Here is a 56990-nt window from a genome sequence, read left to right on the forward strand (position 1 = left end):
AGCCGCGGTCGAGGCAGCCTCATGATCATCTTCCGCAAACAGCACCGCGTGCTGGTCCAGGGGATCACCGGGAAGCAGGGTTCATTCTGGGCCGAGAAGATGATCGGTGCCGGCACGCGCGTCGTTGCGGGCGTCAATCCGAAGCGGGCCGGAGACATCGCTGTCGGCGTCCCTGTGTTTGGGACGGCGCAGCGCGCCATGGCCGAGACGCCGTTCGACGTCGCGGTGATGTTCATTTCGCCGGCGCTCGCTAAACACGCCGCGCTCGATGCGATCGAGGCGGGCGCGAAGCTGCTTGTGATCCTCACCGAACATATTCCGCTCCACGACGTCATGATGATTCACGCGGTTGCGCGGCTGAACGGCACCCGTGTCCTCGGTCCCAACACCGCCGGGCTGGTGACGCCCGGCGAGGGTTTTGTCGGCATCATGCCGGGACACAACGATCGGATCTTCCAGCCGGGCGCGATCGGCGTGATTTCGCGGAGCGGCAGTCTCGGGACGCTGGTGTCGCTCAATCTGACGCGGGCTGGCCTCGGCCAATCGGCCTTCATCGGGATCGGCGGCGACCCGATGCTCGGCACTACGAGCCGGGATGCGCTCGAAGCTCTCGACCGTGATCCTCGGACGGAAGCAATCGTGCTGGTCGGCGAAATCGGCGGCGCGATGGAGGAAGATGCGGCGCTGCACGCGGCGGGGATGTCGAAGCCGGTCGTTGCGTTCATCGCTGGCCGCGCATCGCCGCCCGGCCGGAAGATGGGCCATGCCGGCGCGATCGTCGGCGCATCGGGGGGCAGCTACGCCGGCAAGCGCGAGGCGCTCGAGCGCGCTGGCGTGACGGTCGTCGATACGCCGGCGCAGATCCCGGACGCGGTTCGGCAGCGATGGACCCGGCGAATGCTCCAAGCCGCAAGCCACTGATCACAATCCACGTCAAATCGTCCAAAGCCGAGCGGCTATTGCGCCGCGGTTGAACCACGACAGGATACGACCATGAAGATGACTACCGAAGAGGCCTTCGTTAAAGTGCTGCAGCGCCATGGCATCGCGCATGCGTTCGGCATCATCGGCTCGGCCTTCATGCCGATTTCGGATCTGTTTCCGAAGGCCGGGATCACGTTCTGGGATTGCGCCCATGAAGGCAACGCGGCGCTCATCTGCGACGGCTTCACCCGTTCGACCGGCCACATCGCGATGCTGGTGGCGCAGAACGGTCCGGGCATCACGAATTTCGTCACCTCGGTGAAGACTGCTTACTGGAATCATACGCCGATGCTGCTGGTGACGCCGCAGGCCGCGAACAAGACGATCGGGCAGGGCGGCTTTCAGGAAGTCGAGCAGATGGCGCTGTTCCGCGACATGGTCTGCTACCAGGAAGAGGTGCGCGACCCGTCACGGATCGCCGAGGTGCTGAACCGCGTGATCGGCAAGGCGATCCGCGGCTCGGCGCCGGCGCAGATCAACGTGCCGCGAGACTTCTGGACGCAGGTGATCGACATCGAGCTGCCGCAGCTGGTTTCGTTCGAGCGATCACGCGGCGGGCCGGCTGCCATTGCCGAGGCGGCGCGCTTGCTGTCGGGTGCCAGATTTCCGGTGATTTTGTCCGGAGCCGGGGTGGTGATCGGCGGTGCGATCGCCGACACCGTTGCGCTCGCCGAGCGGCTCGATGCGCCGGTCTGCTCCGGCTATCAGCACAACGACAGCTTTCCCGGTAGCCACCGGCTGGCGTTGGGGCCGCTCGGCTACAACGGCTCGAAGGCAGCCATGGAGGTCATCGCGCAAGCAGACGTCGTGCTGGCGCTCGGCACCCGCCTCAATCCATTCTCGACGCTGCCGGCCTACGGCATCGACTACTGGCCGAAAGCCGCGAAGCTGATCCAGGTCGACCTCAATCCGGACCGGATCGGCCTCACGCGTCCCGTGACCGTGGCGATCGCGGGTGATGCCGCCGCGGTCGCGCAACAGATCCTCGCCGAACTCGCACCGCATGCCGGCGATACCGGCCGTGAAGCCCGCAAGGCGATCGTGCACCAGGCACGATCGGCTTGGCTGCAAGCGCTTTCAGGCATCGACCACGAGGACGATGACGAGGGCACCGACTGGAACGAGCGCGCGCGCGTGCGAGAACCGGAACGGATGTCGCCGCGGCAGGCCTGGCGGGCGATCCAGGCGGGTTTGCCGAAGCAGGCGATCATCTCGTCGGACATCGGCAACAATTGCGCGATCGGCAACGCCTATCCGAGCTTCGACGAGGGGCGCCAATATCTCGCGCCCGGCCTGTTCGGCCCGTGCGGCTACGGCTTTCCGGCGATCATCGGCGCCAAGATCGGCCGGCCGGACCTGCCGGTGGTCGGCTTCGCCGGCGATGGCGCGTTCGGTATCTCGATGAGCGAGATGGGATCGATCGGGCGCAAGCCGTGGCCTGCCATCACGATGGTGATCTTCCGCAATTACCAATGGGGCGCGGAGAAGCGCAACACGACGTTGTGGTACGACGATAATTTCGTCGGCACGGAGCTCAATCCGAATCTCAGCTACGCGCGCGTTGCGGAGGCCTGCGGCCTGAAGGGTGTAGTGGCGCGAACACCCGCGGAGTTGACCACTGCGATCATCATGGCTTGCTCGGCGCAGGCGGACGGCATCACCACGTTCATCGAGGCGATCCTCAACCAGGAACTCGGTGAGCCGTTCCGCCGCGACGCGATGAAGAAGCCGGTGGTGGTGGCGGGAATTGATCCGGCCGACATGCGCCCTCAGCACTGAGGCCGGTTCGTCGACGACAAGGCTTTCGCTCGCCAATGATTATCATCAGAGCTGATCCGGTTGAATTAGTCCACCACGGCGCTTGTTGCGGGTGGATTGTGCCAGGTGAAATGATAATTACGAAATTGACCGTGCCGGAGCAGTTAATTGATACTAGGTCGACTGCTGATTAGTTCTGATGGCCGATCATCAGGTATCGCAGTGAAAACTTCACCGACCTGATTGCATCGGCCGAAAGGGTGGCAGTGCACCCGCGTGCGGGGGACGCACGCGAATGTTGCAATTAATCAAGGAGATTGTTCATGGCAGATGATCCGAACCGGGTCTGGCCGACCGGACTGACGATCGCGGAATCGGAAGAAATCCACAAGCATGTGATCGGCGGCGCGCGCATTTTTGGCGCGATCGCGATCGTCGCTCATTTTCTCGCCTTCGTCTATTCGCCCTGGCTGAAGTAAGGAGATCGACCGATGTCCAATCAGGCAAGAATCTGGACCGTCGTCAAGCCGACCGTGGGATTGCCGCTGTTTCTCGGCAGCGTCGCGGTGATCGCCATTCTGGTGCACTTCGCGGTGCTGACCCACACGACCTGGGTTTCGAAATACTGGAACGGCAAGGCAGCCGCGATCGAGAGCTCCGTCAAGACGGGGTGACCACGCTTCAGCGACCTTGAAGCGCGGGCCGGGATCCACGGGTCCCGGCCTTTGTACATCCTGCGATCGGATCGACGATCTCGCGCTGCGGTGACGGCGCTACCGATCGCGCAGCACTTCGGCGACAGCCTGCCGTGCGAACTCGTTGTGCCGCGCAATGCCGATCGAGATGCGGACCCAATTGTCGAGCGGGGGGTGAGCACGGCCGACATCAATACCGCGGCTCGCGAGCCTGGATGCGACAACCTGGTGGGGACGCCCAGCATCGAAAAACACGAAGTGCGCCTGCGAGTCGGTGTAACGGACGCCGAGACGTTCAAACAGCGCATGCCAGGCGTCACGTTCGGCTCTGATGCTGCCCCGCATGGTATCAAGAAAGGCGCGATCGTTCAGACTGGCATTCGCCGCGACCAGGCCGAGCCGGTTGAGCGTGAAGAATTCACCGACGCCAATCTCCCTCATCGCCTTGCTGAGATCGGGCGGAGCCAGTGCATAGCCGAGGCCAAGCCCGGCCAGCCCATGCAGTTTGGCGAAGGTCCGAAACACGACGACGCGCGCACCTTCCCGCAACAGCCGCGCGGTGGAGCGCTCGCGGGCGTCGGGCAGGAAATCCAGATAGGCCTCGTCGACGAGCACGAGGGTCCGCTGCGAGAGTTCGGCCACCACGTCGAGAAAGTACTCGCTGTCTTCGACGATCCCGGTCGGATTGTGTGGGTTGACGAGATACACCGCGCGAGTTTCCGCCGTGGTGCGTCGCAGGAAGGCCCGGAGGTCGTTGCCGAGGCTGTCGTCGAGCGGGATTGCGATCGCCTTGCCCCCGGCCGGCCGCACGGCGTCGACCAAGGCCGTATAGCCGGGCGCGGAATACAGAAACTCGCGTCCTGGGCCGTCCTGCGCCGCCAAGTAAAGACCGAACGTATTCAGCACTTCGCCAAGCACGATTTGCTCCGGCGCAATTTCGTGCTCGGCGGAGAGAGCGGCCTTCAGGCGCGCCACATCCTCGCCGGCGTAGCGGCTGAGATCCATCAGGCTGCTGCTGATCGCTTCCAGCACGCGCGGCGATGGGCCGAACGGGTTCTCGTTCAATGACAGCCGAACGTGCTCGGTCGCTGGCGGCGTGCTCATCACGATTTCGGGTCCTTGCTCAGCTCGCCATCATCGTCCACCAAGTGCGGTGTGCAAGGTCTTCCTTTGGCGGCGAATTGACCGCCGGGTGATATGTGCGCCGGTTCGCATCGGCGAAGGCGACGTGCTTGAGCATGCCTCCGATCACCTCGTGGCGGAGGCGATGCAGCCTCGAGGTGGCGCGCTGGTGCGGCGTTGATTCAGCACTTCGATTGTGGAAGCGCGCGCTCCACCAACCGCGTCCAATACGAGATCCCATACGGGATCGCCGCATCGTTGAAGTCGTAGCGCGGGTGATGCAGGCCCGCGCTGTCGCCGTTGCCGAGGAAGATGATCGAGCCGGGGCGCTCCTGCAGCATGTAGGCGAAGTCTTCGGCTCCCATCATCGGCGCCAGTTCGCGATCGACCTTGTCGTCGCCGATCAGCGACGCGGCCGTATCCGCCGCGAACGTGGTTTGCTCGGCGTGATTGACAGTGACGGGATAGCCGCGTCCGTAAGTGACGCGCGCCGTTGCGCCGTGCGCCTTCGCGATATGGGTGGCGAGTTCTTCGATCTGCCGTTCGAGCTGATCGCGGACATCGGGGGAAAGGGCGCGCGCGGTACCGATGAGGCGGGCGGTCTGCGGAATGACGTTGAAGGCCGATCCGGCGTTGAACGTCGTGATCGACACGACCGCGGAGTCCAGCGGATCGAGCCGGCGCGACACGATGGTTTGCAGAGCCGTGATGATCTGCGCGCCGACAACGACGGGATCAATGGCGAAGTGCGGCCGCGCGGCGTGGCCGCCGACGCCGTCGATTTCGATTTCGATCCGATCCATCGACGCCATCACGGCGCCCGAGCGGATGGTGAACTCACCGACCGCGAGCCCCGGCTTGTTGTGCATGCCGTAGACCTCGTCGATCGGAAACCGCGTGAACAGCCCATCGTCGATCATCGCCTTGGCGCCGGCGCCGCCTTCTTCGGCCGGCTGGAAGATGAAAGCGACCGAGCCGTTGAAGGCGCGGTTGGCGGCGAGATGCTTCGCCGCGCCGAGCAACATCGCGGTGTGGCCGTCATGGCCGCAGGCATGCATACGGCCCGGCGTGCGCGACGCGTAGGCCGCGCCGGTCGCTTCCTCGATCGGCAGCGCGTCCATATCGGCGCGAAGTCCGATCGCGCGATTTGCCGTTCGGTTGGCGCCGTGCACCAGCCCGACCACGCCGGTGCGACCGAGGCCGGTAACGACTTCGTCGCAGCCGAACTGGCGTAGCAGATCAGCGACCCGCGCGGAGGTCCTGTCGAGATCGTAGAGCAGTTCGGGATGGGCGTGGAAGTCGTGCCGCCATTCGGTGGCTTCTTCGGCGATGGCGCTGATGCGGGGATCGATCGTCATGGGTTCTTTCAGCTTGTGGATTGCAACAATCAGGACTTCGCCTGACCGACGAAGTCGAGCCGGGCGCCGTGCGACAGGGCTCGGTCGAGCGGGCCGGCAGGTCCGCCGCTGAGCCCGACCGCAAACGGTCCTTCTCCACGGCTGGCGAGATGAGCGGCGAGCGCGTCGCCGGCTTCGCCTTTGCCCGACGGAGTCGCCAAGGTAATCGATCCGTGGCCCGCATCAAGATGCGCCACGCGCAGGCCCAATCCGGGGAGCGCGTAAGCCCGGGCCGGCGGCTCGTCGAACAAGGCGGCGTAGCGCGCGATGCTGCGGTCGAGATCGGATACTGCAACGACGACCGAGGCGATGCCTTGTACGTTGTTGGCATGCTGGCGGACCGCTCCCTCCGGCACCCGCAGCGCGCGCGGCGTGACGTCGCCGCAGAAGAACGGCGTGTCGCTTTGCGGCGATCGTACAGTCTTCCAGACCAGGCGTTCGCCGTCCGGACGGGCGCGGCCGCCATCGACCGGCGCCTCGAAGTCGAGGCCGCGCGCTTGCGCCGCCGCGACATCGCGGTCGATGTCGCTGGGCAGCAGGGCAAAATCGACGAAGCCGGGCCCGGATTGGTCGAGCACCTGCCACCAGCGGAAATCCGGCGTCGGCCGGCTGAAGGTGATCAATTCGAAGTAGGAGCCGTCCGCGAACACCACGAGCGCGTTCTTGGACCCGCGTCCCGGGTGTTCGCCGCCTTCCTCGACCGTAAAACCGAGCTGGCGATAGTCGGCGATCGCCTGGCCGAGGTCGGCGACGGCGATGACGACGTGATCGATTGCAAATCCCATACGAACTTCCTCACGAGGCGTGGTTTCTTGAGCGGCATTGACTAGAGACGTTGACCGCCGCTGGCGTCAATCGTCTGTCCGGTAACCCAGCGTCCGTCGTCGGATGCCAGAAACGACACGACGGCAGCGATGTCGTCCGGCTGTCCGACGCGGCCGAGCGCAATGCTGGTCGCGACGGCCTGCGCCCGGATCGGATCGCGTGCGCCGGGATTGAGATCGGTCGCGGTGGCGCCGGGCGCAACAGCGTTGACGGTGATGCTGCGCGGCCCGAAATGCACCGCGAGCGCCCGGGTCAGAGCTTCGAGCCCGGCTTTGGCTGGCGCGTAGGCGACCATGTCGGCGAACGCTGCGCGCGTCCCCATCGAAGAGATGTTGATGATGCGGCCGCCGTCGTTCAGGCGAGGCGCGAGCGCCTTGATCAGCCGAAACGGAGCAACCAGGTCGATGCGCAAGACTTCTTCGAAGCCGGTGTCGCCGATCTCTTCGATCGTCGCACGCAGACCAACGCCGGCATTGTTGACGAGGATATCCAGCGCCGGCGCATCCAGATCGGCACGTGCTGCCGCGACGATCTTTTCGGCAAGGAGCTCGGGCGTGTCCGGCTCCGCGAGATCTCCGGCGATGGCGATCGCCTCTCCGCCGCCGGCCCGGATCGCCGCGACGACGTCGCGCGCTTCCTTTTCGGCCTTGTTGTAGTGGACGACGACCTTCGCGCCGTCCGCGGCGAGGCGAAGCGCGATCGCCCGGCCGATGCCGCGACTGGCGCCGGTGACGACCGCGACCTTGCCGGTGAGGCGGCCGGTCATCGATCCCACGCCTGCGCGGTTTCGATATCGCGGGCGAGGTCGAGCAGCGCCTTGCGATCGATCTTGTTGGTGCCGGCCCAGGGCAGCTCGGGCAGGAAGCGGATGCGGCGCGGATGCTGATAGGCCGGTCCGCCGGCGAGCGCGAACCGCTTGACGTCCTCCGCCGACAGCTTGATGTCGCCGCGGCTGACGACGAAGGCGACCGGCACCTGGCTGCGCTCCTCGTCGGGTAGCGGTACGACGGCGGCCTGCTGAATGGCAGGGTGGCGCTCCAGCAGTTTTTCCACCTCGCCGGGATAGATGTTCTCGCCGGCGCACACGAACATGTCGTCGGCCCGCCCGACGAAGTAGTAGAACCCGTCGGCGTCGCGACGCATGACGTCGCCGCTGTTGTACCAGCCGTCGTCGCTCAGCACTTTCGCGGTCTGGGCCGGCAGGTTGCGATAACCGGCCGTCACCGCCGGGTTGCGCATCCACAGGACGCCTTCGTTCTCGGTGGCTCCGACGAGCTTGACGAAGTCGGGATTGATCGGGGTGCCGAGCGCGAGCGGCGGCGCCGGCAGGCCGTTCGGATGAGGGCCGAAGATCGCGGGACCGGCCTCGGTGGTGCCATAGCCGACGCTGATGGTGATTCCCGGGAATGCCGCGCGAATGCGCTCCAGCAGCGAGACCGTCATCGGCGCCGAGCCGAGCATCAGCCGCCGGAACGACGAGAAGTCACGGGCGGCGAGCAGATCGGTCTCTTTCAGCGCGCGCGCCCACATCGTCGGGACCGCCGTGGCCGCTGTGACCTTGTGCTGCGCGATCGCCTCCAGATAGGCGCGGCTGTCAAATGACGGCTGCAGCACCAGCGACGCGTTGGTCCCGAACACGGTCTTGGCCGAGAACAGCCCGTTCATGTGATACAGCGGCTGCGCGATGATGTAGCGCTCGTGCTGATTGAGAGCTCCCGAGGTTCGGGTCGAGAGCGCCCACAGCTGCCCGTGATGCGACAGCGGCACACCCTTTGGCCGGCCGGTGGATCCAGACGTGTAGAGCAATTGGCCGACCTCGTCGGCATCGACGACGAGGCTTTCGAACGGGGCCGGCGCAACCACGGCTCCGAAGCCATCGGGGCCTGCAGCGTCGAAGTCGATGACGGGGATGATATCCTGCAGCAAACGGCGGTGAGCTGCATCGACAAAGCCGAGCTGCGCGCCGGAATCCTCAATGACGAATTGGATCGTCTCGGCAGGCAGCTTGATGTTGATCGGCACGGCCACCAGGCCGGCGCGCATGATACCGAAATAAGCGGCGAGATACTCGGCGCGGTTGAACGCGGCGATCGCGACCGATGCGCCGCGCTGCAAGCCGCGCGACAGCAGCAGCCGTGCGATGCCGCCGGCGAGAAGATCGACCTCACGGTGCGTAAAGGTGCGCTCCCGTCCGGGTACCGGCGAGTCGATGATGGCGACACGGTCGAGGTCAGCGTTACGGTCGATCAGATCGCCGAGATTGGTCCAACGCATGCTCGTTCATCCTTTGAGGGCTGTGTGCAGAGGTCTGACGACGGCACCCGCCACGATCGGTTCGGGGACCGGGTGCACCAGCGGCGGCAGGTCGAAATGACAGGCGACCGAGTGACCCTCGGTCTTCGGCCGGAGCTGTGGCTGCTGATGACGGCAGCGATCCTGGGCAAACGGACATCGCGTCACGAACACGCAGCCGGACGGAGGATGGTACGGGCTCGGAAGTTCGCCCTCGATCGGCTTGCGGATGCGTCGGCGGGCTGAGCGCGGGTCGGCGATCGGCGCACTGGCCAGCAGCGCGCGGGTGTAGGGATGGGCGGCTGAGCGCCACACCGTCTCGACCGGGCCCGCCTCGACGATCCGGCCGAGATACATCACCAGCACCCGCTGGGCGACGTGCTCGATCACGCTGAGATCGTGCGAGATGAACAGGAACGCGATCTCGCGGCCGCGCTGCAGACGCGTCAGCAGATTGATGATCTGGGCTCGCACCGAGACATCCAAGGCCGACACCGGCTCGTCGCAGACGACGAGCTGCGGCTCCAGTGCAAGTGCCCGGGCGATCCCGATGCGCTGCCGCTGTCCGCCGGAAAACTCGTGCGGGTAGCGCGTCGCCGCCTGCCGCGGCAGCCCGACCTGATCCATCAGATTGAGCGCGCGATCATTGGCCTCCGCGCGCCGCCAACCGGCGATCAACAACGGCTGACGAATGATGGTGAGCACATCGTGGCGCGGGTTGAGCGAACCGTACGGATCCTGAAAGATCATCTGGATCTTGCGGCGAAACTCCGCGCGCTCATGGCGCTGGATCGTATCAAAGTCACGCCCCTCGAAGGCGATCGCGCCTTCGGAGATGGGCGCCAATTGCATGATGGCTTTGGCGAGCGATGACTTTCCGCAGCCGGACTCGCCGACAAGCCCGACGGTTTCGCCGGGCTCGATATCGAACGACACGCCCGACACCGCCGACAGCCGGCCGTGCGAACTCTCGTAGCGGACCACCAGATCACGAACGCTGAGTAGCGACACGGCGTGCGTCCTCCTCGGCAACGAAGCAGGCCGCGCTGCGCGACGGCGACAACGAACGAAGCGGCGGCGGCGACGTCAGGCAGATGTCGCGAACCTCCGAGCAGCGGTTGGAGAACGCGCAGCCCGGCGGCAGCTCCGCGAGCGACGGGACGGTGCCGCCGATCTCCGGAAGGAAGTCGCCATGCCGCCGGCCGAGACCAAGCGTCGAACTCAGCAGCCCTCTGGTGTAGGGATGCTGCGGATCTTCGAACAGATCAGCCGCGGGCCCCTGTTCGACGGGGCGGCCGGCATACATCACCAGCACGCGGTCGGCGATCTCCGCGACCACGCCGAGATCGTGCGTGATCAGGATGAGCGCGGTGCCGAGCGATTGCTGCAGCTCCTTCAGCAGCTCGATGACCTGGGCCTGAACCGTGACGTCGAGCGCGGTGGTCGGCTCGTCGGCGATCAGCACCTTCGGCGAACAGGCGATCGCCATCGCGATCATCACCCGCTGCCGCATGCCACCCGACAGCATATGCGGATATTCGTCGAGCCGGCGGCGTGCGTCCGGCACGCTGACGCGGTCGAGCAGCTCGACCGCGCGTGTCTCGGCGTCGCGGCGCGAGAGCGGCGTGTGGGCGCAGATCGCCTCGGTCAGCTGCCGGCCAATCGACATCACCGGATCGAGCGCGCCGAGCGGGTCCTGAAAAATCATGCCGATCTCACGGCCGCGCACCTTGCGCATCCGTGCTTCAGGCAGCGTCGCCAGGTCGAGGCCGCCGAGGTCGATCCGGCCGGCGACGATGCGCGCCGGCGGCGTCGGGAGCAGCCGCATCAGCGCCAGCGCCGTCAGCGATTTGCCGCATCCGGATTCACCGACGATCGCCAGCGTTTCTCCCGCACGGAGGTCGAACGACAGATTGTCGACCGCCTGCATCACGCCCGCGCGCGTGAACAGCGAAACCGACAATCCGTCGACGCGGAGGAGGGGATCGTTCGTCATCGGTCACGCAGTTTCGGGTTGAGCGCGTCGTTGAGGCCGTCGCCGACGAGATTGAGCGCCAGCACCGTGATCATGATGGTCGCGCCGGGGATCGCGCAGATGTACCAGGACGTCCGGATCAGGCTGCGCCCGTCGCCGATCAGCCGTCCCCAGCTCGCGATATTCGGATCGCCCAGCCCCAGGAACGAAACGGCCGACTCGTAAAGGATCGCGCCGGCCACCGAGAGCGAGGACAGCACCACGATCGGCGGCAGCGCATTGGGAAGGATCTCGCCGAGGATGATGCGCCAGTTGGACATGCCCATGGTCCGGCAGGCCAGCACGAACTCGCGCTCGCGCAGCGTCAGGAATTCGGCCCGCGTCAGCCGCGCGATCGAGGTCCAGGTGACGAGCCCGACGGCGATGACGACGTTCTCGATCCGCTGCCCGAGGATCACCACGATCGTCAGAACGAAGATCAGGGCCGGCACGGTCTGGAATAATTCGGTGATCCGCATCAGCACGCGATCGGCCCATCCGCCGAAATAGGCGGCCGTCGCGCCGACCGACACGCCGATCACCGTGGCGGTGATCGATGCGAACAGGCTGATCGCCAGCGTGGTCCGGGCGCCATGGGCGATCATCGCGGCGATGTCACGGCCAAGCGAATCCGTCCCGAGCGGATAGGAGGGATTGATGAACGGCCAGATTTCCGGACGCGCCACGATGCGCAGCGGGTTGCGCGGAAACAGCAGCGGCGCCAGCGCGGCGATCGCCACCACGGCGACGACGATGATCAGGCCCGCAACCGCCGCCCGGTTGCGGCTGAAGTTGCGGATGAAGTCGAGCGAAGCAGAGGCGCGCATCATCGTGCTGTCCGGATGCGCGGATCGAGCCGGGTGTAGATCAGGTCGACGGCTGCGTTCGCGAGCGCCACGACCAGCGCGCCGAGAATGAGGATGCCGAGAACGACCGGGTAGTTCCGGCTCATCACGGAATCAAACAGCAGGCTGCCGATCCCGGGCCAGCTGAACACGGCCTCGACCACCACGCTGCCGCCGAGCACGGTGCCGAGCTGGAGCCCGAGCAGGGTGACGACGGGCAGCAGCGCATTGCGCACCACGTGCGCCAGGATGACCCGGGTGCGCGACAGACCCTTGGCCTGCGCCGCGCGTACAAAGTCGAGCCGCGCGACTTCGAGCATCGACGCGCGCATCACCCGCGCGTAGGTCGCGGCATAGAACAACCCGAGTGACAGCGCCGGCAGCGTGAGGTGGCGCAGCACGTCGAGGCTGGCAGCCAGCCAGGATTGGTCGACCCCGATCGAGGTCATGCCGCCGACCGGAAGCCATCCCAGCTTCACCGCGAACAGGATCGTCATCATCAGACCGAGCCAGAAGCTCGGCGCGGCGAAGAAGAACACCGCGGCAAACGAAATCAGATTGTCCCAGATCGTATTCACCTTGGCGGCGGCAATCGCGCCGGCGGTGGTGCCGAGCACGACGGCGATCGAGATCGCCGCCAGCATCAACAGCAGCGTCGCCGGCAGCTGTTCGAGGATGACGTCCAGCACCGGCGCGTTCTGCCGATAGGAGAAGCCGAAATCGAATCGCAGCACCGACCAGATGTATTTGGCGAGTTGGATATAGGCGGGGTCGTCGAAGCCGTAGAGATTGCGCAGCTTCTCGAGCATCGCCGGATCGATGATCTGCTGCTCGGAGGTCATCACGTCGAACAGCGTCCCCGGCGCGAGCCGGATCAACACGAAGTTGAGCACGATCACCCCGAGCACCAGCGCGGCGATCTCTCCGAGCGTTTTGGCCAGCCGCCGCACCCGACGCATCCTACCGGGCCAGCCAGACGCCGGACCACGACTCGCCCATGAAGTCGGCGGCCAGCGAGTGGTCTCGCACGTCGGCGCGCGCGATGGTGACGGGCTCGAGATCGACCAGCGGCAGGATCGGCGCCTCGGTGGTCACCAGCTTGTCGAAGGCGTGGACCAGGCCGACACGACGTTCCGGATCGGTCTCGCGAGCGATGTCGGCGACGAGGGCGTCGACTTGCGGGTTCGAGTAGCCGGTCGCGTTCCGGAACGCGGCTCCCTTCACGATGCCGTCCGTGGTGTAGAATTGGGTCGTCGTCGGCAGAAGCTCGATCGAGCCGGAGTTGTTGGAGATCGCAACGTCGTAATCGTAGTCGGTGTAAATCCGCTTCAGCGACGTCGCGCGATCCGGGACGGAGAGCTCGACCTTGATGTCGACGTCTTCCAGAGCCTGCTTGACGTATTGGCCGATCTTGACGTTCTCTTCGAACCAGCCGGCCGACACCAGGCTGATCGAGAAACGCGATCCCTTCTTGACCGGATAGCCGGCCGCGTCGAGCAAAGCGCCGGCCTTCTTCGGATCGAACGGATAGCTCGGCACGTCGGAGGTGAAGAAGATCTTGTTCGAGGCATGGATGGCGCCGACCGATGGCTTGGCGCGGCCGAAGAAGATCGTATCGGCGATGAAGCTGCGGTCGATGGCGTGATGCAGGGCCCGCCGGACCTCCGGCTTCGAAACGATGTCGCGGCGCTGATTGAACTCCAGCGTGGTAAGCCAAGCGGAGTTGGCATAACCCTTGGTTTCCGCGACGAACTTGCCGCCCTGCACGAGGCGTGGGATGTCCGGCGGCGGCACCGCGTTGAAGACGGCGAGGTCGAGCTGTCCGGCCTCGAACGCCGCCGAGCGCGACGCGGGATCGCGCCACCAGCGGATGATCAGCCGATCCAAATACGGCTTGCCGGCGTCCCAATAGGTTTCATTGCGCACGAATTCGACGTGGCTGCCGCGCACCCATTCCTTGACCTTGAATGGGCCGGTGCCGATCGGCGCGTTGTTGATGGGATTGGTGAGAATATTGCTGCCGTCGTAGACGTGCTTCGGAATCACCAAAGCGCCTTTGCCGGCCAGGATGGATTTGAGGAAGAATTCCGGCACAGGTGCCTTGAAGTCGAGCACAGCCGTCGTCTGGTCGGTCGCCTTGGCGCCCGCGAGCGCGTCGAGTGCGGCGCCCGCCGAGATCGGCTTCCAATACGACAGCGCGCTGAAAACGATGTCGTCCGCGGTGAGCGGCTTGCCGTCGTGCCAGACGACGCCGTCACGGAGCTTGATCGTGTAGCTTGTGAAGTCCGCGGAGGGTGTGACGGAGGTCGCCAGCACGGGCTTGAACTGCAGATCGTCGGACAGCGCCAGCAGCCGCTCCAGCACCTTGGTGGAGGTGAAGTAGGGGCTCGATCCGCCGCCGGGCGGCACGAACAGCGCTTGCGGTTCGAGACCTCCCCAGGTCGCGACCAGCGTGCCGCCGCGCTTGGGCGTTTCAGCTGAGGCGCGGCCGATCAAGCTGGGCACGAGCGCGCTGCCTGCCGCCGCCAGAAGAAGATGTCTCCGAGTAAGTCCGGTCATAGTCGTCCCCGTATTTGATCGATGTGCGGTCAGCCGGCGCTCGGCAGTGTCGAGTAGGTGCCGCGCCCGACCGCCAGCAGCGTGCCGTTCTCGTCGAACACATCGACGTCAGCGACGCCGACGCTCTTGCCGCTTCTGCGAACACGCCCGACGCTGATCAGCGCCGTCTTGATCGCCGGCCGCAGGTAGTCGACGCGAAAGTTGATCGTCGGCAGGCCGCGGCCTGCCAAGGCCGCGAGCGCAAAATCCCCGACGGTGTCGATTACCGCCGCGATGGCGCCGCCGTGCCACTGGCTGGTCCCCGTGCCACGTTCGAATTCCGGCCGCATCTCGGTGCGGACCGTGATTTCCTGCTTGGGCAGGTCCAGCGAGACGACCTTCAGCCCCAGCCAGGAATTGAACGGCGACGCATCGAATTTCTGCTGGATCTGCTCGGCGTCGAGCGGCGCCGTCATGGCGTCACCACGACTTTGCCGAACACCGCGCGATCCTCCACCGCCTGGACTGCGAGCGCGCCTTGCTCGAGCGGGTAGGCATGGTCGATCAGCACTTTGAGCTTGCCGTCGCCGACCAGCTGGAACAGCTCGCGAATGTCGTCGGGCTCCCAGCCGTTCGAGCCGAGGATCTGAAGCTCGAACGTCCAGATGAATCGAATGTCCTCCTGCGGCGCGTAACCGGCAGTGGCACCGCAGGTGAGGAGACGGCCGCCGAGCCGCAAGGCGCGCAGCGATTTCACCCAGGTGTCGCCGCCGGTGAAATTGACGACGACGTCGACGCCGCCACCCTCGACGAAGCGGCGGCGGTGCGGCTTGCCGTGACGCTCGTAGATCACCTTCAGGAAATCATCGCGCGTGTAGAGGATCGTTTCGTCCGCGCCGAGTTCTTCGAGGCGGCGCGCCTTTTCCTCGGAACCGGCGGCCGCGATCACATAGGCGCCAGCGAGCTTGGCGAGTTGGACGCAGCAGACGCCAACGCCGCCGCTGGCGCCTAGAATCAGCACCTTCTCGCCGGCCTTGATCTTGCCGATTGTCTTCATCATGCGCAGCGCGGTGCCGTAGGCGACCGGCAGGGCAGCCGCCTGCTCGAACGACACGTTGTCGGGAATCCGGATCAACTGGTGTGCACGGGCACGGCAGAACTCGGCGAGTCCGCCGTCCACCGTCTCACCCATCAGCCCGCCTTCGACCCGATTGATCGGGTCGACCAGAACGCGATCGCCGATCTTCCAATCGTTGACGTCGGGTCCGACCTCCGCGATCTCGCCGACGACATCGAGTCCGACGACAACGGGCAACGGCACCTTGATGCCGGGCATGCCCCGGCGGGTGAAGACATCATGGTAGTTGATGGATGACGCACGAACCCTGAGAAGAACATCACCATCGCCTATCTTGGGAGTGGGATAATCGTCTTCATAGATCAGTTTTTCAGGTCCACCATGCTCCCGTAAGACGACGGCACGCATTGACTCGATTTCTCCCATGTCGCTGAACTAATCGAAAATGTCGCGACAGTGTGCGTCGAGTTTTACCGCCGGATCAATAGAATGGTGTCTCAATCTGGCGCCCAAACAATCAGTCGTATTCTCGTTGAGTGTCCATATTGATGACGCTCGTTCTCTTTTCCGCACCACGATGCGGGGGCGCGTGTGCGCAACGGCGATTCCGATTGCTGATCGCCATATGATTACTTCTATGTCTACCGGGGCGAGCCGTTCTGGGCAGGACCGGCTCGATCTGCTGGAGCAGGCGATCGTGTCCGGCCTCCTTGTCGGTCTCGGCAAATGTGAAGAGCTCGATCTCCGGCTCCATCCCGGCGCGCGGCGATGCCGCCGCGCGATGGCCCGGAGGAAAACGCCTCGGCATCGACGTGACATCTGGTCCGCATCGCGACGTCGCGTCGCGGGGGCGACTTCACGACCCTGCGACGGCGCGATCGCTGATCGTCCACCACGGATAGGAACGCGACGTTCGGCCCGCGGTTGCGTGCTCAGTCGACGCGACAGCAGCGGGGCGTCTCAGCCGGGCTGCCTCGCTCCCACGCGTACTTGATGAGGTTCGCGATGTTGTTCTTGTCGGTTGCGATCTGGGCATCGGTGTCGTTCTGGCTGATGAGTATCGAACATGGCTGGCAACTCACATGGGCCGTTTCGCTGCTGCTCGGCATGGTGTTGTTCGCCCTGCTGGTGCAGCGGTTGATCGGAGAACTGCGCCTCCTTCGATCGCTGCGCCAGGATTCCCGTTCGCGGTGACGCATGACCGACACTGCGCTGCGATCGGCTGACATCGTCGCCGGGCTGCCTTGGGCGCTGATCGGGTTGATGCTGCTGTCTGTCGCTTGGAACTGGCGGAGCGCCGTCTTCATCGCGCTCTTGGTTGCGACAGTGGCGGCGACGCAGGCGAGCGCAGCGGCGCTGTGAATCATCACGCGCGACGGGGCGAGCGCCGTGCGCCGCCCGCCGCCATAAGACCTGCGCAAAGATTGGTCTGATTCCGCTGCTCCGCTGGCGTAAAATCGGGCAATCGGCCTGCGTCGTGATCGCCTTGGGCCGGACGGGCCGGCTTGGACGCTCGATTCCGACTTGGCATGATTCGTGAGTGTGCATCTCGCCTTCATGGAGATGCCGCGCTTGGGAAGTGTCCGAATTTGCTTGCTGATCCCGCAGACCGGTGCGGCCGGGCTGTGGGCGCCGTCGGCCGAAGCCTGTGGCCGTCTCGCCGTCGACGAGATCAATCGGGGCTCCGGTCTGCTGCGGCGTCACATCGACCTGCGCATCGTCAACGCCGGCGAGACCGGCGAAAGCGCGGGCCGGGCCGCCCGTGATGCGATCGAGATCGACGGCGTCGACGGCATCGTCGGCATGGTGCCGAGTTTCGCGCGGGATCGCGTCGCCGAAGCAGCGCGTGATCGCGTCCCGTTCATCTACACGCCCCAGTTCGAGGGGCTGTCGCCGTCGCAGAAGGTGATGGCGACCGGCGAGACCGCCGACGAGCTGCTCGGCCCCGCGATCCACTGGCTGTCGGAGGTGAAGCAGGCCCGGCGCTTCTTCCTGTGCGGCAGCGACTACGTGTGGCCGCGCGGCTGTCTGCAGATCGCCCGTGCGTTGATTGCCCGCTGCGGCGGAGCGGTCACCGGCGAGTGCTATCTGCCGATCGGCGAGCACGACTTCGACGAGATTTTGGACCGTATCAAGACGACGCGGTCGGATGCGGTGCTGCCGTATTTTCTCGGCTTCGACTGCATCGCCTTCAACCGCGCGTTCTGTGCGGCCGGGCTGAGTTCGCGCGTGCTGCGGTTTTCGTCCGCAGTCGACGAGACCGTGGCCTATGGGCTGGAGCCGAGCGAGACGGAAAATCTGTACGCGGCGTCGAGCTATTTTTCCTCGATCCGCTCGCGCAACAACGGGGCGTTCCTGGAGCGCTACCACACCGCTTTCGGCGACCATCCGCCGCCGGCGAATGCGTTCGGCGAATCCTGTTACGAGGGCATCTACTCGCTCGCCGCCCTGATCGAAGAGGCCGCCAGCCTCGACGCCCGCAAGCTCGCCCGGCATTACGGCCGGACGCTGCAGCAACGCACCGCGCGAGGCGATCAGGCGCAGTCGGTGGTCGGCGGCCGTCACCCGGTCTATCTCGCGCAGGTCGAGGGCTACGACTTCTCGATCATCGACTGGCGCTGAAGCTTGCCTTTTCAAATATTGCCGTCTTAAATACGAGCTGTCGCGCATCCAGCAGGGTGTTCCCCGCAATGCCGCGACGCGTGTCTCGGACGTTTCGCACGCGCGAACGCTTCGAGGAATGCCGGCCCGACTTCCAACCCGCACGGGAGATTTTCGAGATGCTGCGGCTCCATGGCATCATCGGGCGATCCGACGATGCGGCCTGCGCGGCCCGCCTGCATCATGTCGAGCATCACGGCGGCATCGAACTGTTGTTCGTGCCGCCCTCGGACGCCGGCCGCAAACGCTTCCGGTTGATGACCGATCGCGGCACCGATTGCGCCGTGAGCCTCGACCGCGACGAGCAACTGGTCGACGGCGCCGTGCTGTTCCTGGAGCACGACCGCGCGATCGTCGCGCGCTTCGGCGAGCAGGCGCAGATGCGGCTGAAGCCGGCCGATCAAGCCGCGGCACTGAAGCTCGGCTGGAACGCCGGCAACCTGCATTGGCGTGTCCGCTTCGAGGGCGATGAGCTGATCGTGCTGCTGGATGGTCCGGCCGAGAGCTATCGGGCGCGGATCAGGCCGCTGCTGGAGTCGGGCGAAGTGGTCGAGCGCGATGCTGTTTGATCGCGCGCAGACGCTGGCGCTGCTGCAACTCGGCGACAGCGCCTATCCGGCCGGCGGCTTCGCATTCTCCTGGGGCCTCGAAGGCCTGATGGCCGACGGCCTGCTCGGCGGCCGCAGCGAACTGGACGAGGTGATCGCCGATCAGCTCGCGCGGCGTTGGGCCACGATGGATCGCATCCTGCTGCGGCGCGCCTTCGCGGCGGACAGTTGTGAGGCGATCGCGGCCGTCGATCGCATCGCTGAAACCGGCACGGCGGCGGCGGAAATGCGCGAAGGCTCGCGCCGCGCCGGCCGCGCGCTGCTCGGCGTCTGGGGCAAGCTCGACGGTGCGCTGTCGTTGTCGTATCGGCAGGTGGTGGCGTCGGATTCGCGGCTCGGCCATCTGCCGATCGTGCAGGCCGTCGTGGCGCGCGACGCCGGGTTCAGCCTCGACGCCGCCGAACTGATGTCCGGCTGGACGCTGATCACCGGGCTGGTCAGCGCCGCGGTGCGGCTCGGACTGATCGGCCACATCGACGCGCAGCGCAGCCAGTCCGCCGCGCGTACGCTTCTGACCGAATTGCTCGCCGACACGCCGCCCGCCGATGCGGAACCGGCGAGCTTCACGCCCTTCATCGACATCGCCATCGCGCGCGGGCCGCTTCGGCACATCCGCATGTTCACGACCTGACGAGGTGACTTTCGCATGATGAACCTGTCGCCGACCGAGATGGATCGCCTGGTGATCTTCAACGCCGCGCAGATGGCGCGGCGGAACATGTCGCTCGGCATCAAGCTCAGCCATCCGGAGGCGGTGGCCTATCTCACCGACGAGGTGATGACCGCGGCGCGCCGCGATCTGCCTTATGCGGAGATCCGCGATATGGCCGGCCGGCTGCTGACGACGGACGATGTCGAGCCCGGCGTCGCGCAGATGATCCCGCTGATCTACATCGAATGCCTGTTCGCCGAAGGCACCAAAGTGATGGCGCTGTTCGAGCCGATCGGGCCGGGCGAAGCCGAGATCACCGACAGCCTGGTGCCCGGCGAGATCATCGCCGGCGGCGACGACATCGAGAGCTTCGCCGATCTGCCGGCGATCACGCTCGATGTCGTCAACACCGGCGACCGCGACGTCCAGGTCCGCAGCCACACCCATTTCTTCGAGGTCAATCGCGCGCTGCGGTTCGATCGTGCGGCCGCGTGGGGCATGAAGGTGGACCGGCCTGCCGGCGCCGGCATTCGCTTCGAGCCCGGCGTGGTGAAGTCGGTGCGGCTGGTGCCGATCGCCGGCGATCGCGTGGTGCGCGGCCAGGCCGGGCTGGTGAACGGGCCGCTCGACGAACCCACCGCCAAAGACGCCGCGCTCGAACGCGCCTGCGCCCGCGGCTATCTGGGAGCCTGAGCCATGGCCGTCCTCACCCGCCGCGCCTATGGCGAGCTCTACGGCCCGACCAAGGGCGACCTGGTGCGGCTCGCCGACACCAGCCTGCTCGCCGAGATCGAGCACGACTACACCACCTACGGGCACGAACTCCTCGTCGGCGCCGGCAAGAATCTGCGCGACGGCGAAGGCGTCAACGGCGACCTCACCTCGTCGCACAAGATCCTCGACGTGGTGATCAAGAACGCCACGATCGTCGACGCCGTCGCCGGCATCATCAAGGCCGATATCGGCATCCGCGACGGCCGCATCGTCGGCATCGGCAAGGCCGGCAATCCCGACGTGATGCCGGACGTGCATCCCGACATGATCGTCGGCCACACCACCGCGCCGATCGCCGGCGGCCCGTTCATCGTCACCGCGGGGGCGATCGAGTCCCACGCGCATCTGATCTCGCCCGAGCAATCCGACCACGCGCTGTCCGGCGGCACCACCACGCTCGTCGGCAACGGCTCGGGTCCGGTGTTCGACGTCGGCAGCGGCGCGGCGGCGACCTTCGGCAATTTCCTGCGCGCGATTGAATTCTCGCCGCTGAACTACGCGCTGTTCGGCCGCGGCGGCTCCAATCCGGAAGCGGTCGAAGAGGCGGTCGCGTCCGGCGGCATGTCGGTGAAGATCCACGAGGACTTCGGCGCCGCGCCGGCGGTGATCGACCAGAGTCTGGTGGCGGCGGACCGCAATGATTTCGCGGTGCATCTGCACACCGACTCGATCAACGAATACGGCTTCTGCGAAGACACCATGGCGGCCGTCGATGGCCGCACCATCCACATGTATCACGTCGAGGGCGCCGGCGGCGGCCACGCACCGGATCTGCTCAAAGTGGTGTCGTGGGACAATGTGATCCCGTCCTCCACCAACCCGACCAACCCCTACACCTCCTATGGCATGGAGGAGGGCGTGCCGATGACGATGATCTGTCATCAGCTCAACTACAACGCGCCCGAGGACGTGATGTTCGGCGAGGCGCGGGTGCGCGCGCAATCGATGGCGGCGGAAGACTTCCTGCACGACATGGGCGCGATCTCGATCTTCGGCACCGACACCCAGGGCATGGGCCGGCTCGCCGAGAACGTCGCCAAATGCTGGCAGCTCGCCAGCGTGATGAAGGATCGCATCGGCCGTCTGCCGGAGGAGACCACCGCGCGGGCCGACAACGAGCGCATCAAACGCTACGTCGCCAAGCTGACGATCAATCCGGCGATCGCGGTCGGCATCGACCACGAGGTCGGCTCGATCGAGGTCGGCAAGATGGCGGATCTGGTGCTGTGGCCGCGCGCATCCTTCGGGCTCAAGCCTTACATGGTGATCAAGAACGGCTTCGTGGTCTGGGCCGCGATGGGCGACGGCAATGGCAGCCTCGGCCTGTCCGAGCCGATGATCCAGAAACGGATGTGGGGCGCGCTCGGCGCGGCGCCGCAGCAGCTCGGCGTCAACTTCATGTCGAAGCTCGCAATGGATGCGGATGTTCGCCGCAAGCTCGGGCTCGATCGCAAGTCGGTGCAGATCAAGAACGTGCGCAAGCTGCGCAAGACCGACATGATCCGCAACGCCGCGATGCCGCATGTCGACGTCGATCCGCAGACCTTCGAGGTGCGGGCCGACGGAAAGTTACTCATGTGCGAGCCCGCGACCAGGGTGCCGCTCGCACGCCGGTTCATGCTGCGATGAGCCGGCTCTCGCTCGGCGGCGCCATGGCCGCGGTCGCGACCGCCGCGCGCGTCGGCATCGGCGGTCCGGTCGGCTCCGGCAAGACGGCGCTGGTGGAGCGCCTGATCCCGGCGCTGCTGGCGCGCGGCATCGACATCGCGGTGATCACCAACGATCTGGTCACCGCCGAAGACGCCGAACGCATCCGCCGCTCCGGACTGATCGATCCGGCGCGCGTCTCGGCGGTCGAGGCGGGGGCGTGTCCGCACACGGTGATCCGCGAAGATCCCACGCTCAACATCGAAGCTGCCGATGAGCTGGAGCGGCGCTTCCCCGGCGTCGAGCTGATCCTGCTGGAAAGCGGCGGCGACAATCTCGCTTCGACCTTTTCGCGCGACCTCACCGATTTCTGGATGTTCGTGATCGACGTCGCCGGCGGCGATGATATTCCGCGCAAGCGCGGCCCCGGCGTGATCCGGGCCGACCTCCTGGTGATCAACAAGGTCGATCTCGCGCCGCATGTCGGCGTCGATCTGGAACGGATGCATCAGGAGGCGCTGAAGGTCCGCGATCAGCGCCCCGTGCATCTGACCAATTGCCGGCGCGGCGAGGGGATCGACGGCATCGTCGATCTGCTCGAGCGCGAGGTGCTGTTCAGGTCGTGACTCCAGCGGCGACCAAAAGCAACGCGCTGCTCGATCTGAGCTTCGTCCGCCGGGGCGGCCGCACCGTGATCGACCGGCGGCTGTTCGCCTGGCCCTTCGTGCTGACGCGCGGCTTCTATCTCGATGCGGACCGGCCGGATCGCCTGAGCCTGATCGTGCAGACCGGCAGCGGCGCGCTGCACGGCGAAGACCGTCTTGTGCAGCGGCTCGACCTTGGCGCAGACACCGCGGTGTCGCTGACCAACCAGGGCGCCACCTCGGTGCATCGCGCCGACACGGCGGCGCGCGCGAGCGAAATCGTGTCGCTGCAGGTCGCGCGCGGTGCCAGCCTCGAATATCTGCCCGAGCCGCGCATCCTATTTCCCGACGCCGCGCTGTCGCAGCAGCTCGACATCGATTGCGCCTGGGATGCGAGCGCACTGGTGGTCGATGCCTTCACCATGCATGCGCCGGACGGTGCGCCGCAGATTTTTCGCGAGCTGGAGTCGGTGGTGCGCGTGTGCAGGTCGGGCGGCGATCCGGTGCTGATCGATCGCGCGCGGTTGCTGCGCCCCGCTCATAAAGTCTTTCGCGGGGCGCGCGCCTTTGCATCTGCCTATCTGATGCCGACGCCGGAGGTCGACCTTGGCGCCGTGCAGCAACAGCTCACAGCGGCGCTGAGCGACACGCCGGACGTGTACGGCGCCGCCAGCGTGATGCCGGAACAAGCCGGGCTCGTGGTCCGGATCGCCGCGCCGGATCTCAGGCCGGTGCGCGCGGCGTTCGCGCGCATCAAGCAGGTGTATCGCCTGACGCTTCCGCCCGATCGCGCGGCGCGGCCGGCGATGGTGATTACTTCAGTCGCTCCAGCAGCGCCAGAAACTGCGCGCGCTCGTCCTTCGTCAGCGGCGACAGCGTCTCCTTGGTGACGTCGTGCGCCACCGGGATCGAGCGCTCCGTCAGCACCTTGCCGTCCGGCGTCAGCGACACCACCAGCCGGCGGCCGTCTTCCGGATCGGCGGCGGTCTCGACCAGGCCGCGCTTCACTAATCGTTCGACCACGCCCTTGATCGTCGCCGCGTCCATTGCGGTGGCGCGGCCGAGCAGGTTTTGCGAGCAGGGACCTTTCTCGAACAGCTTCGCCAGCGCGGCCCATTGCGTCATCGTCAGATCTTCGCCCATGCGGCTGACGAAAATCGTCGCATGACGCTGCAGCACCTGGCGTAGCGTGAAGCCGACCTGCGCGTCGAGCAGATAGGATGGGGCGCTCTTGGCCTTGCGGCGTGGCTTGTCCAACACTTTGTCTTTACCCTAAACTGTAGCCACCGCTGCTCTGCTCACACCGCCAGATACGCGTCGCGGATTTCCGGATGCGCCTCGAGTTCGTCGATCGTGCCGGAAAAGCGGATGCGGCCCTTCTCGATGATATAGGCGCGGTCGCAGATCAGCTTGGCGAAATGCAGGTTCTGCTCCGAAATGATGATACCGAGCCCCTCGCGCTTCATCGCCAGGATGGCATCGGCCATCTGCTCGACGATCTTCGGGGCGAGGCCTTCGGACGGCTCGTCGAGTAGCACCAGCGACGGGTTGCCCATCAGCGTGCGGCCGATGCTGAGCATCTGCTGCTCACCGCCGCTCATGTCGCCGCCGAGCCGCTTGCGCATCTCGCCAAGATTGGGAAACAGCTTGTAGATCCGGTCCGGCGTCCACTCCGCGACGCCGGGGCGCGGCTTCTGCTTGCCGACCTCGAAGTTCTCCTCGACCGTCAGCTCGGTGAAGATGCGGCGATCTTCCGGCACGTAGCCGAGGCCGCGGCGCACGATCTCGTAGGACGGCAGCCGCGAGATGTCCTCGCCCTCGAACGTCACCTTGCCGCTGCGCCGCTGCACCAGGCCCACGACCGAGCGGAAGCTGGTGCTCTTGCCGGCGCCGTTGCGGCCCAGCATGGCGACGACTTCGCCTTCGCCGACCGCGAAGCCGACGTCGAACAGAATATGCGCCGGGCCGTAATGGCTGTTGAGGTCGGAGACTTCGAGCTTCATGTCAGCGCCTCCGCGCGGTGCTTGGCATCGTAGAGCAGGCCTTCGCCGAGATAGATCGCCTGCACCTGACGGTCCTGGCGGACCTGCTGCGGCGTGCCGCGCGCGATCAACTGGCCGCGGTTCAGCACCATCACCTCGTCGGCGTGTTCGAACACCACGTCCATGTCGTGCTCGGTGAACAGCACACCGATGTTCTTGGCCCGCGCAATGCCGGCGGTCAGCCGCATCAGCTCGACGCGTTCCTTCGGCGCCATGCCGGCGGTCGGCTCGTCCATCAGCAACAGCCGCGGCTGGTTGGCGAGCGCGATCGCAAGCTCGAGCCGCTTGAGGTCGCCGTAGGCGAGTTCGCCACACGGCCGCTCGGCCTGTTCGGTCATGCCGACCAGCGCGAGCAGCTCATCGGCCTCGGCGCGATGCTGCGCGCCGGCGTAGCCGATCAGCGACCACAGCCGGTGATGAAACGACAGCAGCGCCACCTGCACATTCTCGCGCACCGTCATCGACGCGAAGGTCGCGGTGATCTGGAAGGTGCGGCCGACGCCGCGGCGCCACACCGTGCGCGGCGGCAGTCCGACGATTTCTTCACCGGCGAGCCGGATCGAGCCGGCGTCGGGCTTGATCTGGCCGTTGAGCATGTTGAAGCAGGTGCTCTTGCCGGCGCCGTTGGGTCCGATCAGCGCGAGGATCTCGCCGGCGTTCACCGTGAAGCTGACGTCGCGCACGGCGTGAACGCCCGCGTAGGACTTCACCAGGCCTTTGACTTCGAGCAGCGTGGTCATTCCGCGGCCTCCATCTTGGCGACGGCGAGGGCATCGGGTTTGCCGTTCTTCGGTCGCGGTCCGCGGTGGCGCCAGTCCTCGATGAAGCCGACGATGCCCTTCGGGGCGGCGACGACCAGCAGCACGATGATGGCGCCGAGCACCAGCTTGGAGAGATCGGTCTGGCTCATCAGCCAGATCGCCAGCGCCTTGTAGACGATGGCGCCGATCACCGCGCCCGACACCGTCTCGATGCCGCCGAGCAGCACCATCACCAGGCCGTCGACCGAGATCGGGATGGCGAGCGATTCTGGAAACACCGAACCCTTGAGGAAGGCGAACAGCGCGCCGGCGACGCCCGCGAAGGTGCCGGCGACGATCAGCGCCGCCCACTGCGTCGACTTGCGGTCGATGCCGATGGCGTCGGCGCGCAGCGTGTTGTCGCGCGTGGCGCGCAGGCCGAAGCCGTAGGGCGAGAACACCAGCATGCGCAGCATCGCAACGCCGACCACGGCGACGCCGAGCGTCAGCCAGAAGAAGCCGCGCGGGCTGGAGGCCCAGGCCGACGGCCAGATTCCCAGGATGCCATTGTCACCGCCGGTGACCTCGACCCACTGGAACGCCACCGACCAGATGATCTGTGCGAAGGCCAGCGTCAGCATCGCGAAGTACACGCCCGACAGCCGCACGCAGAACCAGCCGGCGACCAGCGCGCCCATCAGACCAAACGCCGGGCCGACGAGCAGCGCCAGCTCCATCGGCGCGCCGAGAAACTTCACCGCGAACGCCGCGCCGTAAGCGCCAAGGCCGAAATACGCGGCGTGGCCGAACGAGGCGAGGCCGCCGACCGTCATCATGAAGTGCAGGCTGGCGGCAAACAGCACGAACACCAGGATTTCGGAGCCGACGCTGAGCAGATAGTTGCCGGCGAACAGCGGCAGCAGCGCCGCGATCACGACCAGCGCGGCGACGCCGCCGCGCTCCAGCAACGTCATCGGCTTCCATGGCCGGAACGAAATGCCCGTACTGGACCGCGTGCCGCGCTCCGCCTTGCCGAGCAGCCCGTAGGGCCGCACCACCAGCACCACCGCCATCACCAGGAACACGGCGATCAGCGAAATCTTCGGCAGCACCAAGATGCCGAGCGCGTTCAGCTCGGAGACCAGCACGGCGGCGATGAACGCGCCGGTCACCGAACCGAGCCCGCCGATCACCACCACGACGAACACCTCGACGATGATCGACAGGTCCATCGCATGAGTCACCGTGGTGCGCGGGATCTGCAGTGCGCCGCCAAGCGCGGCGAGGAACACGCCGAGCGCGAATACGCTGGTGAACAGCCATTTCTGATTGACGCCGAGGCAGGCGACCATGTCGCGGTCCTGCGTCGCGGCGCGCACCAGCACGCCCCAGCGGGTGCGGTGGAACAGCAGCCAGAGCAGGCCGAGCACCGTAGGGCCGAGCACGATCAGCAACAGGTCATAGGTGGGGACCAGCCGGCCGAACAGGCTGAACGCCCCGCTGAAGCCGGGCGCGCGCGGACCCATCAGGTCGTCCGGGCCCCAGATCAGCACCACGAGATCCTGCACCATCAGCGTCACGCCGAACGTGGCGAGCAGCTGGAATAATTCGGGCGCCTGATAGATCCGGCGCAGCAGCACCATCTCCATCAGCGCGCCGAGCGCCGCGACGATCAGGCTGGCGAGAAGCAGCCCGCCCCAGAAGCCGAATGCGCCGCTGAAGCGATCGGTCAGCGTGAACGCCATATAGGCGCCCAGCATGTAGAACGCGCCGTGCGCGAAGTTCACGATGCGGGTGACGCCGAAGATGATCGACAGACCCGACGCCACCAGGAACAGCGACGCGGCGCTGGCGAGACCACTGAGAGCCTGGACCACAATCAGTTCCACGGCGGCGCCTTTCGTTCGGGTTTGCAGTCGTCGAAGCTTGGGGAAGACGCCGCCGCTGAGATCAGCGGCGGCGATTGGCTGAAGATGGAGTCAGCTCAGTTCGCCGGACGCAGCTTGGCGGCTTCGGCCTCGGGCGGCAGATAGTCTTCGCCCTTCTTGAACTTGACATCGACCATGATGCCCTTGCCGTCCTTCTGGGTGGTCTTGCCGACGAAGGCGCCCATCGTCGACTGATGGTCGCCGGCGCGGTACACCACCGGGCCGAACGGGGTGTCGACCTTGAGGTTCTTCATCGCCTTGGCCAGGCTCTCGGTCGACGTATCGTCGGCGGCGTTCAGCACCGCGGCGATGCTCTTCACCGTCGAATAGCCGACCACCGAGCCGAGCCGCGGATAGTCCTTGTTGGCCGCCTGATAGGCGTCGAGGAAGGCTTTGTGCTCCGGTGTGTCGATCGAATACCAGGGATAGCCGGTGACGATCCAGCCCTCCGGCGTCTCGGTCTTCAGCGGGTCGAGATATTCCGGTTCGCCGGTGAGGTAGGACACCACGACGCGATCCTTGAACACGCCGCGGGTGTTGCCTTCACGCACCAGCTTCACCAGGTCGCCGGCGAAGGTGGCGTTGAGGATGGCGTCGGGCTTGGCGGCGTCGATCGCCTGCAGCACCGGGCCGGCGTCGATCTTGCCCAGCGGCGGCCACTGCTCGGCGACGAATTCGACGTCGGGCCGCTTCTTGGTGAGGATCTCCTTGAACGCGGCGACGAAGGACTGGCCGTATTCGTAGTTCGGCGCGATCGTCGCCCACTTCTTGGCCGGCAGCTTGGCGGCTTCTTCGGCCAGCATCGAGGCCTGCATGTGGTTCGAAGCGCGCAGCCGGAAGGTGTAGTCGTTGCCCTTCGACCAGACGATGGCGTCGGTCAGCGGCTCGGCGGCGATGTACAGCACTTTCTTCTGCTTGGCGAAGTCGGACAGCGCCAGGCCGATATTGGAGAGGAAGCCGCCGGCGATCATCACCACGCCGTCGCGCGACACCAGCTCGTTGGCGGCGGTCAATGCGTCGCCGGGTTTGCCCCCGTCGTCCTTGGTGATGACGACCAGCTTCTTGCCCTTGATGCCGCCGGCATCGTTGATCTGCTTGACGGCGAGCTCGAGGCCCTTGCGATACGGCTCGGTGAAGCCGGGCAGGGACGAGTAGGAGTTGATCTCGCCCACCTTGATCTCGCCCTGCTGGGCGTAGGCCGCCCCGGACGTCAACAACAATGCCGTCAGTGCCAGTCGTGCTATCTGCTTCATACGCTCTTGCCCTCTTCTGGTGATACTCAGCCTGGTTCAGCGTAGTCCGTCTTCGCCCTTGATCTCGGCGGTGGTCAAGCCGCCGACCCGCGGCAGCGGGCGGCCGGAATCCGTCACCGCCACGGCGACGACGATTTCATTGGCGCGCGGCGCATCGCCGACGCTCACCTGCATGCCGTCGAAATGGCTGCGCACGAAGGCGGCGTCCTTGTGGCCGAGCGGGATGTCGAGTTCGGCGCCCAGCCCGCCGCGACGCTTCGACGACGGGATCAGCGCCGCGCCTTTGCCCAGCACCTTGCGCACCGGCGCGCCCATCTTCGGATGCAGCAGCGCGGCGGCGTGTTCGAGTTCGCCGTTCTCGCCGACCAAAGCGGCCTTGCCGTAGCTCTCCGCCTTGCTGCCCTCGATGCCGAGCGCCGCCACGGTCTTTTCAGTCAGAAGTCCGCCGAGCTCTTCGCCGATCGCGATCAGTTCGGACAGATCCTCGACATAGCGGCCGGCGAAAGGGTTCTCGATCACCGCGATCGCGGCGGCGCGGCGGGTGGCCGGGGTCACTGGCCGGCCCATTTCGGTCAGCGTCTCTTCGACGACGACGACGATCTTGCGGATCTTGGCGCTCATCGCAACCCGTCCTCGCCCTTGATATCTTCGGCTTTGAGCCCGCCGACGCGCGCATGCACACGCGGGCCGCAGCTCATCACCAGCACCAGCGCGATCTCGTTGGCCTTCGGCGCGTCTGTGACGCCGACTTCCATCGCGTCGAAATGGCTGCGCACGTAGGAGGCGTTGACGTGCGTGATCGGCACGTCGAGCTTGGTGCCCGGACCGCCGACCTTCTTGGTCGAGGGCACGATCGCCTTGGCGTCGCCGAGAATTTCGCGCATCGCATAGCCGCCCGGCACGTGCCACAGCGCGCCGTGCTCGAGTTCGCCGTTGGCGCCGACGATCGCACCCTTGCCGTAGCCGTCGATCGCCTTGGCGTCGCCGCCGAGCGCCTGCAGCAGTTCGCCGGCCAGCGCGACGCCGAGCGGCGTCAGATCGTCCATGAAGCCGGCGATCTCCGGCTCGTAGCGGCCGGCGAACGGGTTCTCGATCACCGCGATGATGGCGCCGCGCTTGCGCGGCGTCGCCGCCACCGGGCCGCCTTCGTGGAAGACCTCCTCGGTGATCAGCAGCTTCTTGCGGACTTTGACCTCAGGCATCGGTTTGCTCTTGTTGTGAGTGCGAGGAAAGGAATGCGGCATCGCCGGTGCTGACGGTCTCGCCCTGCAAATGCAGCGCCGCGGACGAGATCAATCCGCGCGACATCAGGTCGCGCGCCACAGTGAGGCCGGCGGACAGCGCCTGCATGCGTTCGGCAGCCGACAACATCGGCACGTCGCGTGTGACGCGGCGATCGCCGAGATCGTTGTCGGGCTGAATGTCGCGCGCAGCGCCGCGAACGACGCCCGGATGCTCCGGCAGATCGACCGCGTTGGCAACAACGGTAGCGGCCGCATCCGCCATCGCGGCGGTCGGTGCCAAAATCGTCACCGCGTCGGCGATGCCGAGCGAGAAGCTGCGCCCGCGCCAGCCGCTGGTCGCGACGCCGCGCACCGGACTATCCGCGGTGATTTCGGCCGAGCCGATCAGCCGCGGCTGGTCGGGACGATCGACCAGGCCGACCGTGTAGCTCGCGCCCTGCGCCAGATGCAGCGCGATGTCGCCGCCATTGTTGACATAGGCGCGGGTGATGCCGGGGCAGACCAGCACCTTCAGCACCTCGTCGGCCACCGCGCCGGCGACTGCCGCCATTGGCGTGATGAACATCGCGTCAGCGAACGGAGCGACCGCCGCGGCCATGCGCTGCGCGACCGGGTGCACCAGCGCTGGCGCGTTGCCGCCGGCCGGCGCACGCAGCGCCGAGAGTTCTGCACACAGCGCGTCGAGTAGCCCGGTGAAGCGCCGCGCCGCGGCGTCATAGGCGTGGCGCACCGCTTCCGGTTCGCCGGTCGCCTCGATGATCAGGTCGATCGGGCCGTCCTGCAGATGCAGGCGGCGGCCATTGGCCAGCAGCGCCGCCTGGATGGGCCGTCCTCGAACCGGCGAGATGGGTTGCGGGGCGGCCATGCGATCAGCCGAAGTAACGTTTGACGGCGTTGGGCGCGAGCGGCCACGGATTGTCCGCATGCGGCGCGACCGGACGCCGGCCGTCGTCGAGTGTGATCGACGATACCGGGCGAACTTCCGCCATGTGGCCGCCGAGTTCCTGATAGTCCGACAGCCGCAGCGTGAACTCGATCGGCGCCACCAGCGCCGGCGTCGGCACGTAGCCGAAGGCGTTTTCCGGCATCTTGGTGACGTCGACCATGATGGTGATGCCGCCGCCCGGATAGACATAGACCGGCGCGCCGCCGCAGGTGACGTAAGTCAGCGCGTCCTTCACCGAATTGGTCAGCCGCACCGGATTTTCCGTGACGCCGGCACGCAGCGAACCGCCAGCGCCCGCCATGAATAGCACCGTCGACAGCGCCGGCTCGCAATTGTCCTTCACGCGCTGCGACAGCATCGCCAGCTCCGCCGGCATCTCCTTCTCGCGCGGGATCAGCTCGTCGTCGAGTTCGAAGTAAGCGGCGTGCTCGCCGGTGGTCGAGATGAAATACAGCCGCAGCCCGGGCCAGGCGACCTTGCGGTCGAACGGGCCGAGGATCGACAGCGGATCGGAAATGTTGGTGCCGCCCCAGCCGGTGCCGGGCTCGGCGACCTGGAAGTAACGGCCCGGCGTCGAGCGCCGTCCCTTGATCTTGATGCCGGTGTCGGGAATGCCCAGAACCTTGCCGGCCTGATGTTCGGACAGCACGCCGGTGATGTGATCGTCCACCACCACGACGTCGTCGACCAGGCCGAGCCACTGTTTGGCGAACATGCCGATCGTCGCCGAGCCGCAGCCGACGCGCATCCGCTCTTCCATCACGCCGTTGACGATCGGCGCCTTGCCGGCCTGCACCACCACGGTCGAGCCGCCGTCGATCGTCAGTTCGACCGGCTTGCCGTTGCACAGATCGAGCAGCGCCTCGCAGGTGATGCGGCCCTCCTTCTTGCTGCCGCCGGTGAGGTGATGCACGCCGCCCAGCGACAGCATCTGCGAGCCGTATTCCGACGTCGTGACGTGGCCGACCGCTTCGCCGCCGGCCCGCACCGTCGCCTGCTCGGGGCCGAGGAAGCGGTCGGTGTCGATCTTCACCTTGACGCCGCAGTAGCTGAAGATGCCTTCGGTGACGACCGTCACCATGTCGACGCCGCCCACTTCGGACGACACGATGAACGGCGCGGGCTTGTAATCCGGATAGGTGGTGCCGGCGCCGATCGCGGTGACGAAGGTCTCCGGCGGAGAAATCAGTGTGCCGTCCCACGAGCCGTCGCGATGGAACGGCACCACGGCGGCGCCATGCGCCAGCGCGCGGTCGAGCACGACATGCGGATCGACGCGGACCAGTTCGCCGCCCGCATTGGCGTAGCGATCGCAAGCGCCGCTGGCGCCCGGCTTGATGTAGCACATCACCGGACAGGCATCGCAGCGGATCTTGTCGTCGCTCGGCGCCTGCGCCGCGGGAATGCTGTCGCTCATGGGACTGATGGCTCCAGGCCGTCGGCGTGTGGCGATCCGGCACTGCCTCATTTCATATGTATACTAATGAAAAGGGAGGGCTGCCTTGAAGTCAAGCATAAGGAATGGGCAGCACATGCACAAACATTGTCGCAGTGCACACGCGCTTGACGGAATTCATTGGTGTAGAAACAATCGTCCGAGCAATTGCCAACGGCGGTGGAGCCCGAATGCCCGCTACTCATCACAGTGCAGCGTCGTTTGTTGCGGTGCACGCTGCGCGCTGCTTGCGGTGCAAGGCCGCATCTGCGGGGCGGCACCGATGAGTTCGGCGGCGCCCGTCATTTTGACCGTCAACGGAACCGAGCACGCTTTCGATCTGCCGCGGGACACCAAGTTGATCTACGTGCTGCGCAACGATCTCGGCCTCAACGGCCCAAAATTCGGCTGCGGCCTCGGCGAGTGCGGCGCCTGCACGGTTCTGATCGACGGCGTGCCGGCGCGGTCCTGCGTGGTGACGCTGAAGACGGCCGAGGGCCGAATTGTTACCACGCTGGAAGGCCTCGGGACTCGCGATGCGCTGCACCCGGTGCAGGCCGCGTTCATCGCCGCGCAGGCAGCGCAATGCGGCTACTGCCTCAACGGCATGATCATGTCGGCGACCGCGCTGCTGGCGCGAAACCCGACGCCCAGCGTCAACGAGATCCGCGAGGCGCTGCGCTACAATCTGTGCCGCTGCGGCACGCATGTGGAAATCATCCGTGCCGTGATGATCGCGGCGGGCGTAGCCCCGGATGCGACGCTCGCTGAGGCGGCCCCGTCATGAGCGAGCGCCAAGTGACCGAGCCGACGCCGGACACAGCGGATCTGCTGACTCGTGCCGGCACGCTCGCGGTGCTGCGGCCGTCGCAACACGTCAAAGGATTAGTCCCGACCGCGCCGCCGCCCGACGGCGCGCTCGATCTATTTCTGTTCGTCGACGACAGCGGGCAGGTGCTTGCCTTCAGCGGCCACGTCGATCTCGGCACCGGCATTCGCACCGCGCTGGCGCAGATCGTCGCCGAAGAACTCGACGTGCCGTTCGAGGCCGTCACCATGGTGATGGGCCACACCTCCGGCACGCCGAACCAGGGCGCCACCATCGCCAGCGACAGCATTCAGGTCAGCGCCGTGCCGCTGCGCAAGGCGGCCGCGCAGGCGCGGCATCATCTGGTCGCGCTCGCCGCGCAGGAGCTGGAGTTGCCGGCCGATCAGCTCACCGTCACCGACGGCATCGTGCATCCGCGCGACGCGTCCAATCGCGGCGTGTCCTATACGACGCTGCTGCAAGGGCGCCGCGAGCGGCTGATGCTGGCCGACGATGTTGTCGTCAAGCGGGTCGCCGAGCATCGCATCGTCGGGCGCCGCGTTGCGCGCTCGGATATTCCGGCGAAGGCCACCGGCGATTTCGTCTATGTGCATGACGTCCGCGTGCCCGGCATGCTGCACGGCCGCGTCGTGCGGCCGCCTTATGCGGGCATCGATGCCGGCGATTTCATCGGCAATAGTTTGCTCGGCGTCGACGAGTCCTCCATCGCGCATATTCCCGGCGTGGTCGCGGTCGTCACCATGGGCGATTTCGTCGGCGTCGTTGCGGAGCGTGAGGAGCAGGCCGCCAAGGCCGCGCGCGTGCTCGAGGTCAAGTGGAAGCCGCCGCCGCCGCTGCCGAAGCTGGACGATCTGGCGACAGCGCTGCGCGCCAATCCGGCGACGACCCGCACGCTGCTCGACAAGGGCGACGTCGAGGCGGCGCGTAGTGCGGCGACTGTGCCGATGGATCGCACTTACGTCTGGCCGTATCAGATGCACGGCTCGATCGGGCCGTCCTGCGGCGTCGCCGATGTCCGGGACGGCTTCGCGCGGATCTGGTCGGGCACGCAGAATCCGTATCCGCTGCGGCTGGATATCTCGATCCTGCTCGGCATCCCCGAAGCCGACGTCGAGATCCTGCGCTTCGAGGCGGCCGGCTGCTACGGCCGCAATTGCGCCGACGATGTCTGTGCCGATGCCGCGTTGCTCTCACGTGCTGTCGGACGGCCGGTGCGCGTGCAACTGACGCGCGAGCAGGAGCACGCCTGGGAGCCGAAGGGCGCGGCGCAGCTGATGGAGATCTCCGGCGGGCTCACCGCCGACGGCAGCCCGGCCGCCTACGACTTTGCTACGCGCTATCCATCGAACGCCGCCGTGACGCTGGCGTTGTTGCTCACAGGTCGCGTGCCCGCGAACAATCCGGTGTTCGAGATGGGCGATCGCACCGCGATCCCGCCTTATGCCTACGACAACATCCGTGTGCGCGTGCACGACATGGCGCCGATCGTCCGGGCCGCCTGGCTGCGCGGCGTCTCGGCGCTGCCGAATTCGTTCGCGCATGAGAGCTACATCGACGAACTCGCCGCCGCCGCCGGTGTCGATCCGCTGGAGTATCGGCTGCGCTATCTGCACGATCCCCGCGCCGTCGATCTGGTGAAGGAAGTCGCCGCGCGCGCCAACTGGGCGCATCGCACCGGGCCGCGCCGCGAGATCGTCGAGGGCGACGTCGTCCGCGGGCAGGGGCTCGCTTATGCGCTGTATGTTCACTCCAAGTTTCCCGGCTACGGCGCCGCCTGGTCCGCCTGGGTCGCCGATGTCGAGGTGAACACCCGGACCGGCGATGTCGCGGTCAAGCGCGTCGTGGTCGGCCAGGATTCCGGACTGATGATCAACCCGGCCGGCATCGAGCATCAGATCCACGGCAACGTCATCCAGTCGACCAGCCGCGCGCTGAAGGAACAGGTGAGCTTCACCGACACCGCGGTCGCCGACAAGGAATGGGGCGCGTATCCGATCCTCACCTTCCCCGAGGTGCCGGTGATCGACGTCGTGCTGATGCCGCGGCCGGACGATCCGCCGCTCGGCAGCGGCGAGTCCGCCTCCGTGCCCTCCGCGGCGGCGATCGCCAACGCGATTTTCGACGCCACCGGCGTGCGGCTGCGCGAGCCGCCGTTCACGCCGGACCGCGTCCGCGCTGCCTTGGGTTTGCCACAGCCTGAAACGCCCGTCGCGCCGCCGCCGCGGAAACGCTCATGGTTCGCAATGGCGGGTGCCGCGTTGCTCGGCGCGCTCGGCATGGCGGCGGTCGCGCTACCGATCCGCGGCGCGCTCGCCCCGATTGCACCGCCCGATCCCGCGACCTTCTCGGCCGACATGATCGCCCGCGGCCGCCAACTCGCCGCCCTCGGCGGCTGCGCCACCTGCCACACCGTCCCCGGCGGCATCCCCAACGCCGGCGGCCGGCCAATGGAGACGCCATTCGGCACGGTATATGCGACCAACCTCACGCCAGATCCGGAGACCGGCATCGGCGCTTGGTCCTACGCGGCGTTCGAACGCGCGATGCGCGAAGGCATTGCCCGCGATGGCAGCCACCTCTACCCCGCGTTTCCCTATGCGTCGTTCACCCGCACCAGCGACGCCGATCTGCAGGCGCTATACGCTTATCTGATGTCGCAGGCCCCGGTGAAGGCCCCGACACCGGCGGCCAAGATGGCGTTTCCGTTCAATATTCGGCCGCTGATGGCCGGCTGGAATCTGCTGTTCCTGCGGCCGGGCCCGATCCAGGCCGACCCGGCCCGTGCGGCGCAATGGAACCGCGGCGCCTATCTGGTCGAAAGCCTCGGCCATTGCGGCGCCTGCCACACCCCGCGCAATGCGCTCGGCGCCGAGCAGGCGAAGACCGCCTATCTGGCCGGCGGCGAGGTCGACGGCTGGCACGCGCCGGCACTGACCGCGCTGTCGCGCGCGCCGATCCCGTGGACCGAAGCCGAACTGTTCGCCTATCTGCGCAGCGGCTTCTCGCGCTTCCACGGCACGGCGGCGGGCCCGATGGCGGCAGTCGTCGAGCAGCTCGGCCCGCTCCCGGATGCCGATATCCGCGCAATGGCGACCTATCTGGCCTCGTTCGCACCGCCGTCAGAAGCCGATCCGGCCGAACGCGCCGCGGCGCTGCAGGCCGAGGCGGCCTCGGCGCTGCGCCCGCTCGATACGCTGGGCGGCCGGTTGTACGAGGGCGCCTGTGCGTCCTGCCATTCCGAAACCGGCCCGACGCTATTCGGCGTCCGTCCGGCTTTGGCGCTCAACACCAATCTCCACGCCGCGACCCCCGACAACCTGATTAGGGTCATTCTAGACGGAATACCTAGTCCCGCAGCGGCGGAATTGGGCGATATGCCCGGGTTCCGCCACAGTTTCGACGATAACCAGATCGCGGCGCTGGTCACTTATCTCCGCGCCTCCTTCGCCCCGCAGGCGCCCGCCTGGGGCGGCGTGGAACAAGCGGTGGCGCGCCTGCGCGCTCACCAAGGCTCCCACTGATCGACGTCTTTCCCTTCAGGTTGCCCGATAAATCGGCGCGCGATGCCTGAAATGTCCGCGCGGCACGGGCGTTCGCCGCGTTGACAGGGGGCGGGCTGCGATCCTATTTTCATTCGTGTACAAACAATCTGTCGGGCTGACGCCTCGTGCCTTCGCCGTCCCGGCCGATCAACACCAACTCCGGAGTTCTGCCGTGAGCAATCTGATGGAAGAGCGCGTTCTCTCCGTTCGTCATTGGACCGATCGTTTGTTCAGCTTCACCACCACCCGCGACTCCGGCTTCCGGTTCCGCAACGGTGAGTTCACCATGACGGGCATCAAGGTCGACGGGAAGCCGCTGCTCCGCGCCTACTCGGTCGCCAGCCCGAACTACGAAGAGACGCTGGAGTTCTACTCCATCAAGGTGCCGAACGGCCCGCTCACGTCCCGTATGCAGCACCTCAAGGAAGGCGACACCATCATCGTCGGCCGCAAGGCGACCGGCACGCTGGTGATCGACAATCTGCGTGACGGCAAGAACCTGTACCTGCTCGCGACCGGCACCGGCGTCGCGCCGTTCCTGTCGATCATCCGCGATCCCGAAACCTACGATCGCTTCGAGAAGATCGTGCTGGTCCATGGCTGCCGGCAGATCGCCGAGCTGGCCTACGGCGAGTCGATGGTGACGGCGCTGCAGGATCACGAATTCCTCGCCGACGAGGTCAAGGCCAAGCTGATCTACTACCCGACCGTCACGCGCGAGCCGTTCATCCACGAGGGCCGGATCTCGAAGCTGATCGACAACGGCCAGCTGTTTTCCGACATCGGCCTGCCGCCGCTCGACAAGGCGCAGGATCGCGTGATGCTGTGCGGCTCGACCCAGATGATGGTCGACCTCAAGAGCCGCCTGGTCGCGCTCGGCTTCGAAGAAGGCAATCACGGCGAAGCCGGCGACTTCGTGCTCGAGAAGGCGTTCGCCGAGCGGTGAACTCTGCGCGGGCCGCGCAGCGATCGGCGTTGCGCGGCGTCGCCAAGGTCGTATGCTGACAAACAAACAGCCCCAAGGCTGACAAGCCAAGCGGGTCGGATCGGTGAGGAGATAGCTCGATGGCTCACGACGCGCCCACCCCGCAGGGGCCGACCAAGCTGGTGGTCCGCAACATCGGCCTGATGCTCAGCGGCGATCTCAATCAGCCGATCCTCGAAGCCGACACCATCGTGGCCGAGAACGGCCGTATCACCGCGATCGGCCGCCTCAAGGACGTCGACACCGAAGGCGCGACCACCATCGTCGATGCCCACGGCGCCGCGGTGACGCCAGGGCTGATCGACAGCCACGTCCATCCGGTCGCCGGCGACTGGACGCCGCGGCAGAGCCAGCTCAACTGGATCGACTCCTCGCTGCACGGCGGCGTCACCACCATGATCTCGGCCGGCGAAGTGCACTATCCGGGCCGGCCGCGCGACGTCATCGGCATCAAGGCACTGGCGATCACCGCACAGCGCAGCTTCTCGGCTTTCCGCGCCACCGGCGTGAAGGTTCATGCCGGCGCCCCGGTGATCGAACACGAGATGGAAGAGAACGACTTCAAGGAGCTCGCCGCCGCCGGCGTCAAGCTGCTCGGCGAAGTCGGCCTCGGCGGCGTCAAGGACGGCCCGACCGCGAAGAAGATGGTGGCGTGGGCGCGCAAATACGGCATCCAGTCGACCATTCACACCGGTGGCCCGTCGATCGCGGGCTCCGGACTGATCGACAAGGACGTCGTGCTCGAAGCCGGCACCGACGTGGTCGGTCACATCAACGGCGGCCACACCGCGCTGCCCGACGATCAGATCCGCTGTATCTGCGAGGGCTGCAAGGCCGGCCTCGAACTCGTGCACAACGGCAACGAACGCTCGGCGCTGTACACGCTGCGGATCGCGCGCGAGATGGGCGATCTCAATCGCGTCATTCTCGGCACTGACGGCCCCGCCGGCTCCGGCGTGCAGCCGCTCGGCATCCTGCGCATGGTGTCGCTGCTGTCGTCGCTCGGCGATCTGCCAGCCGAGCAGGCGTTCTGTCTCGCCACCGGCAACACCGCGCGGATGCGCGAACTCGACTGCGGCCTGATCGAGGTCGGCCGCGCCGCCGACCTCGTCATCATGGACGTCGCCCAGCATTCGGGCGGCGCGACGCTGCTGGAGAGCGTGCGGCTCGGCGATCTGCCGGGCATCGGCATGACCATCATCGACGGCATCGTGCGATCCGAGCGCTCGCGCAACACGCCGCCGGCGAAGCGCTTCCCCAGCATCGTCAAGGTCTGACGTTCCCGGGGCGAATGGACCGGCGCTGACCTGCGCCGGTCGACGCGATGACGGCTTGTCCGAAGCTCGACCTCTCCGGCATCCGCCTCATTTTGAGGCGAATGCCGGGCTGCACTCCTCGGCCCTCATCGAGCGTCAACTGACGAATGACAGACTGAGCTTGCCCTAGAGAATCGAACCGTTTGTACTTGGTCGTCCGGTTCGGAGGACGGACGAACGCGATCCCGGACACGTCGTACCTGCCTACTAAATATCCGTCCATGCTTGCTGATTGAGCAATCAGTCAGCCGGACGGACAGCTCGCCCGCTGATGCGGGCTTGCGCTGCGGCTGCAGCTGGATCATTTCTCGATTGATGAATTTTGTCGTCGGGGATAGTTCTGCAGAATATGGCTTTGCATGAGGATCATTCGAGTAGCTGGCGCGTCGGCGTCTTGTTCTCGCAAACCGGTGTGACGGCCGCGGTCGAGCGGTCCCAACTGAACGCCACGTTGCTGGCCATCGAAGAGATCAACGCGGCCGGCGGTGTGCTGGACCGGCCGATCGAGCCGGTGATCTACGATCCGGCCTCCAGTCCGAAACAGATCCGCGGCCTCGCGGAGCGGCTGCTGCAGGTCGACAAGGTGCGGCTGCTGTTCGGCTGCTACATGACCAGCACCCGCAAGGCGATCCTGCCGGTGGTCGAAGCGTATCGCGGCCTGCTGTTCTATCCGACGTTGTATGAGGGGTTCGAATACTCGCGCCACTGCATCTACACCGGCGCGGCACCGAACCAGAATTCGATCCAACTCGCGAAATATCTGCTGTCGGCCTACGGCAATCGCTTCGTCTTCGTCGGTTCGAACTACATCTATCCCTATGAATCCAATCGGCTGATGGCCGATTTCGTCTCGCAGGACCGCGGCAAGGTGCTGGACGAGTTGTATGTGCCGCTCCAGGTAGAGCCCAAGGATTTCGACCGGGTCATCGCCAAGATCAAGAAGGCTTCGCCCGACGTGATCTTCTCGACGGTGGTCGGGAGCGGAACGGCGATGTTCTATCAGGCCTATCGTGAAGCCGGCTTCGACCCGGCCAAGATGCCGATCGCCAGCCTGAGCACCAGCGAGGCCGAACTCGCCGAGATGTCGGCCGAAGCCGCCGAAGGTCACCTCACCGCGGCGCCGTTCTTCGACACGCTGTCGACGCCGTCGGCGCGGCGCTTTGTCGAGAATTTCAAGCGGCGTTTCGGGCCGGACGCGCCGGTGACAGCGAGCGCGGAAGCCGCGTATTTCCAGGTGCATCTGGCGATGCGCGCGGTCGCCAAATGTGGCTCGGACGACCCCGAGCGGGTGCTCGTCGAATTGCGCGATGCCGAATTCGACGCGCCCCAAGGGCGCGTGCGGATCGATCACGAGAACAACCACACTTATCTCTGGCCGCGGATCGCCCGCGTCGACGGCCAAGGGCGGTTCCGCACCGTTTGGAATCCCGGCGTCCGGATCAAGCCGGATCCCTATTGCGTCGTGCAGAGCCTGGACGATTGGTCTGCGGACGAACTCAAGCCATCGGTCACATGAACCTCAGATACGGAGCTGACGGGTGACCATCCAAATTCTCCGGGATCTGCGCGGTCTGCGCGTTCATGTCGTTCATCCCGCGGATGTCGAGAGGGTTCAGCTCGTCGAGCACCTGCGGCGCATCGGCTGCATGGTGGAATCGCAATGGCCGGTGCCGGCTGCCTGGCCGGACGGCACCGACGTGGTGATCCTCGCGATCGAGCACGACGTGCGGGCGGAGATCCACAAATTGCTCAAATCGGATGGGGCCGGGCGGCCGACGCTGATCGCCGTCGTCAGCTACGAAGACCCGTCGACCTTGCAACTTGTACTTGAAGCCGGCGCCGTGGCGGTGATCGAGCGGCCGATCAGGCCGTTCGGTTTGCTGACAAATCTGACGATCGCCCGCAGCCTGTGGTTGGAGCGTCGGGAAACGACCAAGCGCATCCGCAAGCTCGAGCGCAAGCTCTCTGGCATTCAGCGCATTCAGAAAGCAAAGACCATTCTGATGGAGGGGCAGGGGCTCGACGAGGCGCAGGCCTATGAGAGCATCCGCCGTCAGGCGATGTCGAAGCGTGTATCGATGGACGACATGGCGTCTGCTATCATTCACGCAAATGAGCTCTTGCAGTACCGTGCGAAAGATGATTAGTCTTTAGTCGTCGCGCAGGAACTGCCTGTTAGTGACGCAGCCGCACCATCGATGAAGCTGGTTCGGCACTAGGCTGTGTAGCCCGAGGGGTCCGCGAGGACCTGTCGGGCTTTTTTGTTTTTGCGGCTGGCTTGTGTCGGCGGGCGTCGTTCGCTCCGCCGCGCGGCAGACGATTAGGTCATCTTTGGGTCGAAACAACGCGCTCGGGCGCGAACGACGGGTCATGCCTGAGGAAAGGGAGCAGTATGGCAATCGATCGGCGTAAATTCATCAAGGGCGGGTTGCTCGCCACCGGCGCGGCGATCACGTCGCCTGCGGTGTTCTCGACTGCCGCGCAGGCCGCGGGCGAGATCAAGGTCGGCGTGCTGTTCAGCCTCACCGGCGGTCTGTCGATCGTCGAAAAGTCGCTGCACGACGCCACCATGATGGCGATCAGCGAGATAAATGCGGCCGGCGGCGTCAAGGGCATGAAGATCGTGCCGATCGCCGAAGACGGCGCGTCGGATCCCAAGACCTACAACGAAAAGGCCTCCAAGCTCGTCATCCAGGACCGGGTGCCGACCGTGTTCGGCTCCTACACCTCGGCCAGCCGCAAGGCCGTGCTGCCGGTGTTCGAGAAGCGCAACAATCTCTACTTCTACCCGACCTATTACGAAGGCTTCGAGTGCTCGAAGAACGTCGTCTACACCGGCGCCGTTCCCAACCAGCAGCTCTCGAACTTCATCCCCTGGATCATCAAGACGCTGGGCAAGAAGAAGTTCTTCATCGTCGGATCGAACTACATCTATCCGCGCGAGATGGCCAAGGTGTCCAAGATCCTGATCGAGAAGAACGGCGGTCAGTGGGTGGCCGACGAATATCTTGAGCTCGGCCACTCCGAATGGGGCTCGATGGTCAACAAGATCAAGAGCTCCGGCTGCGACGTGGTGCTGTCGAACGTGGTCGGCGACTCGGTGATCGCGTTCTATCGCGAGTACAAGAACCAGGGTCTGACCCACGACAAGCTGCCGATCTGCGCGACCGTCACCTCGGAGATCGAAATCGCCGCGATGGGGCCCGAATACGCGGTGGGCAGCTACACCTCGTTCCCGTACTTCCAGGCGATCGATACCGACCGCAACAAGGCGTTCATCGAGCGCTACCGGGCCTTCGTCAAGGATCCCAAGGCGGTGACGCATCACGCGCTGGAGTCGTCCTACTTCCAGGTGTTCCTGTGGAAGCAGGCGGTCGAGAAGGCGACCGAGATCACCCCGATGGCGATCCGCGAGGCGGTGAAGGGGCAGGAGTTCGACGCCCCGAACGGTCACGTCAAGATCGATCCGCAGAACCTGCATTGCTACCTCACGCCGCGTATCGCGCAGTGGCAGGCGGACGGCCAGGGCAAGATCATCGACGCCTACAAGGAGCCGGTGATGCCGCTGCCTTACGTCGCTTACGGCGAGACCGAGTCGAACCTGTTCTGCACCGCCAAGGGTCTCGACACCACCAAGCTCAAGATCTGACACCTCGCTCTTGCGCCGCCGCACGCGATGTGCGGCGGCCCTTCTCTCGGGGAGCCGCGATGCTCGACGTCCTGTTCATTGGTTTGAGTCTCGGTTCGGTGCTGCTGCTGGTGGCATTGGGGCTGGCGATCACTTACGGCGCCATGGGGGTCATCAACATGGCCCATGGCGAGATGGTGATGATCGGCGCCTACGTCACGGTGCTGTCCGGCATCTGGCTCGGCACCAACATTTTCGTGGCGATCCCGCTGGCCTTCATCGTCACCGCGCTGCTTGGTCTGCTGATCGAGCGTGTGGTGGTCCGCAAGCTGTACGGCCGCTTGCTCGACACGCTGCTCGCGACCTGGGGCATCGCCATCCTGATCCAGCAGGCCGTGCGCCTCGAGTTCGGCCTGTCGTTCTTCGGCATTCACATCCAGGGGCTCGGCCCCGGCCTGCAGAACGTCGCGGTGCCGGCGTTCCTGCAGGGCACGTTCATGATCGGCGGCGCCGAGATCAATCGCTATCGCGCCTTCATCATCGTGGTCACCACGATCCTGGCGTTGCTGACCTGGCTGATCATGTATCGCACGGCGATCGGCACGCAGGTCCGCGCCATTATCCGCAACCCGAAGATGGCGGCCGCCTGCGGCATCAATGTCGAGCGTGTCAACGCCTTGACCTTCGCATTCGGCTCCGGCCTCGCCGGCATCGCCGGGGTGATGATGTCGGGCTTCAAAACGGTGTTTCCCGACATGGGCACGTCGATGGTGGTCGACGGCTTCCTCGTCGTGGTGATGGGCGGGGTCGGCAGCCTGCTCGGATCGGTGCTGTCGGCCGGCATTCTCGGCGAGATCAACGGCCTCGTCGCGGCGGCGACCAACGACATTCTGGCCCGCGCCGTGGTGTTCGGCATCGTGATCGCGATCATCATTCTCAAGCCGAAGGGCCTGTTCGCCCTCAAGGGACGCTGAACGATGGCTTCGAAGCGCAGCATCACCTGGGCGGCCTACGCGGCGTTCATCGTGCTGATCATGGCGGCGCCGCTGGTGATGGATCCGTTCTGGCTCAACCGCGTCGCCAAATATCTGGTGTTCGGCATGCTCGGCATCGCGATCGCGCTGTCGTGGGGCTATGCGGGCATTCTCAATCTCGGTCAGGGACTGTTCTTCGGCGCCGGCGCCTACATGCTGGCGATGTCGCTGAAGCTGGCGAGTCCGACCAGCCTGCAGCAGGGCTCGGACAAGCCTGTGCCCGACTTCATGCTGTGGAACGCCGAGCCCGGTGCGCAGACGGATCTGTGCTGCATCAACAAGGCGTCCTTTCTCTGGATCCCGTTCAAGAGCGAATGGTTCGGCATGGCGATGGGCATCGTGCTGCCGGTGCTGATCGCCGGGCTGATCGGCACCATCGTGTTCCGCAAGCGCATCTCCGGCGTGTTCGTGTCGATCATCACGCTGGCGCTGGTGTTGCTGGTGCGCTTGGTGGTGATCGACGCCCAGCCGATCACCAACGGCTTCAACGGTCTCACCGATCTCGGCTGGCTCAACATCGGCGGTTTCGAATTCGATCCCTATGTGGTCCCGACCTATTACCTGATCGCGGTCTCGCTCTCCGTCGTGTTGATCGCGACGCGCCTCCTGGTCGAGACCCGCGCCGGCCTGATCCTGCAGGCGATCCGCGACGACGAGAACCGTGCGCGCTACCTCGGCTTCGACGTCCCGACCTACCAGATCTTCTTCTACGCGGTGTCGGCGGCGATCGCCGGTTTCGCCGGGATGCTCTACGTCGTGATTTCGGAGTTCGCGTCGCCGACCTTCATGGACCTGGCATTCTCCATCACCATGGTGGTGTGGGCGGCGGTCGGCGGGCGCAAATCGATCCTCGGTGCCTGCATCGGCGCGATCCTGATCAACGTGATCTCGGCGACCGTCAGTGAAACCGAAGGCTTCGCCGAAGCCTGGAAGGCGATCATCGGGCTGATCTTCGTGCTGGTGGTGCTGTATCTGCCGCACGGCCTCGCCGGCTTGGCGCACGATCTGATCGATCGGGTGCTGCGCCGCAAGCCGAAGGCGCCGTCCCGTCAGATCGACGCCAGCGGCGTCTCGCAGCTCGCGGAGTAGTTCGATGGATCGCATCGCACTCACCATCGATGGTCTCGGCGTCGATTTCGAAGGCTTCAAGGCGGTCAACAACGTCTCGCTGACCATCGGAGAAGGCGAACTGCGGGTCGTGCTCGGCGCCAACGGCGCCGGCAAGACGACGCTGATGGATCTGATCTCCGGCAAGACGCAGAGCACCAGCGGGCGTGTCTTCATCGACGACACCGAGATCACCAACTGGCCCGAGCACAAGATCGCGCGCGCCGGCATCGGGCGGAAGTTTCAGATCCCGAGCGTGTTCAAGGAACTCAGCGTTCGCCGCAACCTCGAGGTCGCGAGCTGCAAGAACCCCGGCGTGCTGGCCAATCTCGGCTTCGGCTTCGGGCCAGAGACCCGGCGGCGCGTCTCGGAGGTGCTGGAGCTGATCGGCTTGACCGAGGAGGCCGAGCGTACCGCGGCGTATCTCAGCCATGGCCAAACGCAGTGGCTCGAACTCGGCCTGCTGATCATCCAGAATCCGAAAGTGATCCTGCTCGACGAGCCGACGGCCGGCATGACCCAGGCCGAAACCCACAAGACCTCGCAGATCGTCAACAACCTCAAGGGCCGGCACACCATCATCGTGGTCGAACACGACATGGCATTCGTTCGCGAGATCGCCGAGCGCATCACCGTGCTGCATCTCGGTCAGGTTCTCGCCGAAGGCAGCGTGAGCCAGATCGAGAACGATCCGCGGGTCAAGGAAGCCTATCTCGGCGCGCAGGGGATCACCTGATGCTGACCTTCACCAACGTCAACAGCTTCTACGATCGCAGCCACATCCTGCACAATGTGAGCCTCGAGATTCCGACCGGCCAGATCACCGCGATCCTCGGCCGCAACGGCACCGGCAAGACCACGCTGCTGAAGACGCTGATGGGCCTCACCGACCGCAGCGATGGCCAGATCCGGCTCGAGGACGACGATCTCGCTGCGCTGCCGACGTTCCGCCGCGCCCGCGCCGGCATCGCTTACGTGCCGCAGGGCCGTGAGATCATTCCGGACTTCACCATCCGCAACAACATCCTGATGGGCGCCTTCGCGCGCACCGACGGCAAGCGCGAGATCCCGCCGCTGGTCGCCGAGCTGTTTCCGTATCTGATGCAGAATCTCGACCGCAACGGCGGCGTGCTGTCCGGCGGTCAGCAGCAGCAACTTGCGATCGCCCGCGCGCTGGCTGCCGATCCGAAGATCATCCTGCTCGACGAGCCGAACGAAGGCATCCAGCCGTCGATCGTGCAGGAGATCGAAGCGATCATCGTCAGGCTGAACCGTGAGCTCGGTCTCACGGTGCTGCTCGTCGAACAGAACATCCCGTTCGTACGCCGTGCTGCGCAGCGCTTCGCCATGATGGAGAAGGGGCGCGTGGTCGAATTCGGCGCGATCGACCGGCTCTCGGACGACATGGTCCACCGCCACATGGCGGTGTGATCGCCACGAAGTCACCCGGCCCGACGGCGCGCCGGCATCTGCCCGACAACAACGCTCATCAAGGGAGTGCGACATGCATCATGGTGATATCTCGTCCAGCAACGACACGGTCGGCGTCGCCGTTGTCAACTACAAGATGCCCCGGCTGCACACCAAGGCCGAGGTGCTGGCCAACGCCAAGAAGATCGCCGACATGATCGTCGGCATGAAGGTCGGCCTGCCGGGCATGGATCTGGTGATCTTCCCGGAATATTCGACCCACGGCATCATGTACGACTCCAAGGAGATGTACGAAACCGCCTCGACAGTGCCGGGCGACGAGACCGAGATCTTCGCCGAAGCCTGCCGCAAGGCCAAGGTGTGGGGCGTGTTCTCGCTGACCGGCGAGCGTCACGAGGAGCATCCCAACAAGGCGCCCTACAACACGCTGATCCTGATGAATGACAAGGGCGAGATCGTTCAGAAGTATCGCAAGATCATGCCCTGGGTGCCGATCGAGGGCTGGTACCCCGGCAACTGCACTTACGTCTCGGAGGGCCCGAAGGGCCTGAAAGTGTCGCTGATCATCTGCGACGACGGCAACTACCCGGAGATCTGGCGCGACTGCGCCATGAAGGGTGCCGAACTGATCGTCCGCTGCCAGGGCTACATGTATCCGGCCAAGGACCAGCAGGTGATCATGGCCAAGGCGATGGCCTGGGCCAACAACGTCTATGTCGCGGTGGCGAACGCCGCCGGCTTCGACGGCGTCTACTCCTATTTCGGCCATTCGGCGATCGTCGGCTTCGACGGCCGCACGCTCGGCGAATGCGGCGAGGAGGAATACGGCATCCAGTATGCGCAGCTGTCGAAGTCGCTGATCCGCGACGCGCGCAAGACCGGCCAATCCAACAACCACCTCTTCAAGCTGCTGCACCGCGGCTACACCGGCGTCATCAATTCCGGCGACGGCGACAAGGGCGTGGCGGCCTGTCCCTACGATTTCTACGCCAAATGGATCTCCGATCCGGAAGGCACCCGCGAGATGGTGGAGTCGTTCACGCGCGACACCATCGGCGTCGAGGAATGCCCGATCGACGGCATCCCGAACAAGAAGGTCGTGCATCGCTGACGATGCCCTGAACACCGCCCGCGGCCCGGGCCGCGGGCGACCGTCTGAACTCGAAACGAAAGGGGAGCCGATGCTTCGGATCGATCATGTTCTGGGCAGCCGTATCGATCCGAATTTCTCGGAAGATCTGCATCGGCTCGAGCACAGCGGCGGCGTCGACATCGTCAGCATTCCGGTCGCCGATCTGGCGCGTCGCCGCTTGCTTGCGACCACGCGGGGCGGGCAGGAGCTGGCGATCGCACTGCCGCGCAGCGAGAAGCTGTTCGACGGCGCCGTGCTGTTCATCGATGACGCGCGGGCGATCGTCGTTCACGCCGGGACCGAGCGCTGGCTGCGGCTGGTGCCACGCTCGATCGCCGACGCGATCGAGCTCGGCTATCAGGCCGGCAATCTGCATTGGCGCGTGCGGTTCGAGGGCGAGGCGTTGTTCGTCGCGCTGGAGGGGCGCGCCGAAGACTACATCGCCCGGCTCGACGAACTGATCGGCAGCCGCCGCATCGGCGTCTCGATCGTCGACCAGGAAAGCGGTGAGGGCGGGCGAAATGGACTCGATGCAGCGCACGGCGCAACGCCGCACTCGCACGGTCACGGCCATCATCACGGCCACGACCACGATCATTGATCATGCGCGCCGCCCTCCTCGCGATCTGGCAGGCCGACAGCGGGTTTCCGAACGGCTCGTTCGCGTTCTCCTATGGCGTCGAGGCGATCGCCGATCTGCGCGGCAAGCTGTCGCCGCGGTCGCTTGCGGATCTCATCGAGTCGGTGCTGCGGCTGCGCTGGGCGACGTTCGATCGCGTGCTGATGGTTCGTGCGTTCCGGGCGGGCGACGAGTTGGTCCACCTCGCGGAGCTCGATCGGCTCTGTGAGGCGATGTCGCTGCTGGAGCCGCATCGGCTCGGCTCTCGGCGTAACGGCGGTTCGTTCGTCGCGGCGCATGCGCGGCTCGGGGATCCGCTCGCCCTGCGGCTGCGCGATGCGATCGCGGCGGGTGAGTGCCTCGGACATCTGCCGGTGATGCAGGGAGCGGTCTGGCGCGCCCTGCAGTTCGATCGGCAGGCCGCGGAGATTGCCTCCGGTTACATTACGGCCTCGGGCATGATCGCGGCAGCGGTGCGCCTCGGCGCGATCGGCGCGCTGCAGGCGCAGGCTGCGCTGCAGAGCGTGCTGCCGATCATCGAGGGTCTCGTGGCGCACGGCGGCGACGATGCCGAGCCGTCGAGCTGCGTTCCCTTCATCGACATCGCCGCCGCCCGGCACATGCGGGCCGATCTGCGGTTGTTCGCAAACTGAGAGGCTCCGATGCTGCTCACTCCGACGGAACTCGAACGCCTGACGATCTTCAACGCCGCGGAACTGGCGCGCCGCCGCCGCGCGCGCGGGCTGAAGCTGAACTATCCGGAGGCGGTCGCGCTGATCACCGACGATATTCTCGAGGGCGCGCGTGATGGCCGCACGGTGGCGGATCTGATCGGCTACGGCTCGACGATCCTGACCACCGACGACGTGCTGCCCGGCATCGCCGCGATGATGCATATGATCCAGGTCGAGTGCGTGTTTCCGGATGGCACCAAGCTGGTGACGGTGCACGAGCCGATCCGACCTGCGCCGGGCAGCGAGGCCGATCCCGAACATCCCGGCTTGATCACCGCAGCGGAAGGCTCCCTTGAGCTCAACGCCGGCCGGCGGCGGCTGTCGCTCACGGCCGTCAACACCGGCGATCGCCCGATCCAGGTCGGCTCGCACTATCATTTCTTCGAGGTCAACCGCGCACTCGAATTCGATCGCGGCGCGGCCTTCAACATGCGGCTCGACATTCCGGCCGGCACTGCCGTTCGCTTCGAACCGGGCGCGTCCAAGGAAGTCACACTGGTCGAGTTCGGCGGCAGCGGCGATCTCACCGGGCTCAACAATCTCACGGCGGGGCGCGGCTCCGATCCACGCGTGCGCGAGGCGGCGCTGGCCCGCGCCAAGGCGCGCGGCTTCAGGGGAGCGTAACACCATGGCGAAGATTCAGAGGCGCGACTATGCCGCGCTGTACGGCCCCACCACCGGCGACAGCATCCGGCTCGGCGACACCGCGCTCCAGGCGGTGGTCGAGAAGGACTACGCGGTGTATGGCGACGAGTGTCTGCACGGCGGCGGCAAGACGCTGCGCGACGGCATCGGCATGGCCGGCATCACCAGCGCCGAGGGCGCGCTCGATTTCCTGCTGTGCAACGTCACGGTGATCGATCCGGTGCTCGGCATCGTCAAGGGTGATCTCGGCATTCGGCATGGCCGCATCGTCGGCATCGGCAAGGCCGGCAATCCGGCGATCATGGACGGCGTCGATCAGCGGCTGATCGTGTCGACCGGCACTACGGTGCGCGATTGCGAAGGCATGATCGCGACGCCGGGCGCGATCGACGTCCACGTGCATTTCGACAGCGCCGGCCTGGTCGAGCACGCGCTCGCCAGCGGCATCACCACGATGATCGGCGGTTCGCTCGGCCCGATCACGGTCGGCATCGATTCCGGTGGCCCGTTCAACACCGGCAAGATGCTGCAGGCGGCCGAAGCGTGGCCCATGAATTTCGGCTTCCTCGGCCGCGGCAATTCGCACGTCGCGCCGCCGATGGTTGAGCAGCTCGAAACCGGCGTGATGGGGTTGAAGCTGCACGAGGACTGGGGCTCGATGCCGGCGGCGATCGATTGCTGCCTGCGCGTCGCCGACGAATACGACTTCCAGGTCCAGATCCACACCGACACGCTGAACGAGTCCGGCTTCGTCGAGGATACGCTGCAGGCGATCGGCGGCCGCACCATCCACATGTATCACACCGAAGGCGCCGGCGGCGGCCACGCTCCGGACATCATCCGCGTCGCCGGCGAGATGCACTGCCTGCCGTCGTCGACCAATCCGACCAATCCCTACACGGTCAACACCTTCGACGAACACCTCGACATGACGATGGTGTGCCACCATCTCAATCCGGCGATCCCCGAGGACGTCGCCTTCGCCGAGAGCCGCATCCGGGCCCAGACCATCGCGGCCGAAGACGTGCTGCACGATATCGGCGCGATCTCGATGCTCGGCTCGGACAGCCAGGGCATGGGCCGTATCCACGAAGTGATCTGCCGGACCTGGCAGCTCGCCTCGAAGATGAAGCAGCAGCGCGGCGCCCTGCCGGAAGATCAACCCGGCATGGGCGACAACGCGCGCATCAAGCGCTACATCGCCAAATACACCATCAATGCGGCGAAGACCTTCGGCATCGCCGATCACATCGGCTCGCTGGAAGACGGCAAGCTCGCCGACATCGTGGTGTGGAAGCCGGCGTTCTTCGGCATCAAGCCGGAGCTGGTGATCAAGGGCGGCTTCATCGCCTGGGGCGCGATGGGCGACAGCGCGGCGTCGCTGATGACCTGCGAGCCGATCCTGATGCGGCCGCAATGGGGCTCGTTCGGCCGCGCGCCGGCTGCGCTGTCGGCTTGCTTCGTGCATCCGCTGGCGATCGACGGCGGCATCGCGGGGAAGCTCGGCCTGTCGAAATCGTTCCTGCCGGTGAAGGGCACGCGCACGCTCAGCAAGCGCGACATGCTGCACAACGACGCGTGTCCGCGGATCACCGTCAATCCGGATACGTTCGACGTCTTCGTCGATGGTGAACTTGCGACCTGCGAGCCCGCGACCGAGCTGCCGCTGGCGCGGCGCTATATGTTGAGGTGACGCATGGGACTGCAACAGACGCCAATGAGCACGAGCACCGGCGCACGGCCGTCCGTCGCCGCCCGCATCGGCATCGGCGGGCCGGTGGGCTCCGGCAAGACGGCGCTGATCGAAGCGCTGATCCCGGTGCTGCAGCGCCGCGGCGTCGATTTCGCCGTCGTCACCAACGATCTCGTCACCAAGGAAGACGCCGAGCGGCTGCGGCGCTCGGGGCTGATCGATCCGGCGCGGGTGTCTGCGGTCGAGGCGGGCGCCTGTCCGCACACGGTGATCCGCGAAGATCCGACGCTGAACATCGCGGCGGGTGACGCGCTGGAGGCGAAGTTTCCCGGCCTCGAACTGGTGCTGTTCGAATCCGGCGGCGACAATCTCGCCTCGACGTTTTCGCTCGATCTCGTCGACTGGTGGATATTCGTCATCGACGTCGCCGGCGGCGACGACATCCCACGCAAGCGCGGGCCGGGCGTGATCAAATGCGACCTGCTGGTGGTCAACAAGGTGGACCTCGCGCCGCATGTCGGCGTGGTGCTTGACGCGATGCTGGCGGAGGCGGAGCGGGTGCGCGGCGGGCGGCCGGTGATCGCCACCAATGCACGTTCGGGTGTGGGGATTGAGGCGGTGGCCGATGCAATTACTTCCGCCGTCCTGTTTCACGCCTGAGCCGTCGCGCGTTGCGGCGGCGCACCTTACGGCCGAGTTTGCCGGCGGCCGGACGATCCTGCGCCGGCAACAGGTCGGCTATCCGTGGCACCTGACGCGCGGCTTCTACCTCGACGGTGCGCGCCCCGATCTGCTGACGCTGTATCTGCAGTCGGCCGCCGGCGGCATGTATGGCGCCGACGATCTGCAATTCGACGTGACGGTCGGCGAAGGCGCCGCGCTGCATCTGACGACGCAATCGGCAACCGTGGTGCACCCTGGCCGCGATCGCCCGGCAACGCTGCGCCAGCGCATCGAGGTCGGAGCCGGCGGATTCGCGGCGCTCACCAGCGATCCCTACATTCTGTTTCCGGACGCTGAACTATCTTTGTCGAGCACGGCGGTGGTCGATCAAGACGGCGTGCTGCTGATCGCCGACGGTTTTTCGACGCATTGCCCGCCGCGATCGACCGGCGTGTTTCGGCGATTTGCCAACGAGCTGCGGATCGAACGGCCAGATGGCCGGCTGCTGATGCTGGATCGCGGTGCGCTGCGCGGCAGCGATCTTCGCGGTGATTTCGATGCGCTCGGCGGCGCACGCGCGGCAGCCTCGGTCGTGCTGATCGCACCGCCGGACCGGCTGCCACCCGGCGAGGAGATCGAGGCGGAAGCCGATCGTGTCGGCTGCTTCGCCGGCGTCTCGCAGGCGCCGAACGAGGCCGGCCTGGTGGTGCGGATGACGGCGCCGGACGCCGGCGGGCTGACGCGCGGCATCACCGCGGGGTTTCACGTCATCACCCGCCACGTGTTCGGCGTCGATCTTGCGCCGCGGCGCAAGTAATCAGCGGCGGGCGAGGCGGAAGTAGAGCTCCGACAGCCGGCTCGGCAGATCCTCGACGCGGTGCACCAGCATGGTGTTGCCGCGGCCGAAGATCCGCGCGGCCGCGTTCATGCCGCCGCTGCCCAGCACCACGCCAAAGCTGTCGATGCCGCGCGCATGCAGGTGCATCACGGCGCGCCGCGCGTCTTCGATCAGATCGGCCGGGTCATCGACGTCGATATCCGATGGCTCGCCGTCGGTGAGCACCAGCACCAGCTTGCGGAAGCTGTTGCGCTCGCTGATGACCGCACCGGCATGGCGCAGCGCCGTGCCGAGCCGGGTCGAATAGCCGGAGACGAGGCCGTCGAGCCGCGCCATGCTGTCGGGGCCATAGCTTTCACTGAAGGCTTTCACCGTGGTCAGCTTGACGTCGTCGCGTCCATCCGACGCGAAGGCGAGCAGGCCGAATGGATCCTGCAGCGCCTGCATGGCCTCGGCGAGAACCGCGACCGCGAGGCGCTCGACATCGAGCACGGTCGCGCCCGAAGCGAGGCGATCGTTGGTCGACTGCGAGGTATCGATCAGCAGCAGCGTTGCGAGATCGCGATGTTTGGAGGTCGACGAACGGAACACCCGCGGGTCGGGATCCTGTCCGGTGCGTAGCGCCAGCCCGGCGTCGATCACGGCATCGAGATCGAGATCGTGGCCGTCCTGCTGACGATTGAGCCGGATCGAGCGGCCGACGCGCAGTCCGCGCACCAGTTGCGCGACGCGGCCGCGCAGGACATCGGCGCGATCGAGCGCTTCGATAATCCGCTTCGGATGGCCGCGCACGGCCGCGACTTCGCGCACCGTCGTCCAGTCTGGGCGCTCGATGCCGTGGCGGCGATCCCATTCCGGATAGGTCGCCAGCACGGTGCCGCGCGCGTCCGGCGCCACCGGCCGCGCCTTGCCGGCTTCGCTGTCCTGTCGCTGCTCGTCAGTGTTGCTCGGGCCGTCCTCGGCTTCCTGTTGCTCGATGCGGGCGGCATCGATGAACATCTCCAAGACTTCGGCGTTTGCCTGCGGCGGTTCGTCGAAGTCCCACAGGCCGAGATTGTCGTCGCGATACACCGGCTCGACCACATAGGTCTTGGCGTTGAACTGCACCCGCATCTGGCCGAGATCGTTACCGAGCAGCATCCCGATCTCGCGCGAGATCGCCGGATCGTTCAGCCGCGGAAGAGCTTGCGCGAACAGCGCGCGGCCCTTGGCGACGAAGCCGTCGTCGTCTTGATAGTCCGGATCGAACAGCGCACGGGACAGCCGCGCCAGCAGCGCCGGCGCGGTGGCGATGCCGGCGGGCCTTGCGGTGTGATACGGCGCCCACAGCCGGCGCAGGCCCGGCAGCTGCCGCATCGCCAAGGTCTCGATGCGCGCGTCCTCGATCAACCCGACCAGCACGATCTGCAGCGGTTTCAGCTTGCCGACGACGAAACGATCGCTACCGAGGACGAGGTGCGCATGCGCGTGGGCGGCGGCGGCGCGATACAGTGCCCACGCGGCGTCGCCCTCGAAACCGCGATACACGTCCGGCAGCCGGATCAGCGGTCCGGCGATCGACGCCCGCCGTGGAATTGCGGTGTCGGCCGGCGGCAGGCTGCGCAGCAGCGGCACGTGGCCCCACAGCGCGGTGACGAACGTCTTGAGGTGCCGCTCGGCCTCGGCGAAATCGACGCCGCCGAACTCGCGGCTGATCAGCCGCCGCGCCAGCTCGTGCTGCAGCGTGAAGTAGTCGAGCCGGACCGTCTTGTTGCCCGCGGCGAGCTTCAACCCGGCGGCGATGAAGTTCTCGAATGCCTCGACCGAACCGGGCGCCAGGATCGCAGCCATCCGCTGCGCCATCGGCTCGATCACCTCCGGCGCCTCGCGCGACAGACCGCGCAGCGCGCTCCACCAGCGCGCCAGCATCGGCTCCGACGCGAAGGCGTTGCGGGCGATCGGCAGCGATTTCAGGCTGAGCGCGGCCGCGCGCGCGCCGGCATGGCGGCAGATCTCCGCGGCGGCGTCGGCAGCTTCCAGCAGCGGCGTGAGGGCTGCGGCCGGGTGACTGCGGCTGATATCCCAATAGGCGATCAGTCCGGTCGGGCCGAGATTGACGTTGGCCAGCGCGAGCACCGCGGCCGACCACGCGTTCAGTTCGTCCGCGCTAAATCGATCGCTCAGCTCCGCCCATGTCGCCTCGAACGGCGCCCGCAACACATCGCGCTGGCGCATCATCTGGCGCAGCGTCTGCGTGGCAGACGTCGCCTGCACCGGGCTGAGCGGGGCAGTCGTGCTCACGGCATGCACGCGTCGATCGCGGCGCGCAGCGCGGCGCGGACGTCGGGATTGTCGGTGATCGGCAGGACGATGCTCGACTGCACGGCGGTGGCGAGCGGCAGGCCGCCGCGCACCAGCCGGCCGGCATGAATCAGCATCCGGGTCGAGGCGCCTTCGTCGAGGCCGTGGCCCTGCAGATTGCGCGAACGCTGCCCGATCGCCACCAGCACGTCGGCCAGCGCGGCATCGGCGCCGCTTTCGCGCGTCACGATCGCGCTCTCGATTTGCGGCGGCGGGTAGGAGAAGTCGATCGCCAGGAAGCGCTGCTTGGTGGATTCCTTGAGGTCCTTGACGGCGCTCTGATAGCCCGGGTTGTAGGAAATCGTGAGTTGGAAGTCGGCATGCGCCGGCACGATCTCGTTGTGCTTCTCCAGCGGCAGCACCCGCCGCGCGTCGGTCAGCGGATGGATCACCACGGTGGTGTCCTGCCGGGCCTCGACGATTTCGTCCAGATAGCAGATGGCGCCCTGGCGTACCGCTTGCGTCAGCGGGCCGTCGTGCCAGACGGTGCCTTCGGGCTCTAGCAGATAGCGGCCGGCGAGGTCGGCGGCGGTCATGTCCTCGTGCGCCGCCACGGTGATCAGCGGCCTGCCGAGCCGCCACGCCATGTGTTCGACGAACCGCGTCTTGCCGCAGCCGGTTGGCCCCTTGAGCATCACCGGCAGCCGCTCGTCATAGGCGGCGCGAAAGATCTCGATCTCGTCGCCGTGCGGCTGGTAGTAGGGCTCGGATGTGATCCGGTATGCGTCCAGGCTCATGCAATCCTCCGAAGGTGAACGAAGGACGGGCGCCGCGGAAGGGAGATCGGAATATGCGGCAGCCACCGTCCCTGCAAAAAGGGATCATGGCAATCACTGCCGCTCTGGCGCGCTGCTGCCTTGAAGCGCGCTTGATCGCTGACAATAGCCCGAAACCAGGCGAGCGCAAGGGCGGAGCCGTCCGCGGGGATGGCCGGGGGACAGGCTCTCAGGTCTTGCGACCTACCACATCGTCTCGGCGGCGCGCTGTGGCCAGGCGCGGTCGTAGGCGTCACCGCCGACCCGGCCCTCGGTCATCGACGCCAGGATCTGGCCCGGCGTCGGCAGCGTGGCGGGATCGATGTGCTTGTCGGGATTCCACAGCTCCGACCGGATCAGCGCCCGGCCGCATTGGAAGTAGATCTCCTCGACGGTCATCACCACCACGCTGCGCGGCGCCTTGCCGTCGACCTTGAAGGACTCCAGCAGCGCCGCGTCGGCGCTGATGAGCGCGCGGCCGTTGATGCGCAGGGCGTTGAGCGAGCCGGGGATCAGCAGCATTAAGGCGACGCGCGGATCGCGGACGATGTTGCGCAGCGAGTCGATGCGATTGTTGCCGCGGCGATCGGGCAGCATCAGCGTCGTGTCGTCGTGGATGTGAATGAAGCCCGGCAGGTCGCCGCGGGGCGAGCAGTCGAGGCCTTCCGGTCCGACGGTCGCCAGCGCCGCAAACGGCGAGCGCTCGATCAGCGTGCGATAGGCCGAGGTGATGCGGTGCGCGACCTTCTCGGTAGAGGCGTCGTTGGGCACGCCGTACAGCGCCTCGAGCTCGGCGACGGAGCCGATGGCCGGGATCGTCGTCATCGTGTGTTCCTTGCAGCTTCCGGCGTGCCGCGTATGATCGCCAGCAACTCGTGCGCGTGATCGTCGGGACTTGCGACGTTCATGATCGTGAAGTCGGCGATCTCGCCGCCGACGTTGCGTCCGATCCGGTCCGAACTCATCGCGTCGCTGCTGCGGGCGCGCAGCGCAATGCGGCGCGCCAGCACGTCCGGCGGCGCCGTGATCTGGACCACCACGACGTTGGCGTAGGTCTGCCGCGCCTGTGCGATCACCGTGCGCGACACGTTCGCCACCACGGTGCGGCCGGCGCGGATGTCGTTGTCGATGCTGCGTAGCACGCCGTAAGAGTGACCGTGCGCCTCCCAGTGCAGCGCGAATTCGCCTGCAGCGATCATGGCGCGGAACGCCTCGGGCGTGCTCTGCAGATTGTCCTCGGCGGGCGAGGGTTCGCGCGTCACCACGCGGCGCGCGAAGCCGACGCCGGTTTCGCCGAGGCAAGCGATCCGGGCGATGCCGAGCAGGGTGTCCTTGCCGGCGCCGCTCGGCCCGACGACCAGCACCAGCCGGCCCGGTCCGATCCGGCTCTGCTGCGGGGCGATCGGCGCGAGCTCGGTCATGCCACCCGGTGTCCTTCGCGCCAGACGCTGCGCACCGCCGGCACGTCGTGCGCGACATGGACGCGGATCAGGTCGGCGCGCTTGCCGACAGCGATCTCGCCGCGATCGGGCAGGCCGACCGCCTCGGCCGGCGCCTTGGTGACGGTGCGGACCGCC

58 protein-coding genes (2 of these 58 cut by a window edge) are annotated in these 56990 nt (G+C 66.2%); 32 read left to right on the top strand and 26 right to left on the bottom strand.

Going from position 1 to position 56990, the window contains the following annotated elements; genetic code table 11:
* From IP86_RS01260 to IP86_RS01280, 5 genes are all read left to right on the top strand, one after another.
* A protein-coding gene (locus IP86_RS01260; RefSeq protein ID WP_054160824.1) for an ATP-grasp domain-containing protein crosses the window boundary here: on the top strand, nt 1–25 show its end. It extends 1103 nt beyond the left edge of the window; 25 of the gene's 1128 nt are visible here — the last part of the coding sequence; its start codon lies off the left edge, out of view; its stop codon occupies nt 23–25.
* Nucleotides 22–921 (top strand): succinate--CoA ligase subunit alpha, encoded by a 900-nt coding sequence (locus IP86_RS01265; protein ID WP_197279587.1) that lies wholly within the window; start codon nt 22–24, stop codon nt 919–921. Before IP86_RS01260 ends, IP86_RS01265 begins: the two co-directional genes overlap by 4 nt.
* Nucleotides 922–993: 72 nt before the next feature.
* A complete protein-coding gene (gene xsc, locus IP86_RS01270; protein WP_054160751.1) occupies nt 994–2763 on the top strand; it encodes a sulfoacetaldehyde acetyltransferase in 1770 nt (589 codons plus the stop codon).
* 302 nt (nt 2764–3065) lie between these two features.
* Nucleotides 3066–3221: a light-harvesting antenna LH1, beta subunit gene (gene pufB / locus IP86_RS01275; protein WP_054160752.1), complete on the top strand. Its 156-nt coding sequence runs from the start codon at nt 3066–3068 to the stop codon at nt 3219–3221.
* A gap of 12 nt (nt 3222–3233) precedes the next feature.
* The gene (locus tag IP86_RS01280; RefSeq protein ID WP_054160753.1) at nt 3234–3416 is read left to right on the top strand and encodes a light-harvesting protein; all 183 of its coding nucleotides are present in this window, start codon (nt 3234–3236) and stop codon (nt 3414–3416) included.
* 99 nt (nt 3417–3515) lie between these two features.
* On the opposite strand, the gene IP86_RS01285 is transcribed toward IP86_RS01280, so the two are convergent.
* The 12 genes from IP86_RS01285 to IP86_RS01340 all read right to left on the bottom strand — a co-directional run bounded on the left by IP86_RS01285 (nt 3516) and on the right by IP86_RS01340 (nt 15956).
* Nucleotides 3516–4541: a pyridoxal phosphate-dependent aminotransferase gene (locus tag IP86_RS01285; RefSeq protein ID WP_054160754.1), complete on the bottom strand. Its 1026-nt coding sequence runs from the start codon at nt 4539–4541 to the stop codon at nt 3516–3518.
* A 200-nt stretch (nt 4542–4741) separates the two neighbouring features.
* The gene (locus IP86_RS01290) at nt 4742–5917 is read right to left on the bottom strand and encodes a M20 aminoacylase family protein (protein ID WP_054160755.1); all 1176 of its coding nucleotides are present in this window, start codon (nt 5915–5917) and stop codon (nt 4742–4744) included.
* Between the two features lie 29 nt (nt 5918–5946).
* A complete protein-coding gene (locus IP86_RS01295) occupies nt 5947–6741 on the bottom strand; it encodes a VOC family protein (RefSeq protein ID WP_054160756.1) in 795 nt (264 codons plus the stop codon).
* 41 nt (nt 6742–6782) lie between these two features.
* Complete coding sequence (locus IP86_RS01300) at nt 6783–7547, bottom strand: SDR family NAD(P)-dependent oxidoreductase (protein ID WP_054160757.1); 765 nt, start codon at nt 7545–7547, stop codon at nt 6783–6785.
* Nucleotides 7544–9055: a class I adenylate-forming enzyme family protein gene (locus IP86_RS01305; protein WP_054160758.1), complete on the bottom strand. Its 1512-nt coding sequence runs from the start codon at nt 9053–9055 to the stop codon at nt 7544–7546. Before IP86_RS01305 ends, IP86_RS01300 begins: the two co-directional genes overlap by 4 nt.
* 6 nt (nt 9056–9061) lie before the next feature.
* A complete protein-coding gene (locus IP86_RS01310) occupies nt 9062–10084 on the bottom strand; it encodes an ABC transporter ATP-binding protein (RefSeq protein ID WP_054160759.1) in 1023 nt (340 codons plus the stop codon).
* Complete coding sequence (locus IP86_RS01315; RefSeq protein WP_054160760.1) at nt 10062–11069, bottom strand: ABC transporter ATP-binding protein; 1008 nt, start codon at nt 11067–11069, stop codon at nt 10062–10064. Before IP86_RS01315 ends, IP86_RS01310 begins: the two co-directional genes overlap by 23 nt.
* Nucleotides 11066–11917, bottom strand: a complete 852-nt coding sequence (locus IP86_RS01320) for an ABC transporter permease (protein WP_054160761.1) — start codon at nt 11915–11917, stop codon at nt 11066–11068. Before IP86_RS01320 ends, IP86_RS01315 begins: the two co-directional genes overlap by 4 nt.
* Nucleotides 11914–12882 carry an ABC transporter permease gene (locus IP86_RS01325; RefSeq protein ID WP_502693979.1) on the bottom strand — a complete coding sequence of 323 codons (969 nt, stop codon included), beginning with the start codon at nt 12880–12882 and terminating at the stop codon, nt 11914–11916. The genes IP86_RS01320 and IP86_RS01325 overlap by 4 nt, the downstream gene beginning before the upstream one ends.
* 10 nt (nt 12883–12892) lie before the next feature.
* Entirely contained in the window at nt 12893–14437 is a 1545-nt protein-coding gene (locus IP86_RS01330; protein ID WP_245290499.1) for an ABC transporter substrate-binding protein, read from the bottom strand.
* Nucleotides 14438–14520: 83 nt separating this feature from the next.
* On the bottom strand, nt 14521–14946 hold the full coding sequence (locus tag IP86_RS01335; protein ID WP_054160764.1) for a PaaI family thioesterase: 426 nt from the start codon (nt 14944–14946) through the stop codon (nt 14521–14523).
* Nucleotides 14943–15956, bottom strand: coding sequence for a zinc-binding dehydrogenase (locus tag IP86_RS01340; protein ID WP_054160765.1), 1014 nt, complete (start codon nt 15954–15956; stop codon nt 14943–14945). Before IP86_RS01340 ends, IP86_RS01335 begins: the two co-directional genes overlap by 4 nt.
* A 597-nt stretch (nt 15957–16553) precedes the next feature.
* Between IP86_RS01340 and IP86_RS01350 the strand changes: the two genes are divergently transcribed.
* The 9 genes from IP86_RS01350 to IP86_RS01385 all read left to right on the top strand — a co-directional run bounded on the left by IP86_RS01350 (nt 16554) and on the right by IP86_RS01385 (nt 23424).
* The gene (locus IP86_RS01350; RefSeq protein WP_054160767.1) at nt 16554–16742 is read left to right on the top strand and encodes a hypothetical protein; all 189 of its coding nucleotides are present in this window, start codon (nt 16554–16556) and stop codon (nt 16740–16742) included.
* Nucleotides 16743–16745: 3 nt separating this feature from the next.
* Entirely contained in the window at nt 16746–16910 is a 165-nt protein-coding gene (locus IP86_RS28415; RefSeq protein ID WP_156332350.1) for a hypothetical protein, read from the top strand.
* Nucleotides 16911–17120: 210 nt separating this feature from the next.
* Complete coding sequence (locus tag IP86_RS01355; protein WP_054160826.1) at nt 17121–18170, top strand: substrate-binding domain-containing protein; 1050 nt, start codon at nt 17121–17123, stop codon at nt 18168–18170.
* Nucleotides 18171–18328: 158 nt separating this feature from the next.
* Nucleotides 18329–18778 (top strand): urease accessory protein UreE, encoded by a 450-nt coding sequence (gene ureE / locus IP86_RS01360; protein WP_054160827.1) that lies wholly within the window; start codon nt 18329–18331, stop codon nt 18776–18778.
* Nucleotides 18768–19448, top strand: a complete 681-nt coding sequence (locus IP86_RS01365; RefSeq protein WP_245290500.1) for an urease accessory protein UreF — start codon at nt 18768–18770, stop codon at nt 19446–19448. The genes ureE (IP86_RS01360) and IP86_RS01365 overlap by 11 nt, the downstream gene beginning before the upstream one ends.
* Nucleotides 19449–19463: 15 nt before the next feature.
* Nucleotides 19464–20162: an urease subunit beta gene (gene ureB, locus IP86_RS01370; protein ID WP_054160768.1), complete on the top strand. Its 699-nt coding sequence runs from the start codon at nt 19464–19466 to the stop codon at nt 20160–20162.
* A gap of 3 nt (nt 20163–20165) precedes the next feature.
* The gene (ureC, locus tag IP86_RS01375; RefSeq protein WP_054160769.1) at nt 20166–21872 is read left to right on the top strand and encodes an urease subunit alpha; all 1707 of its coding nucleotides are present in this window, start codon (nt 20166–20168) and stop codon (nt 21870–21872) included.
* Nucleotides 21869–22516 (top strand): urease accessory protein UreG, encoded by a 648-nt coding sequence (gene ureG, locus IP86_RS01380; protein WP_054160770.1) that lies wholly within the window; start codon nt 21869–21871, stop codon nt 22514–22516. Before ureC (IP86_RS01375) ends, ureG (IP86_RS01380) begins: the two co-directional genes overlap by 4 nt.
* Nucleotides 22513–23424, top strand: a complete 912-nt coding sequence (locus tag IP86_RS01385) for an urease accessory protein UreD (protein WP_245290501.1) — start codon at nt 22513–22515, stop codon at nt 23422–23424. Before ureG (IP86_RS01380) ends, IP86_RS01385 begins: the two co-directional genes overlap by 4 nt.
* On the opposite strand, the gene IP86_RS01390 is transcribed toward IP86_RS01385, so the two are convergent.
* The 9 genes from IP86_RS01390 to IP86_RS01430 all read right to left on the bottom strand — a co-directional run bounded on the left by IP86_RS01390 (nt 23348) and on the right by IP86_RS01430 (nt 32104).
* Complete coding sequence (locus tag IP86_RS01390) at nt 23348–23791, bottom strand: MarR family winged helix-turn-helix transcriptional regulator (RefSeq protein ID WP_245290502.1); 444 nt, start codon at nt 23789–23791, stop codon at nt 23348–23350. The two genes, IP86_RS01385 and IP86_RS01390, sit on opposite strands and share 77 nt — an antisense overlap.
* A 41-nt stretch (nt 23792–23832) precedes the next feature.
* Nucleotides 23833–24537: an ABC transporter ATP-binding protein gene (locus IP86_RS01395; RefSeq protein ID WP_054160772.1), complete on the bottom strand. Its 705-nt coding sequence runs from the start codon at nt 24535–24537 to the stop codon at nt 23833–23835.
* The gene (locus IP86_RS01400; RefSeq protein ID WP_054160773.1) at nt 24534–25316 is read right to left on the bottom strand and encodes an ABC transporter ATP-binding protein; all 783 of its coding nucleotides are present in this window, start codon (nt 25314–25316) and stop codon (nt 24534–24536) included. The genes IP86_RS01395 and IP86_RS01400 overlap by 4 nt, the downstream gene beginning before the upstream one ends.
* Complete coding sequence (locus tag IP86_RS01405) at nt 25313–27205, bottom strand: ABC transporter permease (RefSeq protein WP_054160774.1); 1893 nt, start codon at nt 27203–27205, stop codon at nt 25313–25315. The genes IP86_RS01400 and IP86_RS01405 overlap by 4 nt, the downstream gene beginning before the upstream one ends.
* Nucleotides 27206–27300: 95 nt before the next feature.
* Nucleotides 27301–28497: an ABC transporter substrate-binding protein gene (locus IP86_RS01410; RefSeq protein WP_054160775.1), complete on the bottom strand. Its 1197-nt coding sequence runs from the start codon at nt 28495–28497 to the stop codon at nt 27301–27303.
* 36 nt (nt 28498–28533) lie between these two features.
* Nucleotides 28534–29118 (bottom strand): amino acid synthesis family protein, encoded by a 585-nt coding sequence (locus tag IP86_RS01415; protein WP_054160776.1) that lies wholly within the window; start codon nt 29116–29118, stop codon nt 28534–28536.
* Nucleotides 29115–29699 (bottom strand): amino acid synthesis family protein, encoded by a 585-nt coding sequence (locus IP86_RS01420; RefSeq protein ID WP_054160777.1) that lies wholly within the window; start codon nt 29697–29699, stop codon nt 29115–29117. The genes IP86_RS01415 and IP86_RS01420 overlap by 4 nt, the downstream gene beginning before the upstream one ends.
* The gene (locus tag IP86_RS01425; protein ID WP_054160778.1) at nt 29692–30606 is read right to left on the bottom strand and encodes a UPF0280 family protein; all 915 of its coding nucleotides are present in this window, start codon (nt 30604–30606) and stop codon (nt 29692–29694) included. The genes IP86_RS01420 and IP86_RS01425 overlap by 8 nt, the downstream gene beginning before the upstream one ends.
* A 4-nt stretch (nt 30607–30610) precedes the next feature.
* Nucleotides 30611–32104: a 6-hydroxynicotinate reductase gene (locus IP86_RS01430; protein WP_054160779.1), complete on the bottom strand. Its 1494-nt coding sequence runs from the start codon at nt 32102–32104 to the stop codon at nt 30611–30613.
* 301 nt (nt 32105–32405) lie between these two features.
* Between IP86_RS01430 and IP86_RS01435 the strand changes: the two genes are divergently transcribed.
* The 18 genes from IP86_RS01435 (at nt 32406) to IP86_RS01520 (ending at nt 52297) form a co-directional block, all read left to right on the top strand.
* Nucleotides 32406–32909, top strand: coding sequence for a (2Fe-2S)-binding protein (locus IP86_RS01435; protein WP_054160780.1), 504 nt, complete (start codon nt 32406–32408; stop codon nt 32907–32909).
* Nucleotides 32906–36472 carry a molybdopterin cofactor-binding domain-containing protein gene (locus tag IP86_RS01440; RefSeq protein ID WP_082363722.1) on the top strand — a complete coding sequence of 1189 codons (3567 nt, stop codon included), beginning with the start codon at nt 32906–32908 and terminating at the stop codon, nt 36470–36472. Before IP86_RS01435 ends, IP86_RS01440 begins: the two co-directional genes overlap by 4 nt.
* Nucleotides 36473–36665: 193 nt before the next feature.
* Entirely contained in the window at nt 36666–37439 is a 774-nt protein-coding gene (locus IP86_RS01445) for a ferredoxin--NADP reductase (protein WP_054160781.1), read from the top strand.
* A 119-nt stretch (nt 37440–37558) separates the two neighbouring features.
* Nucleotides 37559–38755 (top strand): amidohydrolase family protein, encoded by a 1197-nt coding sequence (locus IP86_RS01450; protein ID WP_054160782.1) that lies wholly within the window; start codon nt 37559–37561, stop codon nt 38753–38755.
* A gap of 394 nt (nt 38756–39149) precedes the next feature.
* Complete coding sequence (locus IP86_RS01455) at nt 39150–40310, top strand: transporter substrate-binding domain-containing protein (protein ID WP_245290503.1); 1161 nt, start codon at nt 39150–39152, stop codon at nt 40308–40310.
* Between the two features lie 22 nt (nt 40311–40332).
* Nucleotides 40333–40941 carry an ANTAR domain-containing response regulator gene (locus IP86_RS01460; protein ID WP_054160784.1) on the top strand — a complete coding sequence of 203 codons (609 nt, stop codon included), beginning with the start codon at nt 40333–40335 and terminating at the stop codon, nt 40939–40941.
* Nucleotides 40942–41186: 245 nt separating this feature from the next.
* On the top strand, nt 41187–42443 hold the full coding sequence (locus tag IP86_RS01465; protein ID WP_054160785.1) for an ABC transporter substrate-binding protein: 1257 nt from the start codon (nt 41187–41189) through the stop codon (nt 42441–42443).
* A 59-nt stretch (nt 42444–42502) separates the two neighbouring features.
* Nucleotides 42503–43396 carry an urea ABC transporter permease subunit UrtB gene (urtB, locus tag IP86_RS01470; protein ID WP_054160786.1) on the top strand — a complete coding sequence of 298 codons (894 nt, stop codon included), beginning with the start codon at nt 42503–42505 and terminating at the stop codon, nt 43394–43396.
* 3 nt (nt 43397–43399) lie between these two features.
* The gene (urtC, locus tag IP86_RS01475; protein WP_054160787.1) at nt 43400–44545 is read left to right on the top strand and encodes an urea ABC transporter permease subunit UrtC; all 1146 of its coding nucleotides are present in this window, start codon (nt 43400–43402) and stop codon (nt 44543–44545) included.
* Nucleotides 44546–44549: 4 nt separating this feature from the next.
* A complete protein-coding gene (gene urtD, locus IP86_RS01480; RefSeq protein ID WP_054160788.1) occupies nt 44550–45299 on the top strand; it encodes an urea ABC transporter ATP-binding protein UrtD in 750 nt (249 codons plus the stop codon).
* The gene (urtE, locus tag IP86_RS01485) at nt 45299–45994 is read left to right on the top strand and encodes an urea ABC transporter ATP-binding subunit UrtE (RefSeq protein WP_054160789.1); all 696 of its coding nucleotides are present in this window, start codon (nt 45299–45301) and stop codon (nt 45992–45994) included. Before urtD ends, urtE begins: the two co-directional genes overlap by 1 nt.
* Nucleotides 45995–46067: 73 nt before the next feature.
* On the top strand, nt 46068–47105 hold the full coding sequence (locus tag IP86_RS01490; protein WP_054160790.1) for an aliphatic amidase: 1038 nt from the start codon (nt 46068–46070) through the stop codon (nt 47103–47105).
* 70 nt (nt 47106–47175) lie between these two features.
* Nucleotides 47176–47727, top strand: a complete 552-nt coding sequence (ureE, locus tag IP86_RS01495) for an urease accessory protein UreE (protein ID WP_054160791.1) — start codon at nt 47176–47178, stop codon at nt 47725–47727.
* 2 nt (nt 47728–47729) lie between these two features.
* Entirely contained in the window at nt 47730–48398 is a 669-nt protein-coding gene (locus IP86_RS01500; protein ID WP_054160792.1) for an urease accessory protein UreF, read from the top strand.
* 9 nt (nt 48399–48407) lie between these two features.
* Nucleotides 48408–49103: an urease subunit gamma gene (locus IP86_RS01505; RefSeq protein ID WP_054160793.1), complete on the top strand. Its 696-nt coding sequence runs from the start codon at nt 48408–48410 to the stop codon at nt 49101–49103.
* A 4-nt stretch (nt 49104–49107) separates the two neighbouring features.
* A complete protein-coding gene (gene ureC, locus IP86_RS01510; protein ID WP_054160794.1) occupies nt 49108–50817 on the top strand; it encodes an urease subunit alpha in 1710 nt (569 codons plus the stop codon).
* Between the two features lie 24 nt (nt 50818–50841).
* A complete protein-coding gene (gene ureG / locus IP86_RS01515; RefSeq protein ID WP_054160795.1) occupies nt 50842–51477 on the top strand; it encodes an urease accessory protein UreG in 636 nt (211 codons plus the stop codon).
* On the top strand, nt 51443–52297 hold the full coding sequence (locus IP86_RS01520) for an urease accessory protein UreD (RefSeq protein WP_054160796.1): 855 nt from the start codon (nt 51443–51445) through the stop codon (nt 52295–52297). The genes ureG (IP86_RS01515) and IP86_RS01520 overlap by 35 nt, the downstream gene beginning before the upstream one ends.
* Here IP86_RS01520 and IP86_RS01525 read toward each other — a convergent pair whose 3' ends face one another.
* The 5 genes from IP86_RS01525 to IP86_RS01545 form a co-directional block, all read right to left on the bottom strand.
* Nucleotides 52298–54598 carry a nitric oxide reductase activation protein NorD gene (locus tag IP86_RS01525; protein ID WP_245290504.1) on the bottom strand — a complete coding sequence of 767 codons (2301 nt, stop codon included), beginning with the start codon at nt 54596–54598 and terminating at the stop codon, nt 52298–52300.
* Nucleotides 54595–55395 carry a CbbQ/NirQ/NorQ/GpvN family protein gene (locus tag IP86_RS01530; protein WP_054160797.1) on the bottom strand — a complete coding sequence of 267 codons (801 nt, stop codon included), beginning with the start codon at nt 55393–55395 and terminating at the stop codon, nt 54595–54597. The genes IP86_RS01525 and IP86_RS01530 overlap by 4 nt, the downstream gene beginning before the upstream one ends.
* 222 nt (nt 55396–55617) lie before the next feature.
* Nucleotides 55618–56238, bottom strand: a complete 621-nt coding sequence (locus IP86_RS01535) for a pyridoxamine 5'-phosphate oxidase family protein (RefSeq protein WP_054160798.1) — start codon at nt 56236–56238, stop codon at nt 55618–55620.
* Nucleotides 56235–56834, bottom strand: a complete 600-nt coding sequence (phnN, locus tag IP86_RS01540) for a phosphonate metabolism protein/1,5-bisphosphokinase (PRPP-forming) PhnN (protein WP_054160799.1) — start codon at nt 56832–56834, stop codon at nt 56235–56237. Before phnN ends, IP86_RS01535 begins: the two co-directional genes overlap by 4 nt.
* Nucleotides 56831–56990 carry the 3' portion of an alpha-D-ribose 1-methylphosphonate 5-triphosphate diphosphatase gene (locus tag IP86_RS01545; protein ID WP_054160800.1) on the bottom strand. Its footprint extends 992 nt past the window's final position, so 160 of the gene's 1152 nt are visible here — the last part of the coding sequence; the start codon falls outside the window, past its right edge; it ends in the stop codon at nt 56831–56833. Before IP86_RS01545 ends, phnN begins: the two co-directional genes overlap by 4 nt.

It is taken from the genome of Rhodopseudomonas sp. AAP120, assembly GCF_001295845.1.
Classification (GTDB): Bacteria; Pseudomonadota; Alphaproteobacteria; order Rhizobiales; family Xanthobacteraceae; genus Rhodopseudomonas.

Coding starts and splice junctions, on each gene's coding strand:
- IP86_RS01340 (WP_054160765.1), bottom strand. CDS start 15,956: ATGCGTGCCGTCGTCTTACGGGAGCATGGTGGACCTGAAAAACTGATC.
- IP86_RS01430 (WP_054160779.1), bottom strand. CDS start 32,104: ATGAGCGACAGCATTCCCGCGGCGCAGGCGCCGAGCGACGACAAGATC.
- IP86_RS01420 (WP_054160777.1), bottom strand. CDS start 29,699: ATGCCTGAGGTCAAAGTCCGCAAGAAGCTGCTGATCACCGAGGAGGTC.
- IP86_RS01295 (WP_054160756.1), bottom strand. CDS start 6,741: ATGGGATTTGCAATCGATCACGTCGTCATCGCCGTCGCCGACCTCGGC.
- IP86_RS01535 (WP_054160798.1), bottom strand. CDS start 56,238: ATGACGACGATCCCGGCCATCGGCTCCGTCGCCGAGCTCGAGGCGCTG.
- IP86_RS01335 (WP_054160764.1), bottom strand. CDS start 14,946: ATGACGGCGCCGCTCGACGCCGAGCAGATCCAGCAGAAATTCGATGCG.
- ureE (WP_054160827.1), top strand. CDS start 18,329: ATGCTGCGGCTCCATGGCATCATCGGGCGATCCGACGATGCGGCCTGC.
- urtD (WP_054160788.1), top strand. CDS start 44,550: ATGGATCGCATCGCACTCACCATCGATGGTCTCGGCGTCGATTTCGAA.
- urtB (WP_054160786.1), top strand. CDS start 42,503: ATGCTCGACGTCCTGTTCATTGGTTTGAGTCTCGGTTCGGTGCTGCTG.
- IP86_RS01395 (WP_054160772.1), bottom strand. CDS start 24,537: ATGAAGCTCGAAGTCTCCGACCTCAACAGCCATTACGGCCCGGCGCAT.
- ureC (WP_054160794.1), top strand. CDS start 49,108: ATGGCGAAGATTCAGAGGCGCGACTATGCCGCGCTGTACGGCCCCACC.
- ureB (WP_054160768.1), top strand. CDS start 19,464: ATGATGAACCTGTCGCCGACCGAGATGGATCGCCTGGTGATCTTCAAC.
- ureE (WP_054160791.1), top strand. CDS start 47,176: ATGCTTCGGATCGATCATGTTCTGGGCAGCCGTATCGATCCGAATTTC.
- IP86_RS01520 (WP_054160796.1), top strand. CDS start 51,443: ATGCAATTACTTCCGCCGTCCTGTTTCACGCCTGAGCCGTCGCGCGTT.
- IP86_RS01265 (WP_197279587.1), top strand. CDS start 22: ATGATCATCTTCCGCAAACAGCACCGCGTGCTGGTCCAGGGGATCACC.
- xsc (WP_054160751.1), top strand. CDS start 994: ATGAAGATGACTACCGAAGAGGCCTTCGTTAAAGTGCTGCAGCGCCAT.
- IP86_RS01320 (WP_054160761.1), bottom strand. CDS start 11,917: ATGATGCGCGCCTCTGCTTCGCTCGACTTCATCCGCAACTTCAGCCGC.
- phnN (WP_054160799.1), bottom strand. CDS start 56,834: ATGACCGAGCTCGCGCCGATCGCCCCGCAGCAGAGCCGGATCGGACCG.
- IP86_RS01300 (WP_054160757.1), bottom strand. CDS start 7,547: ATGACCGGCCGCCTCACCGGCAAGGTCGCGGTCGTCACCGGCGCCAGT.
- IP86_RS01450 (WP_054160782.1), top strand. CDS start 37,559: ATGGCTCACGACGCGCCCACCCCGCAGGGGCCGACCAAGCTGGTGGTC.
- IP86_RS01280 (WP_054160753.1), top strand. CDS start 3,234: ATGTCCAATCAGGCAAGAATCTGGACCGTCGTCAAGCCGACCGTGGGA.
- urtC (WP_054160787.1), top strand. CDS start 43,400: ATGGCTTCGAAGCGCAGCATCACCTGGGCGGCCTACGCGGCGTTCATC.
- IP86_RS01435 (WP_054160780.1), top strand. CDS start 32,406: ATGAGTTCGGCGGCGCCCGTCATTTTGACCGTCAACGGAACCGAGCAC.
- pufB (WP_054160752.1), top strand. CDS start 3,066: ATGGCAGATGATCCGAACCGGGTCTGGCCGACCGGACTGACGATCGCG.
- ureC (WP_054160769.1), top strand. CDS start 20,166: ATGGCCGTCCTCACCCGCCGCGCCTATGGCGAGCTCTACGGCCCGACC.
- IP86_RS01440 (WP_082363722.1), top strand. CDS start 32,906: ATGAGCGAGCGCCAAGTGACCGAGCCGACGCCGGACACAGCGGATCTG.
- IP86_RS01410 (WP_054160775.1), bottom strand. CDS start 28,497: ATGAAGCAGATAGCACGACTGGCACTGACGGCATTGTTGTTGACGTCC.
- IP86_RS01350 (WP_054160767.1), top strand. CDS start 16,554: ATGTTGTTCTTGTCGGTTGCGATCTGGGCATCGGTGTCGTTCTGGCTG.
- ureG (WP_054160795.1), top strand. CDS start 50,842: ATGAGCACGAGCACCGGCGCACGGCCGTCCGTCGCCGCCCGCATCGGC.
- IP86_RS01400 (WP_054160773.1), bottom strand. CDS start 25,316: ATGACCACGCTGCTCGAAGTCAAAGGCCTGGTGAAGTCCTACGCGGGC.
- IP86_RS01415 (WP_054160776.1), bottom strand. CDS start 29,118: ATGAGCGCCAAGATCCGCAAGATCGTCGTCGTCGTCGAAGAGACGCTG.
- IP86_RS01505 (WP_054160793.1), top strand. CDS start 48,408: ATGCTGCTCACTCCGACGGAACTCGAACGCCTGACGATCTTCAACGCC.
- IP86_RS01465 (WP_054160785.1), top strand. CDS start 41,187: ATGGCAATCGATCGGCGTAAATTCATCAAGGGCGGGTTGCTCGCCACC.
- IP86_RS01425 (WP_054160778.1), bottom strand. CDS start 30,606: ATGGCCGCCCCGCAACCCATCTCGCCGGTTCGAGGACGGCCCATCCAG.
- IP86_RS01305 (WP_054160758.1), bottom strand. CDS start 9,055: ATGCGTTGGACCAATCTCGGCGATCTGATCGACCGTAACGCTGACCTC.
- IP86_RS01490 (WP_054160790.1), top strand. CDS start 46,068: ATGCATCATGGTGATATCTCGTCCAGCAACGACACGGTCGGCGTCGCC.
- IP86_RS01315 (WP_054160760.1), bottom strand. CDS start 11,069: ATGACGAACGATCCCCTCCTCCGCGTCGACGGATTGTCGGTTTCGCTG.
- IP86_RS01365 (WP_245290500.1), top strand. CDS start 18,768: ATGCTGTTTGATCGCGCGCAGACGCTGGCGCTGCTGCAACTCGGCGAC.
- IP86_RS01500 (WP_054160792.1), top strand. CDS start 47,730: ATGCGCGCCGCCCTCCTCGCGATCTGGCAGGCCGACAGCGGGTTTCCG.
- IP86_RS01290 (WP_054160755.1), bottom strand. CDS start 5,917: ATGACGATCGATCCCCGCATCAGCGCCATCGCCGAAGAAGCCACCGAA.
- IP86_RS28415 (WP_156332350.1), top strand. CDS start 16,746: ATGACCGACACTGCGCTGCGATCGGCTGACATCGTCGCCGGGCTGCCT.
- IP86_RS01530 (WP_054160797.1), bottom strand. CDS start 55,395: ATGAGCCTGGACGCATACCGGATCACATCCGAGCCCTACTACCAGCCG.
- ureG (WP_054160770.1), top strand. CDS start 21,869: ATGAGCCGGCTCTCGCTCGGCGGCGCCATGGCCGCGGTCGCGACCGCC.
- IP86_RS01285 (WP_054160754.1), bottom strand. CDS start 4,541: ATGAGCACGCCGCCAGCGACCGAGCACGTTCGGCTGTCATTGAACGAG.
- urtE (WP_054160789.1), top strand. CDS start 45,299: ATGCTGACCTTCACCAACGTCAACAGCTTCTACGATCGCAGCCACATC.